The organism is Pseudomonas sp. (assembly GCF_002796985.1).
GTDB lineage: Bacteria > Pseudomonadota > Gammaproteobacteria > Pseudomonadales > Pseudomonadaceae > Pseudomonas.
Genome location: NZ_PEKX01000009.1, coordinates 447,909 through 504,697, shown reverse-complemented (window position 1 = coordinate 504,697; position 56,789 = coordinate 447,909). Strand labels below are relative to the sequence as shown.

The following is a 56,789-nucleotide window of genomic DNA, read 5'->3' as shown; positions in this document are numbered from 1 at the left end:
TTGTGCGGGGCGCGGCTGGATCGTTTTCCTAAACCAACCCTCGCGGGCTGGCTTGGGAAATCAGGTGAAGATCCAGAGCACCCTTGTTGGTTTGTCGGTGAGGTTGCCGTAGCGGAACTGGCTGTGCGGCGGCAGCTGGAAACTGTCGTTGGCGTGCAGGGTGATGGTGTCGTCCTCGTACCAGAGGGTCAGCTCGCCTTCGAGGACGAAACCGCCCTGCTCCGAGCTGTCGTTCAGGTGGCCTTCGCCGCTGGTGGCGCCAGGGGCGAGGATGCTGTCGAGCATGGAGAAGCCACCGGACATGTTCGGCGAGGCGAGGATGTCGGTGATGCCGCCTGCGTAGTACAGGGTTCGGCGGTCGTTCGGCCGGGTGACCCAGTCGCGCTCGCGGCGGGTTTCGCCGGCGTAGAAGTAGGTCGTCGGCACGCCCAGGGCTTCGCTGATCGCGGTGAGGTCGGCGACGGTCGGTTGCGACAGACCACGCTCGACCTGGGACAGGAAGCCCACCGAGCGGCCGATCTGCTCAGCCAGCTCGCCCAGGGTGAGATCCTTGTGCTTGCGCAGGTCGCGGATCAGCGTGGCAAGGTGTTCGTTGGTAACCGTCTGGGTCATGGCGATATCCGATTCAGATGAAATCCCGCAATCGATACCAGGCCTTGCCGGCGGCTTCCAGTGGCGCGGCGAAGCGCTGGCCACCGGGGAACCCGGGATTGCGGATGCTTTGATAGAGGTCAAGCTCGTCGCTGCGGCCGAACATGGCTTCGCTCACCGCGTGGGCGGCGGCGAGGCTCGGCAGCACGCCGTGGCCGGAGTAACCCTGCAGCCAGTAGAGATCGCCGCGCCGGCCGATGTCCGGAGTGCGCCGCATGCTGCAGTCGATGTGCCCGCCCCAGGCGTACTCCAGCTCCACGCCCTTGAGCTGCGGGAATACCCGCTCGACATAAGGCCGCGTGGCGGCGCGGATGTCCGAGGGCATGCCGCCCAGATAAGTGCAGCCGCCGCCGAACAGCAAGCGATGATCGGGGGTCAGGCGGAAGTAGTCGAGGACGAACTGATTGTCGGTGACGCAGCAGTTTTTCGGCAGCAGCGAGCGCGCCAGTTCTTCACCCAGTGGCGCGGTGGCGACCTGGTAGGTGCCCACCGGCAGGATGCGCTCGGAGACGTCGCGGTCGAGCCCGTCGATGTAGGCGTTGCAGGCCAGCACCAGGGAGGCACAGCGCACACTGCCCCGCTCGCCATTAGCAAGTTCGGTCGTCACTTCATAGCCGTTGCCGCTCTCGCGGAAGCTCAGTGCGCGGGTCTGCTCGAAGATACGGCCACCGGCGCGTTCGATGGCGTCCGCCAGGCCATAGGCGAGCTTCAGCGGGTTCAGGTGAGCGGAGTGCGGATCGTAGAGGCCGGCCTGGTAGCGGTCGCTGGCGATCCACTGCGGCAGGTCTTCACGGGGGATGAATTGCAGGCCTTCATAGCCCCAACGGCGATTGGCTTCCGCCTGCCAATCGTAGAGCGAGCCGACCCGGCGTTGCAGTACGGCGGTCCACAGGTGGCCGATGCGGTAGTCACAGTCGAAGCCGTGGCGTTGCGGCAGGTCGCGCAGTTCGTGGGCGGCCCAGAGCATGCCCTGCCACAGGCGCAGCGCACCTTCGTGGCCGAGGTCGTCTTCGATCGGACCGAGGTCGCTGGACCAGCCCGGCAATGCCTGCCCGCCGTTGCGCCCGGAGGCGGCCCAGGCGATGCGGCTGGCCTCGATCATGCAGACCTGACGGCCACCTTCGACCAGTTGCAGCGCTGTGTGCAGGCCGCTGAACCCGGCTCCGATCACCAGGACTTCGCACTCCAGCGGTTCGCGAAGAGCTTCGCGTGGCTGGATCAGCTCGGGGTTGGTGCCGGCGTAGTAGGTGCCGACTGGCTCGCTCGAACGCAGGAACATCGCTACCTCGTGAAATTGTTCTGATTATTTTTCATGAAAAATAACAGAACAAATTTCACAAGGCTAGCCCATCTCGATTTCAGCAAGACGGGCTGCACTTCAATCCGTCAGGAGGACAGCACCGCCGTAGCGGACGACTCCTCGCGCTTCTGGCGCATGCTGACCAATACCACCAGCGCTACCAGGACGCCGGCGAGGATGGCCGAAGAGCCGATGGTGCCGAAGTCCAGCCCGCCTTTCTCGAGAGGCTTGGTCAGGAAGTCGCCCAGGGTGGCGCCGAACGGCCGGGTCAATACGAAGGCCACCCAGAACAGCAGTACCGAGGACAGTTTGGTGAAGTAGTGCAGCAGCACCACCACAGCTATCAGGCTGCCTATCAGCAGCGCGCCGCCGGCGAAGCCCAGGCCGGAGTCGTCGGCGAGGAAGTCGCCCAGCGCGGTGCCCAGGGTGTTGGAGAAGAGGATGGCGATCCAGTAGAACATCTCGCCCTTGAAGCTGCGGATGTTGTCCACCGACAGCGAGGTGCCGCTCAAGCGCCAGGTCGCGAAGATCGCCACCAGGATGCTGACCAGGATCGCCGAGCCACTGGCATAGCCCAGGCCCAGTGTGCGATCCATGAAGTCGGACATGGTGGTGCCGGCGGTGCTGGTGGAAAGGATCACCAGCCAGTACAGCCAGGGCACATAGCGCTTGCTGGTGAGCTGGCCAACCAGGGTGACGAGGAACAGGCTGATGAGGATCAGCGAGCTGATCGCATAGCCGACGTTGAGGGTCATCGACAGCAGGTCGCCGGCGGTTTCCCCCAGGGTGGTGGCGCAGATCTTCATCACCCAGAAGGCCAGGGTGATCTGTGGCAATTTGTTGTTCACGGGTGGGTCTCCGGAAATGAGCGGGATCGACGCGCGTCCTTCCGACGGGTCGCGTCGTAGCACCCCGGAGTTCCTGTGGTCTCCCCCAATGGCCCCAGGTGCGTGGGCGTGGAGACTGCGGTCGGCGCGGTGAAGAAAGGGTCAAGCCGGTATGAAAAATCCATTGGCCAGCTTCCCGACCGGCGATTCGACGGATGACAGATGGCTGGCAATTGCTATGGTTCTACAAGGGGGCAATGCGCCCGAAAACCGCTGAATTGCGCGCGTGGCGCATGGGGATAGGGATGAATCAGATGATCAAACCGCAACCGTACTGCAAGAACTGCCGGCTGGCGCCGCCGACCCTGAGCGACGACAAGGTCATGGAGCTGGAGGCGATCATCAAGCCGGGACACTTGCTGCATAAAGGGGACTTCGTGTTCCGCCAGGGCGACCCGTTCCACAGCGTGTACCTGGTGCGCTCCGGTTCGATCAAGACCTTTACCACCAATGAACAGGGCCTGGAGAAGATCACCGGCTTCTACTTCGCCACCGAGATCTTCGGCTTTTCCGGCATGGGCGAAGGCAGCTACCCGGTGTCGGCGCAGGCGCTGGAAAGCACGCTGTGCAGCGAGATTCCGTTCAACCAGCTGGAGGAGCTGTCACTGCAGATTCCCGGCCTGTCGCATCAGATCATGCTGATGATGAGCCGCAAGATCCGCGAGGATCAGCAAATGAAACTGCTGCTGTCGCGGCTGAATTCGGACTCGCGCATCGCCGCCTTCCTGCTGAACATTTCTGCGCACTTCCGCGAACGCGGCTTCTCTGCCACGCGCTTCCGCCTGAGCATGTCGCGCAACGAGATCGGCGATTACCTGGGGCTGGCGGTGGAAACGGTGTCGCGCAGCTTCACCCGCCTGCAGAAGCACGGATTGATCCGGGTGGATGGGCGGGAGACGGAGATCGTCGATTTCACCGAGCTATGCGCACTGGCCGGGGGTGAAGTCGAGCTTTGAGTTTTTTGTGGGACGGGGTTCGCGAGCAAGCTCGCTCCTACAGGTTCGGCGTTGGTCTGGCGCCTTGCGCCAAGCTGCTCTTTGTAGGAGCGAGCTTGCTCGCGAACAGCCCACGATCGCGCGCTGGCCGCCGCCTCCTCTGAGCGAGGCACGCAGCCAGGGCTGGGGGAGAGGCAAGCCCTTGCACCAAGCCTCCCCTCAGCCTCTATCAAGTCCCGATCACTCCCCCATCATCCTTGGTGATCACCAGCGTCGTGGAGCGCGGGATGCTCTTGCCGTCGCTGGCCGGGAAGCTGATGCCCGGATGCTGGATATTCACCCACAGCGTCTTGCCGTCCGGGGTCTGGGTGATGCCGGTCAGCTCGCAGCCGCGCGGGCCGACCAGGAAGCGGCGCACCTCGCGGCTGTGCGGGTCGGCGCAGAGCAACTGGTTGCAGCCCATGGCCTGCATCGGCGCTTCCGCGTCGTCGTAGTCGGTCTCGATCCACAGGCGCCCGGCAGTATCGAAGTACAGGCCGTCCGGCGAGGAGAAGATGTCGCCATTGATGGTGCCGATCAGGTTCTCCGGTGCGCTGGCGCCCTTATGTTCGCCGGCCAGCAGGAAGATCTCCCACTGGAAGCGGGTGGCGGTCGGGTCGCCGTCGGCCTCGTTCCAGCGCAGGATCTGCCCGTGCAAGTTGTCCTTGCGCGGGTTGGCGGCATCCACCGGCTGCTTCTTGCCGCGCGCGTCGTTGTTGGTGAGGCTGACGTAGACCTCACGGGTAGTCTGCTGCACGGCAACCCACTCGGGGCGGTCCATGGGCGTGGCGCCCAGCAGGTCGGCGGCGGCGCGGGTGTTGACCAGTACTTCGGCCTGACTGGCGAACCCGTTCTCGGCCGTGAGGCCGTTCTGCCCGTGCACCAGCGGCAGCCACTGGCCACTGCCGTCGGCGTTGAAGCGGGCAACATAGAGGGTGCCCTCGTCCAGCAGGTCGACGTTCGCCGCACGGTTATTCGGCTGGTACTTGCCGGCCGGGACGAACTTGTAGATGTACTCACCCTTGGTGTCGTCGCCGTAATAGAAGGCCATGCGGTTGTCAGCGCCCAACGACAGCGTCGAGCACTCGCGGCAGAAACGGCCAACGGCGGTGCGCTTCTTCGGCGTCGAGGTCGGGTCGAACGGGTCGATCTCCACCACCCAGCCGAAGCGATTCGGCTCGTTGACGTGGCCACCGTGGGGCTGGTCGGCTTTCGGCGTGGCGTCGAAACGCTCGTCCACCGCTTCCCAGGCGTAGTAGTTGCTGAACTGGCCGTTGGACAGGCCATAGCGCTTGTGTGAAACGCGCTTGGCATAGTCGGCCTTGTCGCGGTTGACGAAGTACTGGTGCCAGTTCTCCTCGCACGCCAGGTATGTGCCCCAGGGCGTGACGCCCATGGAGCAGTTGTTCAGGGTGCCGAGCACCTGTTTGGCCTCGGGGTCGCTGGCAGTGCGCAGCAGGTCGTGACCGGCCAGCGGGCCGGACAGGTCCAGCGGCGAGCTGCCGGTGATGCGACGGTTGTAGCGAGAACCCTCGACGCGCTGCCACTGGCCGCCGGCGTCCTGCTTCACCTCGATTACGCTGAGGCCGTGGGCGGCGATTTCCTTGCGCACCTCGCCTTCCGGGCGGCCGCGCGAACCATCGGAGCGGTCCTCGAAGGTCTGGCCCCTGGGGTGCAGCGTCGGGTTGATGTACTCGTGGTTGATCACCAGCAGGCCGTGGCTGTCCGGTGCATCGGGGAAGGGGAAGTAGTGCATGCCGTCATGGTTGTCGCCGGCCTGCAGTTCCTGGGCTTTCCAGTCTTCGCTGGCGTCGCCTTTCCAGGCCGGCGAGCCGGTCACCACGGCGTCACCCCAGGAGAAGAACGGCCGCGCGGTATAACCGTCAGCGACTACCACCCGGTCGAACTTCGGGTCCTGCTGCACCGACACCCCCTTGAAGCCCAGCAGCGCGGTGGGCACCGGGGCGTCGGCGGCGAACAGCGAGCGGCCGGGGAACAGGCTGCCGCCGAGGAAGCCGACGGCACCCAGCATCAGGCTGTTCTTCAGCAGGCGGCGGCGCGAGGCGTCGATGATCTCGCTCATCGGCACGTTGCCGGAGGGGTTGAGCGCCTGGTCGTCGAAGGCGGCCAGTCGGTCGTGGAAATCCTGGAAACGCTCGCTCATCAGATGGTTCCTTCCGCGCGGCCGTCTTTCTGACGGCTCGGGTTGTCAGTAAAAGCTATCGGCGGAAGGTTAGGAACGCGGTGTTACGACGGCATGACAACGCCGCCGAGCCCTGTGACAGGCTCGGCGGCGGCAATAAAAGCCGCCCCGCAGGACCAAGACGACGTCCGGGGGCGGGCGCGAGGGCTTTTGCGAAACAGTGCGGCTCAGCTCTGCAGGCCGCCCTGCTCCGAACATTCGGGGCCCGCCAGGCGGGCCGTCCAGTCTTCCAGTACGCCACTGGTGAGGCGTTGCGCGGCGGTTTTGCGCCAGCGCAGGGAGAGCGCGTCGCAGGCCATCATCAGGCGCAGTCCGGTACGTTCCAGCGGGTGGCCGAAGTACCAGTCCAGCAGGCTCGCCACGGTGAGCTGCGGGTAGTGCCGCTGCACCAGTTGCAGCGGTGCGTCGGGGGCGACCATGCCGGAACGGCGCACCCGGTAGAACCAGCCGCAACGCCCCTGCTCCTGCACTTCCAGCGGCAGTTCAGGGAGATTCCAGCGCCGCGCCAGGCGGTAGCTGGGCGAGCGCGGCTGGCTCACTTCGATCAGCGCTTCGCCCCAGTGGAACAGGTCGCCGATGCAGACCTCCTGTTCATTGAGGCCGAAGGTCGACAGGTTCTCGCCGAACGCCGGCTGTCGCCAGCGCGTCTGCGGGTGCTGCTTGCGCCAGTGGCGGTAGTGCTCGGCCGGGTAGTGGTGCAGTGCTCGGTCCAGGCCGCCATCGCGGCGCAGGTCGGGCCGTGCGTCTCCCGGCAACCCTTCGGCGCCGAGCCAGACTTCCTGATGCGCTTCGAGTCGGTCGATATCGCTGAGCAAACCTCCCCAGCTCTCTTCGACTTTGCCTATGAAAACGCCCTGGATAACGATGCTTTCCACCTTTGTCTACCCATCTGAGACAGCGGACAAGCGCTAGAGTAGAGGTCTGGACAGGTGTCACTCCATTTCGATTTTCCAGTTTCGTTGATAAGCAGACCTTATGGATTTCCGCCAGCTTCGCTATTTCGTCGCGCTCTACGAGGAAGGCCATGTCGGGCGTGCCGCCGAACGCCTGGCGATATCCCAGCCGGCGCTGTCGCAGCAGATCCGCCAAATGGAGCAGAACCTCGACGTGGCGCTGTTCCAGCGCAACGGCAAACGCCTGCTGCCGACTGCCGCCGCGCACACGCTGTACAACCACGCGGTGCCCTTGCTGGAAGGCCTGGAGCGCGCCCGCGAAGCACTGCGCGGCTTCCGTGGGCAGAGCGCGCGCAGCTTGGCCATCGGCGTGCTGCAGACGGTCAACGCGAGCCTGGTGCCGCACCTGGTGGAACGCCTGCACGCCGCGCAGCCACACCTGCAGGTGCGCATCTATGAGCTCTCCGGTGTGGAGATCGAGCGCCGCCTGCTGGCGGGTCAGCTGGACATCGGCATCGGCTTCCTGCCACCCCGCCAGCCGGCGCTGCACGGCGTGGAGCTGTACCCGGATGAGCTGCAATTGGTGATTCCGGCGGACCATCCGCTGAAGGACTTCAAGAAGGTCTCGCTGGCCCAGGCGGCGGAATTGCCGATGCTGCTGCTCGGCGAGGAATTCCGCGCCCGGCAGATCTGGCAGGAGCAACTGGCAGCCATCGGCCGGCGACCACGGGTGCAGGCGGAGCTGAACCACATGGGTGGCATCCTCGACAGCCTGCCGCAGAGCCACTTCGCCACGGTGCTGCCGGGGCGTGCGCGGCAGATGCACGGCAACCCGAATCTGCTCTGGAAACCCCTGAGCGAACCGCGTATTCCGCTGAGCGTAGGGCTGGTTTACCGCGATGCACAGCGGCAACAGCCGACGGTAGAGTTGTTGCGCTCGTTGCTGGATGGGGCGGTGTAAGCGTGCGTTTTTCGTAGGAGCGAGCTTGCTCCTACAGACAGAGCCTGCGCGGGCTGGCCCGGAGCCGCGTAGGGCGCATAACCTGGAACAGGTTATCCACCGTCCCGCCCAGCGGCGTAAAACCGCGGGCAGTTGTACGCCCTACGGATAGCCAGCTCGAATCGCAGGCAAGAAAAAACCCCGCCTCTTGCGAGGCGGGGTCTTGCAGACCGATATCCTGACGTCCGTGCTAGCCACCGTCCTTGGTGGATTCCCTTGTTTCCGTATTGTCGTTGGCGCTTCCTGCGCAATGTCCTGACTGAGGAGAAGGTTACCGCCGTACGCCGCTGTCAGAAAGACGCCGATCACCACCGCTGTTTGTAAGCTTTGGCTTACACGGATTAGAAATACCGCCCTTCAGAAAAGAAATAACCCACAAAAAAGCCCCGCCGAAGCGGGGCTTTCAGATCGGCAGCTTAGAACTGCGCGGCGTCCAGCAGGTACAGCGACTCGCTGCCAGCCTTCACCGAGGCGGTCAGGGAGTGGATACGCGGCAGCAGCCGGGCGAAGTAGAAACGCGCAGTGCCCAGCTTGCTGGCGTAGAAGTCGTCCTGGCCTTCCTTGCCCAGCGAGGCGCGCGCCATCAGCGCCCACATGTAGGCATAGGCGGTGTAGCCGAAGGCGTGCAGGTACTCGACCGACGCGGCGCCGATTTCATTCGGGTTGCCCTTGGCGCGGTCCAGGACCCAGGCGGTCAGCTCTTCCAGGTTCTGCACGGCGGCGTTCAGCGGGCCGGTGAATTCGGCCAGCTCGGCGGACGCCGAGGCGGTGAAGGCGCGGATCTCGTCGGTGAACAGCTTGGCGTAGGCGCCGCCGCTGCCGACGATCTTGCGGCCCATCAGGTCCAGCGCCTGGATGCCGTTGGTGCCTTCGTAGATCTGGGTGATGCGGCAGTCGCGCACCAGTTGCTCCTGGCCCCACTCGCGGATGAAGCCGTGGCCGCCGAAGATCTGTTGGCCGTGAATGGTGGTTTCCAGGCCCATGTCAGTGAGGAAGGCTTTGGCGATCGGCGTCAGCAGGGCGACCAGTTCCTCGGCGCGCTTGCGGGTGGTCGGCTCTTCGCTGTACTTGGCGGTGTCCAGCTGCATGGCGACGTAGCTGGAGAAGGCACGGCCGCCTTCGTTCAGCGCCTTCATGGTCAGCAGCATGCGACGCACGTCCGGGTGCACGATGATCGGGTCAGCGGCCTTGTCCTGGGCCACCGGGCCGGTCGGCGCGCGGCTCTGGATACGCTCGCGGGCGTACTCCACGGCGCTCTGGTAGGAGCGCTCGCCCGTCGCCAGACCCTGGATACCGACGCCCAGGCGCTCGTAGTTCATCATGGTGAACATGGCGGCCAGGCCCTTGTTCGGCGCATCGACGATCCAGCCGGTGGCTCCGTCGAAGTTCATCACGCAGGTGGCGGAGCCCTTGATGCCCATCTTGTGTTCGAGAGAGCCACAGGACACGGCGTTGCGTTCCGCGAGGGAGCCGTCGGCGTTGACCATCACCTTCGGCACCAGGAACAGCGAGATACCCTTGGAGCCGGCCGGCGCGTCGGGAAGCTTGGCCAGCACCAGGTGGATGATGTTCTCGGTCAGGTCGTGCTCACCGCCGGTGATGAAGATCTTGGTACCGGAAATCTTGTAGCTGCCGTCGGCCTGCGGTTCGGCCTTGGTGCGGATGATGCCCAGGTCGGTGCCGGCGTGCGGTTCGGTCAGGCACATGGAACCGGCCCAGGTGCCGGCGTACATGTTCGGCAGGTACTTGGCCTTGAGTTCTTCGCTGGCGTGGTTGAGCAGCGACAGGCAGGCGCCGGCGGTCAGCATCGGGTACAGGCCGAAGGACAGGTTGGCCGAGTTGACCATTTCCTCGACCTGGGCGCCGATCGCCTTGGGCATGCCCATGCCGCCGAATTCCGGCGCGCCGCCCACACCCACCCAGCCGCCTTCGGCGTAGGTGCGGTAGGCCTCGGGGAAGCCGGCAGGAGTCTTCACGCCCTCGGCACTCCAGCTGCAGCCTTCTTCGTCACCGCTGCGGTTCAGCGGAGCGATCACGCCGCCGGTGACCTTGCCGGCCTCTTCGAGGATCGCCGCGGCGGTCTCGACGTCGACGGTTTCGGCCAGGGCGGGCAGTTCGGCCCACAGGTTGGCGACCTCGAAGACTTCATTGAGGACGAATTGCATGTCGCGCAGGGGAGCTTTGTAGTCAGCCATGATGGATCCTCGAACGAAAACGACGGCTGATCAGGCAGCCAGCGGTATCAGAATAGGAGGTACACGAAGGTACGCCGCCGGAGTTTACTCCAACAACTTTTCAGACTTTAAGCGTCATGTTGTGACCGCACAACTATAGATTGGTCACAAACTGTAGCGAAAAACGAGGAGACCCGCGCGGGGCGGTCCTCCTTGTCTGGCACGGGGATTACGAGCGAACTGCTCCGTCGATAACGTGTAGGGCGGATAACGCCAACGGTGTTATCCGCCATTGCAACCGGCGGATACAGCGTTCCGCTTTATGCGCCCTACGCGGCTACGCAGGTCCGGCAGTTACAGGGCGAACTGCTCGGCCGACAGGCGCATCAGCACCTCGGAACCGGCTTCCGCCGCTGCCACATGGGCCTGCGCGCGCGGCAGCAGGCGGCTGAAGTAGAACTCGGCGGTGGCGAGCTTGGTCTGGTAGTAGGCCGCCTCGCTGGCGCCCTCTTCCAGCTTCTGCCCGGCGACGAGCGCCATGCGCAGCCAGAAGTAGCCGAGGGTGACGTAGCCGGAGAACATCAGGTAGTCGACCGAGGCCGCGCCCACTTCGTCCGGGTTCTTCATGGCGGCCATGCCGACCTTCTGGGTCAGCTCGCCCCATTGCTTGTTCAGCGTCGACAGCTGGGCGACCTGCGCTTTCAGCTGCGGGTGCTCGGCATGCTGCTGGCAGAGCTGGTGCACGAGCTTGGTGAAGCCCATCAGCAGCTTGCCCTGGCTGCCGAGGACCTTGCGGCCCAGCAGGTCCAGCGCCTGGATTCCGTTGGTGCCCTCGTAGATCGGCGCGATGCGGCAGTCGCGTACCAGCTGCTCCATGCCCCATTCGCGGATGAAGCCGTGGCCGCCGAACACCTGCATGCCGATGTTGGTGACCTCCAGGCCGGTCTCGGTCATGAAGGCCTTGCAGATCGGGGTGAGGAACGCCAGCAGGTTACCGGCGCGCTCGCGCTCCTCGGCGTCGTCGGACAGGTGCTCGATGTCCAGCAGCTGCGCGGTGAAGTAGGCCAGCGCGCGGTTGCCTTCGTTGAACGCCTTCATGGTCAGCAGCATGCGGCGCACGTCCGGGTGGACGATGATCGGGTCGGCGGGCTTCTCCGGTGCCTTCGGGCCGGTCAGCGAACGCATCTGCAGGCGGTCCTGGGCGTAGCGCACGGCGCCCTGGTAGCTGGTCTCACCGAGGCAGAGACCCTGCATGCCGGTGCCCAGGCGCGCGTGGTTCATCATCGTGAACATGCAGGCCAGGCCCTTGTTGGCCTCGCCGATGAGGAAGCCGCGGGCGCCGTCGAAGTTCATCACGCAGGTGGCGGAAGCCTTGATGCCCATCTTGTGTTCGATGGAGCCGCAAGCCACGGCGTTGCGCTCGCCGGCCTCACCCTTCACGTCCAGGTTGAACTTGGGAACGATGAACAGCGAGATGCCCTTGGTGCCGGCCGGCGCATCGGGCAGCTTGGCCAGGACCAGGTGGATGATGTTCTCGCTCATGTCGTGCTCACCGGCGGAGATGAAGATCTTGGTGCCGGTGATGGCGTAGCTGCCGTCCGCGTTGGGCACGGCGCGGGTCTTGATGATGCCCAGGTCCGTGCCGCAGTGCGGCTCGGTGAGGCACATGGTGCCGGTCCAGACCGCACTGGTCATGCGCGGCAGGTAGGTGTCCTTCTGCTCCTGCGTGCCGTGGGCGTGGATGGCGGCCATGGCGCCCTTGGTCAGGCCGGGGTACATGCCCCAGGAACAGTTGGACGCACCGATCATCTCGCTGACCAGCAGGCCGAGGGACGGCGGCAGCCCCTGACCACCGAATTCCGGGTCGCTGGAAACGCCGTTCCAGCCGGCCTCGACGTACTGCGCGAAGGCTTCCTTGAAGCCCTTGGGCGTGGTCACCACGCCGTTGTCGAAGTGGCAGCCTTCCTCGTCGCCGGAGCGGTTCAGCGGGGCGATGATCTGTTCGCAGAACTTCGCGCCTTCCTCGAGGATGGCGGCGAACATGTCCGGGGTAGCGTCGGTGGCGCCGAGGGCTTCGTAGCGGCCGGTGAAGTCGAAGACTTCGTCGGTGAGGAAGCGCACGTCGCGCAGGGGGGCCTTGTACTCGGGCATCGCGAATCTCCGTTCGGTTCAGGGCGCCAGCTTGGCGCGGAAAACTCGAACCTAACGGCCCGTGGGCGGCCGGACAATCACGCTGCACGCGCTGAATGCGCGGTCATAACGCAGGCCGCTCAGGCGGTGCGCACCGCTCCGCGTCGCGCCTGCCCGTGCACGGCCACGCGGTTGCGCCCACCGCTCTTGGCCGAGTACAGCGCCTCGTCGGCGCCCTTGATGACTTCCTCCGGGCTGCGCCGCTCGGCATCGCGCTCGGCGACGCCGACGCTGATGGTCACCGAGACGCTCTGCGCGTCCTTGCCGCTGCGCTTGCCGCGACCCTGGCGGTCGTCCTTGGGCCGGTTGCCACGGTCGCGCAGGTGCATGGCGTAACCCTCGATGGCCTGGCGCACCGCGTCCAGGTGCGGCAGGCAGTGCTCCAGCGTCTTGCCGGCGAACACCAGGGTGAATTCCTCGCCGCCATAGCGGTACGCCTTGCCGCCGCCACCGGTACGCCGCAGCTGGCTGGCGACCATGCGCAGCACCTGGTCGCCGACGTCGTGGCCGTGGCTGTCGTTGAATTTCTTGAAGTGGTCCACGTCGATCATCGCCAGCACGTACTGCTGGCCCAGGCGCTGGAAGCGCTCGTTCAGCGCGCGGCGTCCGGGCAGGCCGGTGAGCTCGTCGCGAAAGGCCATCTGGTACGCCTCGTGGGCCACCGCGCCAGCCAGGGTGAGCATCACCAGGCTGGTCATCACGGTCAGCGCGTGGGGCAGGATGAACACCTTGGGCAGCATCCACAGCAGGCCGAGCAGGCCCAGCAGTTGCGCGGCGTGCAGCGGGCGCGGCTGGCGCACGTAGGCGGCGACCAGGGCGATGAAGGCCATCAGGAAACCGAAGTAGGACAACTGCGCCAGGTTCATCCACTGGCCGTGCAGGGCCGGCCAGTAGGTGTCGCTGAGCAGCTCCGCCAGGCCTTGCGGGAAGCGCTTGGCCAGGGCCGTCGCCACGCCGGCCACGGCGACCAGCGCGGCGCTGCGGGCGAGCAGGTCCTGCAGCATGTGCATGCGTTCCTGCCAGATGCCGTACAGGCCATAGAGCAGCGGCAACAGTACGCAACACAGGTGGAACACCCGCGCCGCCTCCGGCAGCACTACGCGGTGCGCCTGGAAGTAGTCGACCTGGTTATCGAGCAGGAAATACGCGATGTACACCACCGTCAGCATGAACAGCTGGCGCTGGCGGCCGTAGACCATGCACAGCGCACCGCCGAGCAGGAGCAGCAGGGTCGGCAGGACGTTGAACAGGGAGATGAAGAAGTCGGACAGTTCGCCCAGGGAGCCGGCGGCGACGCCGGCCGGAATCAGCAACAGGGGCGTGAGGAAATGGCTGAGCCGGTATGGGGCCGTGGGTCGCACAGGGGGTTCCGCAGAGTGGGTGCCGGGTTCGCCGTCAGTCGAGCGACAAGTGGCGTAATGATGGCATTTTCTGCGGGGATTTGCGTGGATCCGGAGACGAAAAAGCCCGCCTTGCGGCGGGCTTCATCCTGTTCAGCAGACGGACGGCGAACCGTCCGCCAGTAGCGCTGATCAGTAACCGAGGGCGAAATCTTCCTCGGCCAGGTCCATCAGGTTGCTGGCACCGGACAGCATGGAGCCAACATGCGCGCGGGTGCGCGGCAGGATGCGCTGGAAGTAGAAGCGCGCGGTCTTCAGCTTGGCCTGGTAGAAGGCCTCTTCGCTGGTACCGGCGGCCAGCTTCTCGGCAGCCAGGCGAGCCATGTCGGCCCAGAAGTAGGCGAGGCAGGCGTAGCCGGAGAACATCAGGTAGTCGACCGAAGCGGCACCGACTTCCTCACGGTCCTTCATGGCAGCCATGCCGACCTTCATGGTCAGGTCGCCCCACTCCTTGTTCAGCGCGGCCAGCGGTGCCACGAACTCTTTCACGGCTTCGTTGGCTTCGTTGGCCTGGCAGAACTTGTGCACGATCTTGGTGAAGCCCTTGAGCGCTTCGCCCTGGGTCATGAGGATCTTGCGGCCCAGCAGGTCCAGCGCCTGAACGCCGGTGGTGCCTTCGTACAGCATGGAGATGCGGCTGTCGCGGACGTTCTGTTCCATGCCGTGCTCGGCGATGAAGCCGTGGCCGCCATAGATCTGTACGCCATGGTTGGCAGCTTCGAAGCCCACTTCGGTCATGAACGCCTTGGCGATCGGAGTGAGGAAGGCCAGCATTGCGTCAGCGGCTTTCTTCTCTTCTTCGTCCTGGCTGCGCTGGACGATGTCGACCTGCTTGGCGGCGAAGTACAGCATGGCGCGGTTGCCTTCGGCGAAAGCCTTGGCGGTCAGCAGCATGCGGCGTACGTCCGGGTGCACGATGATCGGGTCAGCGGCTTTTTCCGGCGCTTTCGGGCCAGTCAGCGAACGCATCTGCAGACGCTCGCGAGCGTAGGCAATGCCACCCTGGAAACCGATTTCAGCGTGGGCCAGGCCTTGCAGCGCGGTACCCAGGCGAGCGGTGTTCATGAAGGTGAACATGCAGTTCAGGCCCTTGTTCGGCGGGCCGATCAGGAAGCCGGTGGCGGCGTCGAAGTTCATCACGCAGGTGGCGTTGCCGTGGATGCCCATCTTGTGCTCGAGGGAGCCACAGGAAACGGCGTTGCGCTCGCCCACGTTGCCTTCGGCGTTGGGCAGGAACTTCGGCACGATGAACAGCGAGATGCCCTTGGTGCCCTGCGGGGCGTCGGGCAGGCGGGCCAGCACGATGTGGACGATGTTGTCGGCCATGTCGTGTTCGCCAGCGGAGATGAAGATCTTGGTGCCGGTGATCTTGTAGGTGCCGTCAGCCTGCGGCTCGGCCTTGGTGCGCAGCATGCCCAGGTCGGTGCCGCAATGCGGCTCGGTCAGGCACATGGTGCCGGTCCACTCGCCGGAAACCAGCTTGGTCAGGTAGGCGTGCTGCTGCTCCGGAGTACCGTGGGCGTGCAGGGTGTTCATGGCGCCGTGGGACAGGCCCGGGTACATGCCCCAAGACCAGTTGGCCTGGCCGACCATTTCGCTGATGGCCAGACCCAGGGATTCGGGCAGACCCTGACCGCCGTGCTCGACGTCATGGGCCAGGCTCGGCCAGCCGCCTTCGACGAACTGCTGGTAGGCCTCTTTGAAGCCGGTCGGAGTCGTGACGCCTTCCGGGCTCCATTTGCAGCCTTCCAGGTCGCCAGTACGGTTCAGCGGAGCGATTACCTGTTCGCAGAACTTTGCACCCTCTTCGAGGATGGCATTGACCATGTCCGGGGTGGCGTCTTCGGCGCCCGGCAGGTTCTGGTAGTGCGCTTCGTAGCCCAGCAGCTCGTCGCGAACGAAACGGATATCACGCAAGGGGGCCTTGTAATCAGGCATAGCAGTAAACCTCTACGAAGGGTTCTGGTTAATGGGCGACCGGTTGCTGCGGTCGCAGTGCGGGAGCATTCCCGGCCGCCCAGTCGGAGCGCATACGCCTCCGGACAGTCAAACAGGCGTTTGAAACATACGTTTACGCCATACCCTTGTCAAGCGTGCAAACCGACCGCCCAGTCACACTCAAAGGCCTGTCCAGGAGGTGCATTCACAGCGACGTCCTGAGGCTAATTAAAGCCCATGGCAGAGCGGCCGGCGTGTCACGAGGACAGCCGGCCGCCGGGCAGAATTCAGGGGATGGGGAGTGGCGCGCTCAGGCGCGGATATCGAGCAGGGTGCCGAGCGTTTCGTCGGCGGCCTGGATGACCTTGGCGCCGGCCTCGACCTCGTGCTGGCCGCGGCGCAGATCCACCAGATGGTCGCTCAGGGCATCGCTGGAGGCGACACGTGCGCCGGCGCTGGCGATATCGCTGCCGGCCTGGTCGACACGGCGCTGCCCGGCCTGGACGCTGGCCAGACCGGCGGAGAAAGCATTACCGGAGATTTCCATCGCAGCGCCTCCACAGCAAAAGCAGCAAGTGGCCACTATTCAAGCAGACGACGTCCGCCAGGCCAAGGCCCGGTTACAAATCCAGGATGCCCAGATCCAGGTGCGCCGCCACCGCCGCCGGAGTCGCACGGGCCAAGCGCGGCACGCGCCCGACACAGGGAGCGGGCAGGCGTTCGGCGAGGGTCGCGAGGTTTTCCTCCAGACGGGAGGTCTGCGCATCGACGATGTTCGCCACCCAGCCGGCCAGCACCAGGCCGTCGCGCTGGATCGCCTCGGCACTGAGCACCGCATGGTTGATGCAGCCCAGGCGCACGCCGACGACGAGGATCACCGGCAGTTCCAGGGCAATGGCCAGGTCGGAGAGGTTCTCCTCCCCCGCCAGCGGCACGCGCCAGCCACCGGCACCTTCCACCAGGGTGAAATCGGCGCCCAGTTCCAGCACCGAACGCACCGGCCCCTTGAGCGCCTCCACCGTCAGCTTCACGCCCTGCTCGCGGGCGGCGAGGTGCGGGGCGATGGCTGGCTCGAAGGCGAAGGGGCTCACCTGCTCATAGGCCAGCGGCACGCTGCACTCGCCCAGCAGCGCCAGCGCATCGGAATTGCGCAGGCCCGCGGGGCTGCGCTCGCATCCGGAGGCCACCGGCTTGGCGGCCGCCGTGGACAGCCCGGCCAGCCGCGCCGCATGTAGCAGGCCGGCGGCGATGGTGGTCTTGCCGATTTCGGTGTCGGTGCCGGTGACGAAGTAGGCGTGGGACATGGCTTTCCTCTGATGCTCTTCGTAGGAGCGAGCTTGCTCGCGAATCCGCCCAGCTCCGGTGCTGCCGGTGAGCCCCGTTCGCGAGCAAGCTCGCTCCTACAGGATTCAGTTCTTGCGCAGGACGGCGTAAACCACCCGGTAGGTCGCCGGCAGCCCCTCGGGCTGGCGGAGGCGCTCATAAGCGGCGATCAGCGCGCGCACCCGCTCGCGCCCGGTGAGGCCGTCGGGCCGGCCGGGGTTGAGGTTGTGCGCGCCGAGCGCCTTGAGTTCATGGGTCAGGCTGCGCAGGTCGGGGAAGTGCAGGACGCGCTCCTCGGTGCGCAGTTCCAGCACCTCCAGGCCGCTGCCTTCACAGTGCTGGCGGTACTGCTCGAAGGCACGGAAACGGTTCACATGGACGAAGCCGTCCACCGCTTCCCAGCTCTGCCGCAGCTCACCCAGCGTGCCGATGCACAGGCTGCTGAAGGCCGCGACACCGCCCGGACGCAGCACCCGGCGAGCCTCGCCCAGCACAGCCGGCAGGTCTGCGCACCATTGAATCGCCAGGCTGGAAAACAGCAGGTCACTGGCACCCTCGCGCAGCGGTAGCCGCTCGGCATCGCCACCAATGAAATGCTGCGCACCGCCCTGCTCGCGGGCGTGGCGCAGCATGCCTTCGGCGATATCGACGGACAGGCCCTGCGCCTGTGGATAACGCGCCGCCAGGGCGCGGGTGAAATAACCGGTGCCGCTGCCCAAGTCGATCCAGCGTTGCGGCACGGCCTGCGCCGGCAGCAACTCCAGCAGGCGGCCACCCACGGCGCGCTGCAGTTCGGCCACCGCATCGTAGGTCGACGCAGCGCGGGAGAAGGAGGCGGCTACCTGGCGCTTATCGGGCAGAGCGCGCGTACTGCAATCAGGCATCGTCGCCCTCGTGGATAAACTTCAGGATGGCGCTCGCCACTTCGTCCGGCTGCTCCAGCGGCAGGCCGTGGCTGGCGCCGGGCAACAGGCTGACTTCTACGTCCGGCAGCCATTCCAGCAGCGCGTCGGCGGCGCTCGCCGGGACCAATGCATCGTTGCCAGCGAACAGGTGCAACTGCGGGCCGGGATAGCGGCCGAGGGCTACGCGGGTATCGAGCTGGCCGAGTAATTGAAGCCCCGCCGTCAGCCCTTCGATATTCAGTTGCGGCAACGCCACCTGCAGTTGGCGCGACAGGGTGCGCGCGTCGCGGGCGCCCTGGCTGACCAGCAGGGTAAAGCGCTTGCGCACCAGGTGCGGCTCCAGCAGGAAGGCCTCGAAGAAGTCCTCGAAGACTTCGTTGGCCATGGCCTCCGGCCAGTCCTCGCGGCGGCGGAAGCAGAGGTTGCTGGCGATGGTCACCAGCCCCCGGCAAGACTCGCCACGACGCGCCGCCAGTTCGGCGCCGAGCATGCCGCCCAGCGACCAGCCGGCAATCCAGGCGTCGTGGGGAACGTTGTCGTCCAGCTCGTCGAGCCAGGCGTTCGGATCACTATCCGCCGGCAGCGGCTCGATCTGCACATTCAAATGCGGCGCCTGCTCCAGCAGCGCATCGCGCAGCGGTTCCAGCGGCGCATTACCCAGGCCCCAGCCCGGCAGCAGGATCAATTGGTCACGCATCGTCGCCCTCCTCGGCCTCGATCTCTGCCAGAAGGCTAGACGACACTCGCTGCCAGCTCTCCGCCAGCGCCAGCAGCAGGCGATCGACCTGCGCCTCGCTGTGCGAGGCGGACAGGGTCACGCGCAGGCGCGCAGTGCCGGCCGGCACGGTGGGCGGGCGGATCGCGCCGACCAGGATGCCGCGTGCGCGCAGCTCCGCCGACAGAGCCATCGCCTGCGCGCTGCCACCGATAAGGATCGGCTGGATCGGCGTCGGACTGTCCATCAGGCTCAGGCCGATGGCTTCGGCGCCAGCGCGGAAGCGCGCGATCAGCGCATTCAGGTGATCGCGGCGCCAGCTCTCGGCGCGCAGCAGCTCCAGGCTCTTCAGCGTGGCGCAGGCCACGGCGGGCGGCTGGCTGGTGGTGTAGATGTAGGGGCGGGCGAACTGGATCAGCGTCTCGATCAGTTCCTCACTACCGGCGACGAAGGCGCCAGCAGTGCCAAAGGCCTTGCCGAGGGTGCCGACCAGCACCGGTACATCGTCCAGGCCCAGGCCGAAGTGCTCGACGATGCCGCCACCGGTCGCTCCCAACGGGCCGAAGCCGTGGGCGTCATCGACCATCACCCAGGCATTTTTTTCCCGTGCCTTGGCGCAAAGCGCGGGCAGGTCGGCCAGGTCGCCGTCCATGCTGAATACGCCGTCGGTGACGACCAGCGTATTGCCTTCAGCCTTTTCCAGACGGGAAGCGAGGCTGGCGGAGTCGTTGTGCAGGTAACGCGAGAAGCGCGCGCCGGAAAGCAAGCCGGCATCCAGCAGCGAGGCGTGGTTGAGGCGGTCCTGCAGCACGCTGTCACCTTTGCCGACGAGGGCGGTGACGGTGCCGAGGTTGGCCATGTAGCCGGTGGAGAACAGCAGCGCGCGCGGGCGACCGGTGAACTCGGCGAGCGCCAGCTCCAGTTCGTGGTGCGGGCCGCAGTGGCCGTTGACCAGGTGCGAGGCACCACCACCGACGCCCCAGCGTTCGGCGCCGGCGCGCAGGGCGGCAATCACCTCGGGATGATTGGCCAGGCCCAGGTAATCGTTGGAACAGAAGGCCAGCATCGGCTGGCCGTCGATGAGCACTTCCGGCCCCTGCGGCGATTCCAGCAGCGGACGGCGGCGGTAGAGGTCCTCCGCCTGGCGCTGGGCCAGGCGGGCGGCGAGATCGAAAGGCATACGCAACCCCGTGTCGGCGGTAGAGCTTTTGTAGGAGCGAGCTTGCTCGCGAATCGCCCGACACCGAAGTATTCGGGAAGACTGTGCGCGAGCAAGCTCGCTCCTACATGAAGAAGAGCGGCTCTATCAGGCCGAAGCCGCGTTATAGAACAGCTGGGAGTCGCGTTGTTCCGCCAGCGCCTGCTCGATGGCGGCCTGGTGCACTTCGTCGGCGTGCTCCTCGCGCTCCTCGGGCTTGATGCCCAGACGCGCGAACAGCTGCATGTCCTTGTCGGCCTGCGGGTTGCTGGTAGTCAGCAGCTTCTCGCCGTAGAAGATCGAGTTGGCGCCGGCCATGAAGGCCAGGGCCTGCATCTGCTCGTTCATCTGCTCGCGGCCGGCGGACAGGCGCACGTGGGATTTCGGCATCAGGATGCGGGCGACGGCCAGGGTACGGATGAAGTCGAACGGGTCGACGTCCTTCTCCTCGGCCAGCGGGGTGCCCTTGACCTTGACCAGCATGTTGATCGGCACCGACTCCGGGTGCTCGGGCAGGTTGGCCAGCTGGATCAGCAGGCCGGCGCGGTCGTCCACCGACTCGCCCATGCCGAGGATGCCGCCGGAGCAGATCTTCATCCCCGCCTCGCGCACGTACGCCAGGGTCTGCAGGCGCTCGCCGTAGGTGCGGGTGGTGATGATGTTGCCGTAGAACTCCGGCGAGGTATCCAGGTTGTGGTTGTAGTAGTCCAGGCCCGCTTCGGCCAGCGACTGGGTCTGCTCCTGGGTCAGCTTGCCCAGGGTCATGCAGGTTTCCAGGCCGAGCTTCTTCACGCCCTTCACCATTTCCAGCACGTAGGGCATGTCCTTGGCCGAGGGATGCTTCCAGGCGGCGCCCATGCAGAAGCGCGTCGAGCCGATGGCCTTGGCTTCGGCAGCGGCCTGCAGCACCTTCTGCACTTCCATCAGCTTTTCCTTGTCCAGGCCAGTGTTGTAGTGGCCGGACTGCGGGCAATATTTGCAGTCTTCCGGGCAGGCGCCGGTCTTGATCGAGAGCAGGGTGGAAACCTGTACGCGGTTCGGGTCGAAATGCGCGCGGTGCATGCTCTGCGCCTGGAACAGCAGGTCGTTGAAGGGCTGTTCGAACAGGCTGCGGACTTCGGCAAGGGTCCAGTCGTGGCGGGTTACTTGGGCTGCGGTGGCACTCATCGGCAAAGTCCTTCGACGCTTGGGGGCGCCTCTTGTCTAGGGTGCCCCGGCGGCGCGCCACCGGGGAAATCAGGCTCAAGGCATCATATGTGGAGCTGTGACGCTGTCAACCACTCTCGCGACACAGGTCGACAAGTGACCATTTATTGATCAATTCCAATGTTGGATCTGGCGCTGTGGCTGAACCGATCCGGCCAATTGCTGCTCCAATCAGGCAGAACACTCAGGAGTGATACCCCAGATGGGAACCGAAGGATTCTTCGACGGCCTCGGCCAGATGGTCGGCAAGGCCATCCGCTTCATCGTCGACCTGCTGTCGGGCGTGCTCGGCGGCCTGTGGCGCGCCATGGACGACTTCCTCCACGGCCTGGCGCGGGCTGTGGGAATCGACGTCTCGATCTTCAGCTTCGTCCTGCTCTTCATCGGCCTGCTGCTGCTCTACAGTGGCATCCGCGCCTTCCTGCGGCGCTCGATCTTCGGCGGTCTGATCTGGACGGTGCTGGGCCTGGTGGTACTGAGCTGGCTGATCCACTGAGCCACTCCCCCCTGAACGCCCCGCCCATGGAGGGGCTGAATGCGGTTGCTTCAATGGCGCCCCGCCTGGTGGCGACCTCGCGTGCAATGCCTCCTCTGCGGAGGCGCGGCGGAACAGGCCGCGCTGCCCCTCTGCGCCGGCTGCGACGATGACCTGCCCTGGCTCGCCGGGCATTGCACGATCTGCGCCCTGCCCCTGGCCACTTCCGGGCTGACCTGCGGGCAGGTCTGTCATGGATGCCTGCGCCGCGCGCCGGCCTTTCAGCGTGTCGAGACACCGCTGCGCTACGGCTTCCCCGTCGACGCGCTGGTCACCCGCTTCAAGCACCAGGCCAATGCGCCGCTCGGGCGGCTGCTCGGCCAGTTGCTCGAACGCCATCTGCTGCATGCCTACGAGGAAGGACTGCCACGCCCGGACCGGCTGATCCCCGTGCCGCTGTCGCACCGGCGCGAACGGCAGCGCGGCTTCAACCAGGCGCAACTGCTGGCAAGCTGGCTCTCCGCCCCGCTCGGGCTGCCTATGGATAACCGCCTGGTACTGCGCCAGCAGGACACCCCGTCCCAGCAGGGACTGGACGCCGCCACCCGCAAGCGCAACCTGCGCCGCGCCTTCGCCCTGGCCGATGGCGCGGTGGTCGAAGGCCTGCACCTGGCGCTGGTGGACGACGTGCTGACCACCGGCGCCACCGCCGAACGCATCGCCCGCCTGCTGCGTCGTGCCGGCGCACAGCGGGTCGACGTCTACTGCCTGGCACGCACGCCGCCCCCGGAATAGACGACCGTTCGCCACATTCCCGACATCTGCCCCTTGCGTTTTGCACGCCAGCAACGGAGCCTCGCGGCATACCAATAAGCACCCGCGGAACCATGACCACCCTCAGCCTGTTGACCCAACACGTAACCCGCCGCCCTCAGCGCATTGCCCTGCTGGCGCAGATCGCCCAGCTCGGCTCGATCACCCACGCCGCCAAGGCCGCCGGGATGAGCTACAAGACCGCCTGGGACGCCATCGATGAACTGAACAACCTCTCCGACCGCCCGCTGGTGGAACGCAGCGTCGGCGGCAAGGGTGGCGGCGGCGCGCGCCTGACCACCGACGGCGAACGCCTGCTGGCGCTGTACCAGCGCCTGGAAGCCCTGCGCGAACACATCGTCGAGCATGTCGAGCACCAGGCAGACCTGGAACTGATCGGCCGCCTGATGATGCGTACCAGCGCGCGCAACCAGTTGCACGGGCGCGTCTGCTCGGTGGAGCCGTCCGGCCTAAACGACCTGGTATGCATCGAGCTGCCCGGCGGTTCGCGCATCCAGGCGCGGGTCACCCGCGAGAGCACCGAGAAGCTGGAACTGGCCGACGGCGTGCCGGTGGTGGCGCTGATGAAGGCTGGCTGGCTCTACGTCGACCTGCCGCACATCCCCTGCCCGGAAGGCCTGAACGCGCTGGAGGGGCACGTCGATGACATCCGCGAAGCCGAAGACGGCCCCAGTGAAGTGCGTATCCAGCTGCCCAGCGGGCAGATGCTCTGTGCCCTGACCGACCCCGAACGCATCCAGATCCTCGGCCTGAAACCCGGCTCGGCGGTACGCACCCAGTTCTCCCCGGCCCAGGTGATCCTCGGCACGCCGCTATAGTCCCCGCCACATGAGTTTCCCTGCCTCATATCAAGCCCGGTAGCGCCGTGCCGCGCTCCAATAGTCGCCAGAGCCCCGCCCATGCCGGGCGGGCTTCGGCCACCCGGAGCCCCACCATGCGCCGCCCACTCCTGCTTCTCGCCCTGCTGCTCCTGCCCTTCGCCAGCCACGCCGGCCCCGACGTGCTGCGGGTCGGTGCCAGCAACGAACTGATGCCGATGCTGGAGCCACTGGTGGACCAGTACCAGATCGAAACCCGCAACAAGGTCCTGCTGATCGGCGGCGGCGCGGACGAACTCGCCGATCAGGTCCGCCAGGGCACGCCCTACGACCTGTTGCTGACGCCATTGAGCAATACGGACAAGCAGGCTCAACCCGTCGAGTGCAAGGCCCACCCGATGCAGAAACTGACCCTGGTGAAGGGCGAGCGGCAGGTGCTGGCCACGGACTTTGTCGAGTACCTGAGAAAGCACTGCGCCGACCATTGAGGCGACTGCGCACCCAAAAGAGGCGGACTGGGTAAACTAGGCAGCTTTACCACTGCCGGAACGTCGCCATGTCCCATCCCTTCTCCGACCTCACCCCCGACCTGGTGCTGGATGCGGTGGAAAGCATCGGTTTCCTCAGCGACGCCCGTGTACTCGCGCTCAACAGCTACGAGAACCGCGTTTACCAGGTAGGCATCGAGGACAGCCAGCCGCTGATCGCCAAGTTCTACCGCCCCGGCCGCTGGACCACCGAGGCGATCCTCGAGGAGCACACCTTCTCCGCCGAACTGGCTGAATGCGAAGTCCCGGTGGTGGCACCCCTGGTGCACGAGGGCCAGACCCTGTTCGAGCACGCCGGCTTTCGCTTCACCCTGTTCCCCCGCCGAGGCGGCCGCGCTCCTGAACCGGGCAACCTCGACCAGCTCTATCGCCTTGGACAGTTGCTCGGTCGCCTGCACGCGGTCGGCGCCAACCGCCCATTCGAGCATCGCGAGGCGCTGACGCCGCAGAACTTCGGGCACGAGTCCCTCGCCACGCTGCTGGACGGCAACTTCATCCCGAAAAGCCTGCTGCCCGCCTACGAGTCGGTCGCCCGCGACCTGCTGAAAAAGGTCGACGACCTGTATGCCCGCGTGAAGTACACGCCCATCCGCATGCACGGCGATTGCCACCCCGGCAACCTGCTGTGCCGCGACGAGACCTTCCACGTCGTCGACCTCGACGACTGCCGGATGGGCCCGGCGGTGCAGGACCTGTGGATGATGCTCGCCGGTGAGCGCCACGAGCGCCTCGGGCAGCTCTCCGAACTGGTGGACGGCTACCAGGAGTTCCACGACTTCGAGCCGCGCGAACTGCCGCTGATCGAAGGCCTGCGCTCCCTGCGCCTGATGCACTACAGCGCCTGGCTGGCGCGCCGCTGGGACGACCCGGCGTTCCCACCGAGCTTCCCCTGGTTCGGCAGCGAACGCTATTGGGGTGAGCAGGTACTGGTGCTGCGCGAGCAGTTGGCAGCGCTGGATGAGGAGCCGTTGCGGCTGTTCTGATCACTCTGCCAGGGCAACGCCTCATGGCTTTTCGTAGGAGCGAGCTTGCTCGCGAATGGATTCACCCGCAGCGACACGGCTGAGGGGGTTCGCGAGCAAGCTCGCTCCTACAATAGCCTGCTTGCCGTAACGGCATCGTTACGCACATTCGCAGTCGCCACCGCGACATCCACCGCAGCGGCACAGACAAGCTCCGTCGAGCGCCCTAGAATCGTGCGGCCACTCATTAGCTGCCTAACCAAGGATGTTCCATGGCCACCGCCAATCCCCGCCGGGGCTATGCCCTGGGCTTGACTGCCTACGTCATCTGGGGGCTCTTCCCGATCTACTTCAAGCTGCTCGAACGCATCCCCGCCCTGGAAATCATCACCCACCGGGCCATCTGGTCGGCGGTGTTCGGTGCCCTGCTATTGCTCGTCTGGAAGCACCCCGGCTGGTGGCGCGAGCTGCGCGAGAATCCCAAGCGCATCGCGGTGCTCACCGCCAGCGGCCTGCTGATCGCCAGCAACTGGCTGGTCTACGTCTGGGCGGTGAACAACGGCCATATGATCGAAGCCAGCCTGGGTTACTACATCAACCCGCTGATCAACGTATTGCTGGGGATGGTGATCCTGCGCGAACGCCTGCGCCCGCTGCAGTGGGTCGCGGTTGGCCTCGCCGCGCTGGGCGTGGCGCAGCAACTGTGGCAACTGGGCAGCCTGCCGTGGGTGTCGCTCGCCTTGGCGCTGACCTTTGGCTTCTACGGGCTGATCCGTAAACAGGCACCGGTGGCCGCGCTGCCGGGGCTGGTGGTGGAAACCTGGATCCTGTTGCCGCTGGCGATCGGCTACCTCCTGCTGTTCGCCGACGGCCCGAGCGTGCACGCGGACTTCTGGACCACCAAGGACGCCCTCTGGCTCGCCGCTGCCGGCCCGATCACCCTGGTGCCGCTGGTGTGCTTCAACGCCGCCGCGCGCCATCTGCCCTACGCGACTCTCGGCTTCCTGCAGTACCTGGCGCCGACCCTGGTGCTGCTGCAGGCGATCCTGCTGTTCGGCGAGCACCTGGACAGTACCCGCCTGGTCTCCTTCGGCTGTATCTGGCTGGGGCTGGCCGTCTACAGTGTGGACATCTGGTACCGCCTCTCCCGCGGCGACTGATCATTAATTGATCCACCGCCTGCAAGCCACGCCGCCCGTGGCTTGCAGGCAGTCACCAGCAGATTGTCCACAGCTCTATCCCGCGATTGCGGGGATAACGGCCGTTTCTTCCACAAGCCGTCCCGCCGCCCCTCTCTCAGTACAGCCTCCCCTGGCTGCACGCGGCAAGCTGATCAACATTTAATCAATCCCGCGAAAGCCACGTGAATTCTGGCCTGCCGAAACATTCCCCCGGCTTTTCCACAGGCTGATCCCCATTTCGTGTGGATGGACAAACGCCGCCCGATCAGAAAGTGGACAACCCTGTGAAGACCACAGGCAGCGTGGCCTGCAGCGCTCCATGAACGGCTTCTCCACAGACTCTTCCAGTGGTTTTGTGCACAGCAACGGGAAAGCCCGGAGCGCTCCGTTCACCGCGCACGCCCTGTACAAAAAACAACCAATGCTCTGGAATCCACGGAAACAGGAGGCTTCAGACACTTATCAACAGAATGCCCCCGCGACGATCCCCGCAATCTGTGCACAGCATCGAATTGAAAAGTGGATAAGCCGATTGTCGTGAAGCCCAAATAGAATGGGCCCTCTGTCAATCCATCAACAGAGAGCCCACAGGTTTACCCACAAACGCCTGGCTCAGCGAGAAAGTATTACTCCTCGCTGTGGAAATTCAGCTCCACCATCAAGTCATCGGCCAGTGCTTCCAGCTTCTGCTGCAGGGTTTCCAGCGGCAGGGTCAGCGGCACGGCCAGCAGTGCCTCGGCATGGAACAGCGGTTCGCTGCTCATGGGTGCCGGCAGCACCTCGGTCGTCAGACTCTCCAGGTTCACACCGTGCTCGGCCAGCAACTGGGTGATGTCGCGGACGATGCCGGGGCGGTCGTTACCCACCAGGTCCAGGTGGATCGGTTTCCAGTTGCATACCGGCTCGATGCCGCTTTCCGCCAGCAGCACGCGGATGCCGTGCTCGCTCAACTCCTGCAGGCCTTCCACCAGCTCGTCATAGCCCTCGGCGGGCACGGCCACGCGAAGGATCCCGGCGAACTGCCCGGCCATGCGCGACATGCGACTTTCCAGCCAGTTGCCGCCATGGGCGGCGATGCATTTGGCCACGCGCTCCACCAGACCGGGCTGGTCCTGGGCGATGACGGTCAATACGAGGTGGTCCATGAGCAGTCTCCGCGAAGGGCTAGGCCGTGAGGTCCAGCCAATAGGTGTAGAACTTGTCGTCCCGCTGGTAGCCCAGGCGCTCATACAGCGACTGGCCAGCGTGGTTGGTCTTTGCCGTCTCCAGCATCAGACCGCAGGCACCGGTACTTTCGCCATGGGCGCGGGCAGCGTTCATCAGTGCTTCGCCATAGCCATCGCGGCGCGCGGCGGGCAGCACATAGAGGTCGCTGACCAGCCAGGAGGCCTGCAACGCCAGGGAAGCGAAGAAGGGATACAGCTGCACGAAGCCTACCGCCAGCCCATCGATGCTGCGCGCGATGAACACCGTGGACTGCCCGCTGCCGATGCGCGCCTCGAGGAACTCACGAATCTTCGCGTGGGGCGCGGGCACCTCGTAGAAATCGAGGTAGCCGGAAAACAGCGGGACCAGGTCATCCAGATCGGCGGGGGTGGCAAGCGTCACGGACATGCGGGATTCTCCGAAAGGGAAGAAGCAGTATAGGCGCGGCGAGGTTAGCCGGCTGCGACGGGCTGCCACAGGTACCCATTTGGGTAATGCGTGTACAGTTTTAAGATTTATCTGGAACAATCCAGATGATATTTGCGAACATAAGGCCTGCTACGTGACTGATATGCGTACTTTGGTCTAACCGCGACGCTAGCCCCCTGATTTTTCCCACGGCATCATGTAGTATTCCGCGGCTCGGACTACAAGGCGTTTTGCCTGTGTCCAGAGCTGGTCCTGAGCAGAGTGAGGCAAGCAATGACTGAACGCGTTCAAGTCGGTGGCCTGCAGGTCGCCAAAGTCCTGTTCGACTTCGTAAATAACGAAGCCATTCCCGGCACCGGCATCGAAGCCGGCAAGTTCTGGGCAGGTGTCGAAACCGTAATCAACGACCTGGCCCCCAAGAACAAGGCCCTGCTCGCCAAGCGCGACGAGATTCAGGCGAAAGTCGACGGCTGGCACCAGGCCCGCGCCGGCAAGCCGCATGACGCGGTCGCCTACAAGGCGTTCCTGCAGGATATCGGTTACCTGCTGCCCGAGCCGGCCGACTTCCAGGCCGCCACCCAGAATGTCGACGAAGAAATCGCCCGCATGGCCGGCCCGCAGCTGGTCGTGCCGGTGATGAACGCGCGCTTCGCCCTGAACGCCGCCAACGCCCGCTGGGGCTCGCTGTACGACGCACTGTACGGCACCGACGCGATCAGCGAAGAGAACGGCGCCGAGAAGGGCAAGGGCTACAACAAGGTCCGCGGTGACAAGGTGATCGCCTTCGCCCGCGCCTTCCTCGATGAAGCCGCCGCACTGGAATCCGGCTCTCACGTCGACGCCACCGCTTACGTGGTGAAGAACGGCGCACTGGCCGTGACCCTGAAGAACGGCAGCGAGACCGGCCTGAAGAACGCTGCCCAGTTCCTCGCCTTCCAGGGCGAAGCCGCCAAGCCGAAAGCCGTGCTGCTCAAGCACAACGGCCTGCACTTCGAAATCCAGATCGACCCCACCAGCCCGATCGGTCAGACCGACGCCGCTGGCGTGAAAGACGTCCTGATGGAATCCGCGCTGACCACCATCATGGACTGCGAAGACTCCGTGGCCGCCGTCGACGCCGACGACAAGGTCGTGGTCTATCGCAACTGGCTGGGCCTGATGAAAGGCGACCTCGCCGAGCAGGTCTCCAAGGGCGGCAGCACCTTCACCCGCACCATGAACCCGGACCGCGTCTACACCAAGGCCGACGGTTCCGAGCTGAGCCTGCACGGTCGCTCGCTGCTGTTCATTCGCAACGTTGGCCACCTGATGACCAACCCGGCGATCCTCGACGCCCAGGGCAACGAAGTGCCCGAAGGCATCCAGGACGGCCTGTTCACCGGCCTGATCGCCATTCACAACCTGAACGGCAGTGCCAGCCGCAAGAACAGCCGCACCGGCAGCATGTACATCGTCAAGCCGAAGATGCACGGCCCGGAAGAAGTCGCCTTCGCCGCCGAAATCTTCAGCCGCGTCGAGGACCTGCTGGGCCTGCCGCGCAACACGCTGAAAGTCGGCATCATGGACGAAGAGCGCCGCACCACCGTCAACCTGAAGGCCTGCATCAAGGCCGCCGCCGAGCGCGTGGTGTTCATCAACACCGGCTTCCTCGACCGCACCGGTGACGAGATCCACACCTCCATGGAAGCCGGCGCCATGGTGCGCAAGGGCGCCATGAAGACCGAGAAGTGGATCGGTTCCTACGAGAACAACAACGTCGACGTCGGCCTAGCCACCGGCCTGCAAGGCAAGGCGCAGATCGGCAAGGGCATGTGGGCCATGCCCGACCTGATGGCCGCCATGCTCGAGCAGAAGATCGCTCACCCGCTGGCCGGCGCCAACACCGCGTGGGTTCCGTCGCCGACCGCCGCCACCCTGCACGCGCTGCACTACCACAAGGTCGACGTGTTCGCCCGTCAGGCCGAACTGGCCAAGCGCGCACCGGCTTCGGTGGACGACATCCTCACCATTCCGCTCGCCCCCAACACCAACTGGAGCGCGGAAGAGATCAAGAACGAGCTGGACAACAACTCGCAGGGCATCCTCGGCTACGTGGTGCGCTGGATCGACCACGGCGTCGGCTGCTCCAAGGTGCCGGACATCAACGATGTCGGCCTGATGGAAGACCGCGCGACCCTGCGCATCTCCAGCCAGCTGCTGGCCAACTGGCTGCGCCACGGCGTGGTCACCCAGGAGCAGGTGCTGGAAAGCCTCAAGCGCATGGCGCCGGTGGTGGACCGCCAGAACGCCAATGACGCGCAGTACCGCCCGATGGCGCCGAACTTCGACGACAACGTGGCCTTCCAGGCCGCGCTGGAGCTGGTTCTCGAAGGCACCAAACAGCCTAACGGCTACACCGAGCCGGTCCTGCACCGCCGCCGCCGCGAATTCAAGGCCAAGAACGGCCTGTAAGCGCTTCGCGATGCGTTGAAAAAACCGCCCTTCGGGGCGGTTTTTTTATGGCTGCTGATTGGGAGTCGATGCAACGCCCACCTTATCGCGGACGAAGTCCGCTCCTGCGTGAAGTCCTGCGCGGAGGCCTGCCCTCTCCCTGAAGGGAAAGAGTTAGGGAGAGGGGAATCCCAGGCACGGACTTTCAGAGGAAGACAGTTGCTCCTACGCCAGCCGGTGATTTCTGCGTAGGAGCGGACTCCGTCCGCGATGTATTCCAGCCACGCGGAATCAACCACGTAACGCCTGCGCACAATTTTTGTGTACAAAATCCCCACTCCGCACTTTCCGTGCGCACGCCATACCTGACTCTCAAGTCAATGATTACTATGGAAAATTAGTTTCCTGACCACTTGGACAGCCAGCAACACCGCACCCAACAAGGGCTCCAGTCAAACGCGCGAACCGATCACTCAAGCTGGGCTGCAGAGCAGAAAGTGCACTGGCACGGAATTAGCTTTTGCACACAAACCACAAAAGCTGTGCATACAAAATCCGAGTAGCCCATGAACTCCAGCCCTACCCACCTGTCCGGCGTTTCCCCTCTCCAATCTGTCGATGGCGCGGAGTCTACGAAGACCGCCGCGCCGACCCTGAGCCCTCGCCTGTACAGCGCCGACCTGGCCCCGACCAAGGCCGCCGGCCGCCACTGGGGGCGCTACAGCCTGTTCGCACTATGGACTAACGATGTGCACAACATCGCCAACTACTCCTTCGCCATCGGCCTCTTCGCCCTCGGCATGAGCGGCGCGCAGATCCTCGCCGCCTTCGCCCTCGGCGCACTGGTGATCTACGGCCTGATGAACCTGTCCGGCTACATGGGCCAGAAGACCGGCCTGCCCTACCCGGTGATGTGCCGCATCAGCTTCGGCATCCACGGCGCGCAGGTGCCGGCGCTGATCCGCGCGGTCATCGCCATCGCCTGGTTCGGCATCCAGACCTACCTCGCGTCGGTGGTCCTGCGCGTGCTGCTCACCGCCATCACGCCAAGTCTTGCGGCCTACGACCATGACTCGATCCTCGGCCTGTCGAGCCTCGGCTGGATCACCTTCCTCGGCATCTGGTGCGTGCAGCTGGTGATCTTCGCCTACGGCATGGAGATGGTGCGCCGCTACGAATCCTTCGCCGGCCCGATCATCCTGGTAGCCTTCGCCAGCCTCGCCGGCTGGATGTACTGGCGCGCCGGGCTGTCGATCTCCTGGTCCAGCGGCGATGCGCCGACCGGTTCGGCCATGTGGCTGAAAGTGCTGGGCGCCGCCGCGCTGTGGGTCTCGCTGTACGGCACCATGATCCTCAATTTCTGCGACTTCACCCGTAACTGCCCGGACCGCCGCACCATCAGCGTCGGCAACTTCTGGGGCCTGCCGGTGAACATGCTGGGCTTTGCGCTGATCGCCGTGGTGCTGGCCGGCGCGCAATTCAGCATCGACGGCAAGCTGGTGCAGAACCCCACGGAAATCGTCGCCGCCATCCCCAACACCTTCGGCCTGGTGCTGGCCTGCCTGGCCTTCCTGATCGTCACCGTGGCGGTGAACATCATGGCCAACTTCGTCGCCCCGGCCTACGTGCTCACCAACCTCGCGCCGAACCTGCTGAACTTCCGCCGCGCCGGCCTGCTCAGCGCGATGATCGCGGTGCTGATCCTGCCCTGGCACCTGTACAACAGCCCGGCGGTGATCGTGTATTTCCTCGGCGGCCTGGGCGCGCTGCTCGGCCCGCTGTACGGGATCATCGTCACTGACTACTACCTGGTGCGTCGCAGCCGGGTGAACCTGCCGGAGCTGTACAGCGAGAGCCGCGAGGCGGCCTACCACTACAGCGGCGGGGTGAACCTGCGCGCGGTGGCAGCGTTTGTTCCAGCCGCCGCCATCGCCATTGTGCTGGCGCTGGTGCCGGCGTTCGATGCGCTGTCGCAGTTCTCCTGGTTCTTCGGCGCCGGCCTCGGCGCGTTGATCCACTACACCCTGGCCGACCGCAAGCGCGCTTATGCGGACGTTTGCGGTGAACCCATCGCGGTGGATGCGGCGCACCATTGAGCTGCTGATGATCGAGCTTGTGGATAAACGACAAGGCCACCTTCGGGCGGCCTTGTTCGTTCAGGGCGCCAGCAGGAAATCCAGCACCGCACCCTCGAACTCGCGGGGAAACTCGATGTTCGACAGGTGCACCGCCGGCAACGTGAACAAACGGGCGCCGGGAATCGCCTGGGCAATCAGCTCGCTGTGGTCAGCGGCGGTGACGGTATCGAACTGCCCGGCAATCACCAACGTGGGCAGACGCACGTCCCGCAACGCGCTGCGCAGATCGGTTTCCTGCACGGCGGCGAAGGAGCCCGCCAGCCCGTGTCGGTTGGTGGCCAGCAGCGTCGCGCGAAACGGCGCCACCTCCGGCCGTTGCGGCTCCAGCCAGGCCGCCGGGAACCAATTGGCGAGGAAGGTCGCCGCAGTGCCCTGCATATCCTCCGCCGCCAGTACCTCGGCAATGCGCGCATCCCACTGCTCCTGTGGCCCGAGCCAGGCGGAGGTGTTCGCCAGCACCAGTCGTTCGATGCGCTGCGGAACATTCAGCGCCAGCCATTGGCCGACGAAGCCGCCGAGAGAAAGGCCAAGAAAATGCGCACGCGGTACGCCGAGCGAGTCGAGCAACTCGATCACGTCTTCCCCCAGCCGCGCCAGCGAGTAGGGACCGTGGGGAACGCTGGAAGCGCCATGCCCTCGGGCGTCGTAACGCAGTACGCGGAAATATTCGGTCAACGCTTCCATCTGCCCGTCCCACATGCGCAGGTCGGTGCCGATGGAGTTGGACAGCACCAGCAGCGGCCGCTCGGCGGGGCCGTCCAGCCGGTAGGCGATGCGGGTGTTGTCGCGGGTAGTCAGGTAGCGCAGCGGGCTCATGGCGGCCTCTCCTCAAGTGGGGTGAGACGAGGCTAGTTGCGGCGGACCTGGGAAGAAATTACAAAGAGTGAACGATCTCTGTCAGGAAAGCTGACATGCATGATTTCACCCTGCACGACCTGCAGTGCTTCGATGCCGTGGTCGAAGCCGGTGGCTTCCAGGCCGCCGCCCAGCAACTGCACCGCTCGCACCCGGCGGTTTTCGCCGCTGTGGCCCGGCTGGAGCGCCAGCTCGGCTTTGAACTGCTCGACCGCAGCGGCTACCGCGTCGCCCTGACTGGCGCCGGCGAATCCATCCACCGCCGCGCCCAGAGCCTGCTGCGCGAACTGGGCAGCCTGCGCGACCATGCCGCGCACCTGGCGGCTGGTGAAGAAAGCGAACTGCGGGTGGTGCTCGGCGACTTCTGCCCACGCCCTGCCCTGCTGGAAAAGCTCGCGCGCTTCTTCGCCACGCAGCCCCGTACGCGCCTGCAGCTGTACTTCGAAAGCGTCAGCGGCCCGCAGGAGCGGCTGCTCGACGACGAGGCCGAACTGATCCTGCACCGCGTGGACAAGGCCGACCCGCGCCTGGAATGGCTCGACCTGGGCGAAGTGAACTTCATCCCGGTGATCGCGCCAGCGTTACTGGCGGACAGCACGGACATCCGTCCGGAGCACCTGCGCTCGCTCACCCAGTGCGTGATGCGCGACAGCGCCCGGCACTCGCCGCCCGTGGACTACTTCACCCTCGAAGGAGCCCCGCAGTGCACGGTGCCGGACCAGGCGATGAAGAAGGAACTGGTGCTGCACGGCCTGGCCTGGGGCCACCTGCCGCGTCACCTGATCGAAGAAGAGCTGGCCGACGGCCGCCTGCGCGACCTCAGCGGACCCCACCTGCCCGGCCGCCGCGAGGAACTGGTCGCCGCGCGCCTGCGCGACCGCGCCCACGGGCCGGTGGCGCAGCGGCTCTGGAGCTTTCTGCAGGAGGCCTGATCAGCTGCGGCTCATCGGCCCGCGCACCGGCTGTTCGCGCATGTGGCTGACCTCACTGACCGGAGCACCTGCGGCGATCAGCGCATCGCGCTGCTGGGCGATGGGTGTGCGGGCGATGGCGCGTTCAAACTGGCTGAGCTTCTGGAAGGCGGGCAGCGCGAAGGCCGTCGCGAGCATGGCTGCCAGTTTCGGCCAGCGCTGGGCGTCCAGTTCATAGCGGGCGAACTGCGCGTTGCGCATGAAGCAGGCGACGCTGATGTCGGCGATGGACAGCTCGCCGAACAGCCAGCCGCTTTCCGGCAACTGCGCCTCCAGGTAGTCGAAGACTGCCGGCAGGTCGTGCTGATAAGTCTTCTCCAGCAGCACTGCGTCCGGCTCGCGCCCCCACACGCCGCGACCGATCACCAACTGGTCGAACAACTGCCAGATCACCACCTGGCCCATGCGGCTGTCGGCGAATTCCTCGATCCAGCGTGCGCGGGCACGTTCGGCGATATCCGCCGGGTACAGCGCCGGCTGTGGATAACGCTCCTCCAGGTACTGGCAGATCACCGAGGAATCGTTCAGCACCAGCTCGCCGTCCACCAGCACCGGCACCTGGCGTAGCGGGCTCAGGCGCTCGAACTCCTCGTTGCCGAAGAACGGCACGATGGAATCGATGCGGTAGTCCACGCCCTTCATCTCCAGCAGGACTATGACCTTGCGCACGTAGGGAGACAGGAAGGAACCAATGATCAGCACGGGGTCGGACATGGCGAGGCTTTCCGCAAAAAGGGTCGCCCGATTGTAGAACGACGCCGAAAACCGGGCGACTGGCGGTAAAAGCCGACCGGTGCCAATTGCGCGCGTGACTGCACTTTGCGATCATATTGCGAATAGTTATCGTTTTTGAACTTGATCCCATTCGGGTCATTGGGGGAGTAGCTTGTCGGCCATCCAGATGGGTAGCGGCGAACTCGTTGGCGCCTTGTATCGCGATCACCGCGACTGGCTGACGGCCTGGCTGAACCGCAGCCTGGGCTGTCCGCAGCGCGCCGAAGACCTGAGCCAGGACACCTTCGTCCGCGTGCTCGGCCGTCGCGAGCTGCCCTCCCTGCGCGAACCGCGCGCCTTCCTGGTGACGGTCGCCAAGGGCTTGCTGGTGGATCACTGGCGGCGCGTGGCGCTGGAGCAGGCCTACCTCCAAGCACTGAAGTGCCTGCCCGAAGCGGTGCAACCCTCCGCCGAGGAACACTGCCTGATCCTCGCGGACTTGCGCGAAATCGACCGTCTGCTCGGCAAGCTATCCACCCGTGCGCGCAGCGCCTTCCTGCTCAACCGCCTGGACGGCCTGGGCCACGCCGAGATCGCCGGGCAACTGGGGGTTTCCGTACCGCGCGTGCGCCAGTACATCGCCCAGGGCCTGCGCCAGTGCTACATCGCGCTGTACGGCGAGCCCACGTGAAGGGACCGGTTTCCCTGCAAATCCTCGACGAGGCGATCAGTTGGCAGCTGCGCCTGGGTTCGGGTGAATCGCGCGCGGATGACGAAGCCGCCTTTGCCCGTTGGCACTCCGCCCACAGCGAACACGCCCGCGCCTGGAGCCAGCTGGGCATGCTCGACCGCAGCCTCGCCGGTGCCGCCCCCAAGGCCGCACGCAGCGCTTTGCTGCGCTCGCCGGGCGAGTCACGACGCAAGGTCCGCCGCCTGGCGGGCACTGGTTTGTCACTGCTGCTGGTCGGCGCGCTGGCGCTAGGCGTCGGCAACCGCTACACGCCGGTGCGTTATGCCCTCTCCGACCTGGTCACCGCCACCGGCGAGCAGCGCGAACTGCGCCTGCCGGACAACACCCGGCTGATGCTCAATAGCCGCACCGCGGTGGACGTGCGCTTCGATGCCGAGCAGCGACGCATCGTCCTGCGCAGCGGCGAGATCATGGTCGAGACCGCCCACGGCGACAGCCGCCCGTTCATTGTCGAGACCGACGAAGGCCGCCTGCGCGCCCTCGGCACGCGCTTCCTGGTGGAGCGCGATGAGGGTGACGGCACGCTGCTGAGCGTGCTGCAGTCCGCCGTGGCCGCTCGCCCCGAGCAACTGCCAGATGAGCGCGTGATCCACCAGGGCCAGCAGGTGCGCGTGCGCGCCGATGGATTCGGCGCGGCAGCCGCCAACAGCGCCACCGCCGATGCCTGGACCCACGGCATGCTGGTGGTGGACAACGTGCGCCTGGCCGACTTGATCGACCAACTGGCGCGCTACAGCCCCGGCCACCTTGCCGTGGACCCGACGCTGGCGGACCTGCGCATCACCGGCAGCTTCCCCTTGCAGAACATCGACCTGGCGCTCCGCTCGCTGGAGCCGACGCTACCGGTGCGTATCGAGAAACACGGCCAATGGTGGGCACGCGTGGTGCCGCGCGGCTGAAACTGCCTGAGCTGCAAGAGCGGGTTCGCGAGCAAGAACTAGGCGTCCCCCTCGATCCTACGAAGAGCCATTCGCTTCAACCCCTGAGTGCATCTCAAAAAAATTTTCATCCAGCCCTATCACTTTTCAATTCTCGTCCGGCAAGGAGGCATCGAGAAACGTAGGAGTCGTTTTCAATGCGCCGCCCGTTCGAACTGTCGCTCCGCCCCTGCCTGCTGGCCACCGCCATCCTGCTGGGCACCTCTTCAGCCTTCGCCGCCGAAGCCGTGCGTGACTACCAGCTGCCGTCCGGCCCGCTGGCCAGCACCCTCAACCGCATCGCCGCCGAAGCAGGCCTCTCCCTGAGCCTCGACCCGGCGCTGGCCCAGGGCCGCAGTGCGCATGCCGTGCAGGGCCGCTACGATGGCGCCGGCGCACTGCGCCAGGCCCTGCAAGGCACTGGCCTGGAACTGGTGGAAAGCCAATCGGGCAGCTACAGCCTGCGCCCGGAGCCGAGCGACACCCTGTCGATGTCGGCCACCACCATCAGCGCTGCCCAGGAAGACCCGGACGGCCCGGCGGTGGGCTACGTCGCCACCCGCTCGCGCATCGGCACCAAGACCGATACGTCGATCCTCGAGACCGCCAAGTCCATCTCCGTGGTGACCCGCGAGCAGATGCAGGACCGCGCCACCCTGAACATCGACGATGCCGTGCGCTACATGCCCGGCACCGTGGCCAGCAGCTTCGGCAGCGACACCCGCTCCGACTGGCTGCGCATCCGTGGCTTCAAGCCGACTCAGTTCCTCGACGGCCTGCCGATTGCGACCGGGGTCTACGCCAACCCGAAGCTGGATACCTGGGACCTGGAGCGCGTCGCCGCGCTGCGCGGCCCGGCATCGTCCATCTACGGGCAGACCCCGCCCGGCGGCTTGCTGGACATGACCAGCCTGCGCCCGCAGGCCCAGCAGGCCAACGCCGTGCAACTGCAGGCGGGCAACTACAACCACAAGCAGATCAACTTCGACAGCACCGGGCCGCTGGACGACGAAGGTCGCTTCCTCTACCGCGTGAGCGGCGTGGTGCGTGACAGCAACACGCAGATCGACCACATCCCGGACAAGCGCTACAACCTCGCACCGAGCCTGACCTGGAACATCGACGACGACACCAGGCTGACCTTCCTCAGCCAGTTCACCCGCGATGACACCGGCATCACCAGCGCCTTCCTGCCGCTCAAGGGCACCAAGTACGACGCACCCTTCGGCGACATCTCGCACCACAAGAACCTCGGCGACCCGGACTGGGAACACTACGACCGCACCACCTACTGGGTCGGCTACGCCTTCGAGCACCGCCTGAACGACGTGTGGCAGTTCCACCAGAACCTGCGCTACATGAAGAACGACCTGTCGTTCGACTCCATCACCCCGACCTCGCTCTACCCAGGCAGCCCGCCGGTGGTGCTGGACGACGGCACCCTGAACCGCATGAGCACCTCGGTCGACGAGGACGTCAGCCAGTTCGTGGTCGACAACAACTTCCAGGCCGACTTCAGCACCGGTGAGCTCAAGCACACGGTGCTGCTGGGCCTGGACCACAACCGCAGCAACACCAACTACACCTCGATCTACGGCTACGGCGTCCCGCCGAGCAACGTGGTGAAGCCGATCTACGGCCAGCCCATCGTCAAGCCGCCGCGTTCGGACGCCTACTACGACTATGACCAGAAGATTTTCCAGACCGGCGCCTACGCCCAGGACCAGATCGCCCTGGACAACTGGCGCCTGACCCTCGGCGGCCGCCAGGACTGGGTGCACACCGGCACCCAGTTCATCAACAAAGGCGACGCCACCACCACGGACTCCGACAGCAAGTTCACCGGCAACGCCTCGCTGAGCTACCTCTTCGACAACGGCCTGGCGCCCTACCTGTCGTACTCCGAGTCGTTCCAGCCGGCCACCGGCGCGGACATCACCAGCACCTCCTCGCTCAAGCCGACCGAAGGCAAGCAGTGGGAACTGGGCGTGAAATACCAGCCGCTCGGCAGCGACACCCTGCTGACCGCCGCTGTGTATGACCTGCGCCAGGAGAACGTGAGCGTTTCGGAGAACGTCGGCGGCGCGTTCGTCACCAGCCAGACCGGCGAAGTGAAGGTCACCGGCCTGGAGCTGGAAGCCAACTCCAACCTGACCGAGAACCTCAAGCTGATCGGTAGCTACAGCTACACCGACACCGAGGTGAAGAAGGGCCAGTACGCCGGCAACCGCCTGCAACTGATCCCGCGCAACGCTGCTTCGCTGTGGGCCGACTACACCTGGCACGCCGGCGTGCTCAACGGCTTCGGCGTCGGTTACGGTGCGCGCTACGTGGGCGACACCTACGGCGACCAGGCCAACACCTACGATGGCTACGCGGGCTCCTACACCGTGTACGACGCCGCGGTGCACTACGACCTGGGCAAGCTGGACAACAGCCTCAACGGCGCATCGGTCGCGATCAACGCCAGCAACGTGTTCAACAAGGACTACATCTCCACCTGCGACGGTTACTACTGCTACTACGGCGACCAGCGCAAGGTCGTGGCGAGCGTGACGTACAAGTGGTGACAGGAGCAGGCCCGGTCACCGGATAGTCTCGGCGCCCGGTCGACTGTTTCCTGCACTGGCGAAAGCCCCGCTCCGAAAGGAGCGGGGCTTTTTGCTGTGGCAGGAGCGGGCTCCGGCCGTACCCCAGACACAACGGCGGATAACCTGTTCCAGATTATTCGCCCTACGGCCCAGAACTTCCCACGACACCGCAGGCACCCGTAGGGCGCATAACGCGCCGGCGTTATCCGCCAGGTCGCTGCGGTGTATCAGGTTACGTAGGAGCGGACTCCGTCCGCGATATATCCGCATCGCACCGGATGCCATCACGGCCGGAGTCAGCTCCTACGCAATGCCCACCTTCACCTCCCCCCACACCACGCTCGCATCGTCATGGATCTTCAGGCGCGGATAGTCCAGCGCCTGGCCATCGGCGACCTCCAGCGCACGCAGCTCATCGATCAGCGCCTCCACGCCGCGCTCGGGCAGCGCCGCGAACAGCGCATCCAGATCGTAACGGCGGAAATCCAGCAGCCGGTCGAAACCATCAGTCACCAGCATGAACGCCTTCAGCCCGACAGGGTCGAGCACCCGACGCTGCACATGGGGAATCCAGCGTTCGCTCGGATCGAGGCACCAGTAGCCTTGCGGCGTATTGGCCAGCCTCCGATTGCGCCGCACCCACTCGCGGCTGGCCTGCCACAGTTGTACGTGGCTCCACTCCGGGTTCGCCTCGCGCAGCGCCAGCAGACGTTGCACCGACTGGCGATCGATCTCCTCCAGCGGCGTGTCGCCGAAGCTCTCCACATGGCCGTCGTCCCAGGCCAGATGGATGCAGGTATCGCAGAGATTGAGCAGCTCCAGCGAACCGTCTGCCAGCACCCGCAGCAAGCTCAGGCAAGCGGTGGGCAGGTTGAGATCAAGGCTCACGGCCAGCCCGCAATCGCGCTGGAAGTCGGCAGCGATACCTGCCTGCAACTGCGCCAGCAAGTCCTCGGTCGGCCTGTACGGCTGCTCTTCCAGCAGGCGCTGCAAGTGCGCATTGGCGCTCTGCGCCAGCCAGCGTGCATCGCTCGCACCACCCACCAGTCCCTGCCCGAGGCTGGTGGCGCCATCCAGCACCCAGGCCGCCTGCGCGGTGTAGCCGATGGCATCGTCGTTCACCGGTGAGCCCTGGCGGCAGGCCGCCCCCTGTACGGAAATCGTCGTCACAAGCCGTTCTCCTTCGTTTCGTCGGCCACACTGACCGGCGTACAGTCTCATCACCTTTCGGACTCAGCCAAGGAGAGCCCCATGCTCCGCGTCCTGCCATTGCTCCTCGCCGGCCTGCTGCTGGCCACCGGCGCCCACGCCGCGCAAGTGAAGTACTTCGACCTGCCCAAGGGCTCCGGCCCACACGACGTGGCGCCCACCGACGATGGCAAGGTCTGGTACACCGCGCAGAAGCTCGGCGTGCTCGGCCGGCTCGATCCGCAAACAGGGAAGACCGAGCAGATCAGCCTCGGCAAGGGCTCCAGCCCCCACGGCGTGGTTGCCGACGGCAATGGCGACGCGTGGATCACCGACAGCGGCCAGAACGCCATCGTCCACGTCGACGCCGAGCGCCTGGGTGTGGAAGTCATACCGCTGCCCAAGGAAGCGGCCAACGCCAACCTCAACACTGCCGTATTCGATGACGACGGCGTGCTCTGGTTCACCGGGCAGAACGGTTTCTACGGACGCCTCGACCCGAACAGCCGTGATCTGAAAGTCTGGCCGGCGCCTCGCGGCAAGGGTCCGTACGGCATTGCCGTGGCTCCGGACGGCGGCCTCTGGTACGCGTCGCTGGCGGGCAACTACCTCGGCCAGATCGACGCCATCGAAGGCAGCGCCACCGCCCTCGATGCACCGAGCAAGGACGCCGGCCCACGCCGCCTGTGGGCCGACTCCGTGGGCCGGCTCTGGATCAGCCAGTGGAACGCAGGGAGCCTCGCGCGCTTCGACCCCAGCGACAACCAGTGGAAAACCTGGAAGCTGCCGGGCGCTCATCCGCAGCCTTATGCGGTCTACGTCGATGCCATGGACCAGGTGTGGCTGAGCGACTTCGCCGCCAATGCGCTGCTGCGCTTCGATGCGCAGAGCGAGAAATTCACCGCCTTCCCCAGCAACCACGAACACGCCAACGTCCGCCAACTGCTTGGCCGGCCCGGCGAGGTGTGGGGCGCCGAATCCGGCACCGATCGCCTGGTGCTGATCCGCGATTGAACCGATGACTGAACCCCAGGAGTTGCTGTCGATGAGTACCCGTCCCGTCCTGTTCCACGCCGCCGCTTCGCCCTTCGTGCGCAAGGTCATGGTCCTGCTGCACGAGACCGGCCAGCTCGATTCTGTGGAGCTCTACGCCGCCGTCCACACGCCCATCGCGCCGGACGCTGGCGTGCTGCAGGACAACCCCGCCGGCAAGATTCCCGCCCTGCGCCTGGCCGACGGCCAGACCCTGCATGACAGCCGTGTGATCGTCGAATACCTCGACCAGCAGCACCGCGGCGAACCACTGATTCCCCGCGACGGCGCCGAGCGCTGGCGGCGTCTCACTCTCGCCTCGCTGGCCGACGCGGTGCTCGATGCGGCCGTGCTGATCCGCTACGAAACCGCCATGCGCCCGCCGGAAAAACACTGGGACCAGTGGCTGGACAACCAGCAGCTGAAGATCGTCCGTACCCTCGCCTACTTCGACGGCCCGGCCCATGCGGAGCTGGCCGAACGCTTCGACGTCGCCGCCATCGGTGTGGCCTGCGCCCTGGGCTACCTGGACTTCCGCCAACCGCACTGGGACTGGCGCGCCGACTACCCGCAACTGGCCCAGTGGTTCGCCGACGTCAGCCAGCGGCCGTCAATGCAGGCGACAGTGCCGGTCTAAGGTTCGCCGCTAGGGAGAACAGCGCCAGCTTCGGTTAATCGAGTTCTCCGGCGAAGGCCATACTCTCCATCCGACACCGCCCAGCCCCCTCTCCCCTCGGGAGAGGGTTGGGGTGAGGGGAAACGCCCCGCGCCAGAACCCACGAGTTGCACCCGCCCGTCGCACCACCCTGCGCTGAAACCGCTCATCACGTACCACGCCCCGCCCCAGCCCCGGCTCGAACAACCCGGTGATCCGCCGCGCCAGCTGCCGGCCCACTTCACGCTCATCGCGCAATCCTTTCCACGCACTCATGGTTGCTTCCCCAGTCGGTAGATCGGCAGCGCCAGCAGCAGGCCGAGCTGCGCCACACCCATGCACATTTCCAGGAAGGAACGCACATGGGGATTGTTCGCCGCGTCCTCGACGCCGCTGAGTTGTGTCCACAGCTCGCCTGGCAGCAACAGCGCCAGGTGCGCCAGGGGCTTGCCGGTGGCCACCAGCAGGGCGATCCAGTCGAAGCGGCCAAGCAGCATCAGCACTGGCAAGCACAGGCCACTGATCAGCAGGCCGGCAAACAGGCACAGAGAAAACCGCATCAGGTTGGGCATATCCGTCTCCTCAGCGCTGCACGCGCACGTCTTCCAGGGAAAATTCCAGGTCATCGCCACGGGGCTTGCCGATGCCGTACCAGTCCAGGTGACGGGTCAGCACCATGACGCCGCCGAGCACGCCAAACAGCAGCAGCGAACCCATCAGCAACGCGTAGTCCTCGGCGCTGAGCAGCGCGTAGAGCATCCCGTAGAGCCCCGCGAGGCCGAGGCTGAAACCGGCGCCGCGCCAGAGGCTGCGAAGCACGTGACAGAGGTAGAAGCCGATCAGCCCAACGCAGGCGCCAGCAGACAGCAGGTAGGCCCGCTCGAAGCCGACATGCTCGGAGAGCGACAGCAGCAACAGGTAGAACAGCGCCAGCGCCATGCCCACCAGTGCGTACTGGATCGGGTGCACCGACAGGCGCTTGAGCACTTCGAAAAGGAAGAAGCCGGCGAAGGTGAGGACGATGAACAGCAGCGCGTACTTCACCGCGCGGTCGGTCTTCAGGTACTGGTCCACCGGGTCCACCAGCGCCACGCCGAAACGGTGCTGGCCGAACTCACTGCACTCGGCGGAGCTGACGCGGGAGGTATCCGGATCGACCGCTTCGACCGCGCGGGCGACATCGGCCTGGGCCGGCGCGGTGCAGGCACGCAGTTGGTCCTCCAGATTGGTGGCGAAGAAGCTGGTGCGCCAGCGCGCGCTGAAGCCCTGGTCACTGACGCTGCGCTCGGAGGGCAGGAACTCGCCGCCGAAGCTGGGGTGCGGCCAATCCGAGACCAGCTTGACCTGGCTGTCGCGGCCGACCGGGGTGATGTCCAGACGGCTGCTGCCCAGCAGCGACAGTTCGAAGGAATAGTCGAAGCGCTGCTCGCGCTCGCTGGCCTGGAGCGGCAGCACCGCATGCACGCCATTGCCGAGAAACTGGCTCTGGGTGCCGGGCTGGAAGTCGCGCAGCTCTTCACCAATCTTCAGCTTCGGCGCGTTCTCGATGCCACGCACATCGCTGATGCCCACCGCCAGCAGCGGCGCATCGAAGCGGTAGCTGCTCAGGTCGCTGCTGATGCCGTAGTTGGCCGGGATGGCGAAACTGCCGCTGATCTGGCTGTCGGCGTGGTACAGGCGCGCCTCGTAGATGCCGCGATGGCGCAACTCGGTGTTCATCTGCCCGTCGAGGCTGAAGACTTCCGGGAGGAAGTACAGCCGCCCGCGCACCTCGCGCTCCTGCAGCACGCGCTGCTGGCTCGCCTTGTCCAGGCGCCAGCCGCGAATGGTGCGGGTGTAGGGCACGACGACCAGCGGGCCGGTGAGCTGTTGGCTGTAGCTGGCGCTGCGGGCGATATCCTGCAGGACCTCGTCGCGGTAGTTCTGACGCTCGTCGACGAGGCCGTCGATCATCAGCAGGGGTATCAGCAAGAGGACGATCAGCAGCGCGATGGCGCCGAGCTTGATGCCGAGATGGCGGTTCATCGAAGGCTTCTCCGTGGGTGGACGACGGAGCAAGCCTGGGGCCCGCGCGTGGGGGCGCTTGGGGCAGAGTGTGGAGACTGTGTGGGTTTTATGTGGTGTTGGCTTTTCGTAGGAGCGAGCTTGCTTGTGAACCAACTCCGCAATTAGGCCTGTTCGCGAGCAAGCTCGCTCCTACGAAGGCAGAAGCAGGCTCGCGCGCACCCCGCCCTCGACGTTCTCCACGCGCAACTCACCACCATGCAGCGCCGCTACCTCGGCGACGAAGTTGAGGCCGAGGCCGGTGCTCTTGCGCCCGCTCACCGGGCGCGGCAGGGAATAGAAGCGCTCGGTCAGGCGCGGCAGGGCGAACTCCGGAATGGCTTCACCCTGGTTGAACAACTCCACCCGCCAGCCCTCGCCGTCAGGCTGCGCATCGAAGCGAATCACGTCCCCCGCCGGGGTGAAATCCAGCGCATTCTCCAGCAGGTTGCCCAGCGCCTGGCGCAGCAGGAAACGCTCGCCGACCACGGTTGCCTGCTGTGGAATCGCATTCTCCAGCTGCACGCCCTGCGCACGGGCCATGCGCTCATCGATCAGCTCGTCCGCCAGCTCATGCAACGCCACCGGCACACGTTCCTCCAGCCCCTGGCGCTGCTCCACCTGGGCGAGGTTCAGCAGGCGCTCGATCAGCTGTTGCAGGCGCTCGCTCTCCCCGGCGATGTTGCCGACGAAGCGCGCACGCTGCTCGGCAGGCATCTCGCCTTCGAGCAGCTCCGCCGCGCCACGGATCGCCGCCAGCGGGCTTTTCAATTCGTGGGTCAGGGTATGCACGTAGCGCTCGACGTAGTCCTTGCCCTCCAACTGCACGCGCATGCGCTCTACTGCGCCGGCCAGTTGCGCCATCTCGCCGCCCCGGTAGCGCGGCAGTTCGGCGCGCCGGCCCTCGCTGACTGCCTGGGCGTAGCGGGTCAGGCGATCCAGCGAGCGACTGAGCCACCAGGACAAACCCGCGCCGACCAGCAGGCCGAGCACGATCAGCCCGGCACCGAGCCAGGCCAGCCGACGCTGCGAGCGGTCGATGTAAGGTTGTAGCGTGCGGTTGGGCTTGGAGACCGAGACCACGCCGATGATCTTCTCGCCATCATGGATGGGTGCGGCGACATACATCACCGAGGACTCCGGGTCGTCCGCCGACTCGCGACTGGAGCGCGCACCGTACTGGCCGCGCAGGGTCCTATAGACATCGTTCCAGCGCGAGTAGTCCTGGCCCACGGCCTGGCCGAGGGAGTCCAGCAGGACGATGCCGCGTGCGTCGGTGACGTAGATGCGGTGGTTGACCGCCGTCTTGTTCACGCCCCAGATGTCCGCCTGCGGGCTGCGCGCGCCATAGGCGCGCAACATGTCGGGCAGGCGGCTCTGGTCGAGGGTGCCGCTCTTCACGTCGGCCTGGAGAATCTCCGCCAGCAGGTTGGCGGTATCCACCAGCGTCTCTTCGCTGGACTGCCGCACGCCGGGGCGGATCTCGTCCATCACCGTGCGCAGGACGAACCAGCCGGTCAGCCCGACGAAGAAGAAGTAGACCAGGAAGATCCGCAGCGACAGGCGCATCAGCTCTTGTCCGGCGCGTAGCTGTAGCCCAGGCCGCGATGGGTCTGGATCGGTTCGGCGGCGGGGACGACCTGGCGCAGCTTGGCGCGCAGGCTCTTGATGTGGCTGTCGACGTTGCGCTCGTAGCCGGCGTCGGCGGCGACGCCCAGCGCATCGAGCAACTGCTCGCGGCTGAAGACGCGCTCGGGGCGCGCCAGCAGCGCTTGCAGCAGGCGAAATTCGTGGCGGGTCAGGGCCAGCGAGTGGCCGCGGTAGCGAATCTGGAAGCGCTCCTCGTCCACCTCGAACGGGCCGTTGCCGGCGACTGCCGTGGCCGGCGTTTCACGCGGCGCAGTGCGCTTGAGGATGGCTTTCACCCGCGCGGCGACTTCGCGCGGGCTGAAGGGTTTGACCACATAGTCGTCGGCGCCGATCTCCAGGCCCACCACGCGGTCGATCTCGGCGTTGCGCGCGGTGAGGAAGATCACCGGCACTTCGGAGAAGCGCCGCAACTGCTTGCAGGCTTCGAAGCCGCTGATATCGGGCAGGCCGACGTCGAGGATGACCAGGTCGAATACATCGCGCTGCAGGCGTTCGAGGGCGGGGCCGGCGAGGTTCAGCCAGGTGGTCTCGAACCCTTCGGCCTGCAGGGCATAGAGCAGCGTGTCGGCGATGGCGGCTTCATCTTCGACGATGAGGATGTGGGGCATGGGATTCCGATTCCCGGGAAAGTCCGCAGAAGGGTCCACCAAGCCCCGCGCCGCGTCAATCGAGGATCAGGAGCAGTCCGGCTTGCCGGCGACGAAGCGCTCGCCCGGGTCCACGGCGACGTGGAATTTGCGCAGGCCCTTGGTGCCCATCAGGAACGGATAGTTGAAGTGGCTGCGGTCGGTGAGGTTGACCTCGATGGTGCGCTGGTCGCCCCCCAGGCACACCGGCAACTCGATCACCGGGCGCTGGCTGAGGCCGGGGCTGGCTTCTTCCTCTTCGTCCTCAGTGCCGGTTTCGGAGCGGTTCTTGATCTTCGAGATGCGCGAGAGCTTGTGCTCGTACACCGAGTCGCCGCCATCCTTGGTAGCCAGCTTGAAGCGCACCCAGTCCTCGCCATCGCGCTGGAATATCTGGATGTCCTTGGCCGACAACGAGGAGGTGTAGGCGCCGGTGTCCATCTTGGCCTGCAGGGTCTGGTCGAGCTCGGGCAGGCTGACCCATTCGTAGCGGCCATAAATCTTGGTCTCGGCGGCCAGTGCGAGGCCGGGCAGAATCAGGGCGGTCAAAGAGAGCAGGGCGAGGGCGCGTTTCACGCGAAATCTCCGGGGTGGAATACGTCGCATAGGACTAGCACGGCGGCCATTGGTTCGCCATACCCGCGCCGCTTGGGCCGGAACAATTGTCTGCGTATCATGGCCGCGCCACCGTCGCACAAGGAATGGACCCCATGCCGGCAGTCAAAGGCGTCATCGCCAGCCTCCTGTTGCTGCTCAACACCCTGATCCTGATCGGGCCGATGCTGCTGGTTGCGCTGCTCAAGCTGGCCATTCCCGGCCAGGCCACGAAGGACGCCTGCTCGCGCGGGGTGATGTGGATCGCCGAGACCTGGGCGGAAATCGACAAGGCCATCTTCGCCCTGATGACCCCCACCGTCTGGGACATTCGCGGCGCCGCCCAACTACGCGGCGACACCTCCTACCTGGTGATCAGCAACCACCAGTCCTGGGTCGATATCCCGGCGCTGGTTCAGGCCTTCAACCGCAAGACGCCCTACTTCAAGTTCTTCCTGAAGAAGGAGCTGATCTGGGTACCCTTCCTCGGCCTGGCCTTCTGGGCGCTCGACTACCCCTTCATGAAGCGCTACAGCAAGGCCTTCCTGGAGAAGCACCCGGAGCTCAAGGGCAAGGACCTGGAAATCACCAAGGCCGCCTGCGAGAAGTTCAAGCGCATGCCGGTGACTGTGGTGAATTACCTCGAAGGCACGCGCTTCACCCCGGCCAAGCAGGCCCGGCAGCAGTCGCCGTACCAGAACCTGCTGCGCCCCAAAGCTGGCGGCGTGGCCTTTGTGCTGGCGGCGCTGGGTGAGCAACTCGATACCCTGCTGGACGTCACCCTGGTCTACCCGAAGGGCCCGCGGCCGGGCTTCTGGGACCTGCTCTGCGGGCGAGTGCCGCGGGTGATCGTGGATATCCAGGCGCGCGAAATCGACCCTGCGCTATGGCAGGGCGATTACGAGAACGATGCGGAATTCCGCCAGTACGTGCAGAACTGGGTGTCGCAGCTGTGGGAACAGAAGGACGCGCGCATCGAGCAACTGCGCCAGGAGTTCTGAAGCCCTTACGCGCCCCGCCCGGCGACCGGTGCAGCTGGCGTCAGCGGGGTCGCTGGTGTCCCCCAGAGCCCGCCGAGCGTACCGAGCAACTGGCTACTCAGACCTTGCTCGGTGAAGTAGTCGAGGATCACTCCGGCGAAGCGGCCGATCATCGACTGGTCCATGCCCAGCACGCCGAAGATCTGGTCGACGTCCTGCAGGTTGTTGATCCCGCCGAGCAGTGCCGCCGCGCTACCCAGCCCGCCCAATCCTCCCAGCGCCCCACCCAGGTCGCCCATCGAGCCGTTACCGGCGAGCTGATCGAGATTCGGCAGGGATTTCTGCAATTGCGCCGAGTCGGTGTCCTTCAGGCTGTTCATCGCCAACCCCAGCAAGGCGCCGGTGCCACCGATGGCCTGCTGCTCGCTGACGCCCAACTGCTTGGTGAGATTGCCCAGCAGCGCCGTGGCGGCTGGCGGTATGCCCTGCGCCTCGGCAACAGGCTCGCTGGTGTCGGTGAAAGTAGCGGCGAACACAGGGGAAGCGGCCAGGCAGGCGGCGACCAGGAAGACGACGGAACGGGTGGACATCGACGGCTCCGGAAAGCGGATGTCCAGCCCCAGAACGGGGCCGGATCGTCGATAGGACCGGCGCGCGGCGCGGCGGTTCCGCGCCGGCTGGCGGATATCAGGCGCCGCTGCCCCAGAGGCTGCCCAGGGTGCCGAGCAGGTTGCTGTTGAGCCCCTGCTTGCCGAGATAATCCAGCAGCACGCCGGAGAATTTGCCGGTCATGTCCTGATCCATCCCCAGCGCACCGAAGGCCTTGCTCACGTCCCCCATGCTGCTGACGTTGCCCAGCAGACCACTGGAAGCACCACCGCCCAGGTTGCCGAGCTGACCACCGAGGCCACCCAGGGCACTGCTGCCGGTGAGTTTGTCGAGGCCGGGAACGGTCTTCGCCAATTGCGAATAATCGGCGGTGCTCAGTTTGTTCTTCGCCAGGCCCAGCAGCGCGCCGGTTCCGCCGAGCGCCTGTTCGTCGCTGACGCCGAGCTGGCCGGTCAGGGCGCTGAGCAGACCGCTGGTTTGCGGCGTGGAGGCAACCCGCGTGGTGTCGGTGCCGGTCGCGCCGGATACCGCCTTGGCGGCGTCGCCCAGGTTGAAGGCAAACGCGGAAGAAGCCGCCAGCAAGGCGGCCAGTGCGAGGGTGACACGGGGTTTGACGGACATCGCTGTCTCCTGGGGAAGTACCGGACGCCATATCGACCGGGAGCCAGGGCCATTGTTCCGCCCTGGGCGGTGCCTGGAGGAAAAAGCGCGGCTCGATCACAACGCCGCCAACCGCTGTCATCCCGAGGCTGTGAAGTGGAACTCCGTCACCCGTCAGCAGCGGCACCCGGTGGCCATTCGTACAATCATTTCACCGGGTTCCCCGCGAAAACCCGCTCACTGCCATAGCGGCGATTTTTCCCGCGATCGTCAAAGATTCCCTAAGCTAGAGCCATCCTCGCCCGACGGACCGACCATGAGCGAACCCTTCATTCTTACGCCCCGTGTGGCCCGCCTGCTGCCCTGGCTGGTGGCCATCGCCTTCTTCATGCAGGCCCTGGACGGCACCATCCTCAACACCGCGCTGCCGAGCATGGCCCGCTCTCTGGAAGAGGACCCGCTGCGCATGCAGGGCGTGGTGATCGCCTACTTGCTCACCGTGGCGCTGCTGATCCCCTCCTCCGGCTGGATTTCGGACCGTTTCGGCACACGCCGGGTGTTCCTCCTCGCGATCTTCCTGTTCAGCTTCGGCTCCCTGCTTTGTGCTCTCTCGCCCAGCCTCGGCACCCTGATCGGCGCCCGCGTGGTGCAGGGCATCGGCGGAGCGCTGATGATGCCCGTGGGGCGCCTGGTGATCCTGCGCGTCTATCCGCGCACGGAGCTGGTACGCATCCTCAGCTTCGTCACCATCCCCGGCCTGCTCGGTCCGCTGACCGGCCCGACCCTGGGCGGCTGGCTGGTGGAGTACGCCAGCTGGCACTGGATCTTCCTGATCAACCTGCCGGTGGGGCTGGTCGGTTTCATCGTCGCCCTGCGTCTGATGCCGGACCTGCATGGCGTGCGGGCGACGCGCTTCGACTCGATCGGCTTCCTGCTGTTTGGCGGCGCCATGGTGCTGATCACCGTCGCCCTGGAAGGTCTGGGCGAGTTGCGTATGCCCCACGTGCGCGTGGTCCTGCTGCTAGTGGGCGGGCTGGTGCTGCTCGCGGCTTACTGGCTGCGGGCGCTGCGCATCGAAGCACCACTGTTCCCGCCGTCGCTGTTCGCCACACGCACCTTCGCCGTGGGCGTACTGGGCAACCTGTTCGCACGCCTGGGCAGCGGCTCGCTGCCCTTCCTCACACCGCTGCTGCTACAGATCGGCCTGGGCTTCTCGCCCTCGCGGGCAGGCATGACCATGATCCCGATGGCGCTGGCGGCGATGGTGATCAAGTCACTGGCGCGGCCGCTGCTGGACCTCTTCGGCTATCGCAAGCTGCTGGTCGGCAACACGCTGCTGTTAGGCGCGATGATCGCCAGCCTCGGCCTGGTGGACCAGAACACCCCCTACGTACTGCTGCTGGTGCAATTGGCAGTGCTGGGCGGAATCAACTCGCTGCAGTTCACTGCGATGAACACCCTGAGCCTGATCGATCTGCGCGATGACAACGCCAGCGCCGGCAACAGCCTGCTCTCGGTGGTCATGCAGTTGTCCATCGGCATGGGCATCGCCTGCGCAGCGGCGTTGCTGGGCGGCTTCAATGGCGATCAGGAAAGCGCACAAGGCGACGTGTTGTCAGCCTTCCACGCGACCTACTTCAGCGTTGGCATCCTGTCGATGCTGGCGGCGGCGATCTTCTTCCAGCTCAACGCCGACGACGGCCGCACCACGCCGCGCCGGGTCGAGCCGGAGCATGGCGTCGACGAGCACTGATCAGGGCTTGCAGGTGGGTGCGACGGTCTGCGTCTTCGACGCATCCACCGCTCCCAGGTGCTCCAGGGTGCGGCGGCCGAGCAGCACCGGGTAATCCAGGGTCTGGCGGTCACGCAGGGTGAACTGTTCGCGGTAGACCTTGCCGCCCAGGCACACGTCCATCAACACCACCGGGCTGCGTTCGACGCCAGTGGCGGTCTTGAACTTGAGCACGCGCTCGACGCGCCGCTCGAAGGGCAGGCGCTCTTCCTTGCCGGTGGCAGGGTCCGTGAGCATCACGTCGTACTGAACCCAGCGCTCGCCGTTCTTCTTGATCCGGGTGATGTTGCGCGCGTCCATTACCGAGGTCTGCGCGCCGGTGTCCAGCTTGGCCTTGAGCGGCGCCACCTCGGGCATCAGCGTGAGCGTCTCCACCCAGCCCCAGGTGGTGGGCTGCGCAGGTGCATCGGCGGCAAGGGAGCTACCCGAGACGAGCAGGCCGGCAAGCAGCAGGCGGAAGGCGGGTGATGGCATGGATGGCGGCTCCGGAAATCGATGGCGACACTATAAGCAATAAAACCATAGGCAATAAAAAACCCCGGATGTTTCCACCCGGGGTTCTTTTGGCTGACGCCAGGGAATCTTAGATCACCTGTACGCGCTCGGCCTGCATGCCTTTCTGGCCAGGCACGACTTCGAAGCTGACCTTCTGGCCTTCGGCCAGGGTCTTGAAGCCGGTGCCTTCAATGGCGCGGAAGTGTACGAACACGTCCGGGCCGCTTTCCGGGGTAATGAAGCCGTAGCCTTTGGTCTCGTTGAACCACTTGACGGTGCCGTTCTGACGATTCGACATGGTGTTCTCCTTGGAACATATTCTGAAAATTAGCCACGTGAGTGACCAGGAACTGAGTTGCAAGGCGTTACAAGGAGTCGAGCAGGACGGGGTGGAATGACCGACCGCATCAGGTCACGATCGACGGCGACCCATGCAAACACAGTCCGGAAACTCTACGATAAAAATCTGCGGAAAGCGAATGTCTTGAAAAAACCCTTGATCGCCGCCTGGACAAATTCGGACGAGTGGCTTCAAAGCCTTGTCATACCGGCATCTCAGCCCGCCAGAGGGTGCTCTCCTGCTACACTGCGCGGCCAATGGATTCACCCGGGCTCCCTTCGTGACCACCTCCGCATTTTCCAGCCTCGCGCTGTCGGCCGACCTGCTGGCCAACCTCGATTCACTCGGCTACCGCGAGATGACGCCGATCCAGGCCGCCGCCCTGCCGGCGATCCTCAAGGGACGTGACCTGATCGCCCAGGCCAAGACCGGTAGCGGCAAGACCGCGGCCTTCGGCATCGGCCTGCTCAGCCCGCTGAATCCGCGCTACTTCGGCTGCCAGGCGCTGGTCCTGTGCCCGACTCGCGAGCTGGCCGACCAGGTGGCCAAGGAAATCCGCCGCCTGGCCCGTGCCGCCGACAACATCAAGGTGCTGACCCTCTGCGGCGGCACGCCGTTCGGTCCGCAGATCGGCTCGCTGGAGCACGGCGCCCACGTGGTGGTCGGCACGCCGGGGCGGATTCAGGAGCACCTGCGCCGCGGCACCCTGAAGCTCGATGGCCTGAACACTCTGGTGCTCGACGAAGCCGACCGCATGCTCGACATGGGCTTCTACGACAGCATCGCCGACATCATCGGCCAGGCTCCCGCACGCCGGCAGACCCTGCTGTTCTCCGCCACTTACCCCGACGGCATCGGCCAACTGGCGGCGAAGTTCCTGAAGAACCCCGAGCGCGTGGAAGTGGAAGCGCTGCATGATGACAGTCAGATCGAACAACACTTCTACGAGATCGATCCTAAGCAACGCCTCGACGCCGTCGTACGCCTACTTCAGCATTTCCGACCGCAGTCCTGCGTCGCCTTCTGTCATACCCGCCAGCAGTGCATGGAAGTGGTGGAGCAACTCAACGCCCGCAAGATTTCCGCCCTGGCCCTGCACGGTGACCTGGAGCAGCGCGAGCGCGACCAGGTGCTGACCATGTTCGCCAACCGCAGCTGCAGCGTACTGGTGGCCACCGACGTGGCGGCACGCGGGCTGGACATCGCCGCGCTGGAAGCGGTGATCAACGTCGAACTGTCGCGCGATGCGCAGATCCACATCCACCGTATCGGCCGCAGCGGCCGTGCCGGCGAAAAGGGCCTGGCGCTGTCGCTGGTCACCCCCGCCGAAGCCAACCGCGCCCAGGCCATCGAAGACCTGCAGGGCGCGCCGCTGAGCTGGGAGCGCATCGACTTCCTCAAGGCCAACGACACCCCACTGCTGCCACCGATGACCACTCTGGCCATCGCCGGCGGGCGCAAGGACAAGCTGCGCCCCGGCGACATCCTCGGTGCGCTGACCGGCGATGCCGGGCTCAAGGGCACCCAGGTCGGCAAGATCGCCATCTTCGACTTCCAGGCCTTCGTCGCCGTCGAGCGCGACATCGCCAAGCAGGCGCTGAAGCACTTCAACGAAGGCAAGATCAAAGGACGCTCGTTCAAGGCGCGCATTCTCTGACATCGTTTTTTCTGTAGGAGCAAGCTTGCTCGCAAATCGCATGGCAGCGCAGCAGCCGGCGAACACTGCTCGCGAGCAAGCTCGCTCCTACGAAGAGCATCCGTGCCACACCCTGTCGCCCTCGCGATAGCAGCGCGGCAGACGTTCCGCTAGTCTGAGCGGCAGACACCCGGAAGTCCCGCACGCGCATGTTTTCCTCCCCCCTGCTCCAGTCTTTGCAGCGCCTCTGGGCGCTGGACAAGTTCGCCTACAGCCTGCGGGTGTTCGTCGCCCTCAGCGGGGTGATGCTTGCCTGCTGGTTGCAGGGTCGGCTGGAACTGGTGATCCCGCTGTTCCTCGGGGTCATCGCCAGCGCCCTGGCGGAAACCGACGACCACTGGCTAGGCCGCCTGAAAGCGCTGCTGGTGATGCTGGCGTGCTTCAGCATCGCCGCGTTGGCGGTGGAATTGCTGTACCCCTACCCGCTGCTGTTCGTCGCCGGCCTGGCGCTGTCGACCTTCGCCATGACGCTGCTCGGCGCCCTGGGCGAGCGCTACGCGGCGATCGCCTCGGCGACCCTGATCCTGTCGATCTACACCATGATCGGCGTCGACCAGCGTGGCGGCACGCCCGCCGACTTCTGGCGCGAGCCGCTGCTGCTGGTGGCCGGTGCGGGCTGGTACGGGCTGCTCTCGGTACTGTGGAACGCGCTGTTCGCCAACCAGCCGGTGCAGCAGAGCCTGGCCAGGCTGTTCCTCGAACTGGGCGAATACCTGAAGATCAAGTCGACCCTGCTGGAGCCACTGCGCCACCTCGATGTGGAGGCCCAGCGCCTGGCCCTGGCGCGGCAGAACGGGCGGGTGGTGGTGGCGCTCAACCAGGCCAAGGAAACCATCCTCGCGCGGTTGTCCCACGGCCGGGCCACCCCCAGAAGCAGCCCGAAGATCAGCCGCTACCTGAAGCTGTATTTCATCGCTCAGGATGTCCACGAGCGTGCCAGCTCCTCGCACTACCCATACAACCAGCTGGCCGAGGCGTTCTTCCACAGCGACGTACTGTTCCGCTGCCAGCGCCTGCTCAACCAGCAGGGCAAGGCGTGCAAGGCACTGGCGAAGGCCATCCAGTTGCGCCAGCCATTCGACTACAACGACAGCGAACTGGCCCTGGCCGACCTCAACGCCTCGCTGGAATACCTGCGCCAGCAGGGTAATCCGGCCTGGCGCGGGCTGCTGCGCTCCCTCGGCGCGCTGGCGGCCAACCTCACCACACTGGACCGCAAGCTCAGCGGCGCGAGCAATCCCGACTCGCTGGACGATGAGCAGGACAGCACCCTGCTGGACCGTTCCCCGCGCTCCTTGAAAGACGCGCTGGAACGCATCCGCCTGCAGATTTCGCCAACCTCGCTGCTGTTCCGCCACGCCCTGCGCCTGTCCCTGGCTCTGGCCGCCGGCTACGGCGTGCTGCACCTGATCCACCCAACCCAGGGTTACTGGATCATGCTGACCACGGTGTTCGTCTGCCAGCCGAACTACGGCGCCACACGCACCCGGCTGGTGCAGCGGATCCTCGGCACGCTGATCGGCCTGGTGGCTGGCTGGGCGCTGATCGACCTGTTCCCCAACCCACTGATTCAGTCGCTGTTGGCAGTGGTCGCCGGGGTCGCCTTCTTCGCCACGCGGAGTACGCGCTACACCCTGGCGACGGCTGCGATCACCCTGCTGGTGCTGTTCTGCTTCAACCAGGTGGGTGACGGCTACGGTCTGATCCTGCCGCGCCTGTTCGATACCCTGCTCGGCGCCCTGATCGCCGGCATCGCGGTATTCCTGGTGCTACCCGACTGGCACGGGCGCAGTCTGCATCGGCTGGTCGGCGGCACCCTGGCCTGCAACAGTCGCTACCTGCGCGAGATCATGCAGCAATACGCCAACGGCAAGCGCGACGACCTCGCCTACCGCACTGCCCGGCGTAACGCACACAACGCCGATGCGACACTCTCCACCACGCTGTCGAACATGCTCCTGGAGCCAGGCCACTTCAGGAAGGACGCGGAGATTGGCTTCCGCTTCCTGGTGCTGTCGCACACCCTGCTCAGCTATCTCTCCGCCCTCGGCGCGCACCGCAACCAGCTGCCGCCGGACGTGAATGACGACCTCATCGCCGAGGCCGCCGAACGACTGACCAGCAGCCTCGACGATATCGCCGCGCGCCTCAACGAGAGACGCCCGGTGGAGATCTACAGCGACGAGGAAGACGCGCTGGCCAAGCGCCTGGAAGAACTGCCCGAGGAACAGGACGATGCCCACCGGCTGGTGCAGACGCAGTTGGCACTCATTTGCCGACAACTCACGCCGCTGCGCACGCTGGCGGCGCATCTGTTGAAGAAGGACATCGGCGCGGAGCAGATCGAAGCCGCCTGACGCGCTTCTACAAGGGAATGCAGCGACCGCTATAGCCCGTGCTCGCGCATCAGCGCATCGTAGCTGCCATCCTCGCGCATCTCACGAATCGCCGTGTTGAACGCCGCGACTATCTCGGCGTGGTGCGGGTTATGCCGTCCGACCAGAATGTGCAGGCCATTCTCGGTCAGCGGCACCGGCAGGAACTCCAGTTGCCCCTTCAGCCCGGCCAGGTCACCGTTGAAATGGACGCGCGCGGTGATCTCGTCTTCCAGCGTCAGGTCCACGCGGCCGGCCTGCAGCATCAGCGCGGCATTGACGAAACCGATCACCGGCACCCGCTGCAGTTTCGGGTCGTTGTTGAAGGCGTTGGAGTAGGCGTAGCCGCGCACCATGGCGATGCGGTACGGGTAGAGGTCGGCCAGCTTGTCGAAAGTGATCGGCGAACCCCGGCGCTTGATCATGCGTACGCGGTTGACCAGATAAGGCTCGGAATACTCGGCGAAAGCCGAGCGCTCCGGCGCGTACCAGGCGTCCGCCACCAGGTCGTATTCGCCGTTCGCCACCCCATGCAACACGCGTGGCCAAGGAACTTCGATGTATTCGCTGGCATAGCCGGCACGCTTGAGCGCGGCCTGCACCAGGTGCACGGCCACGCCATTGCCCGGCAACTGACGATCGGCATAGGGCGGCCAGCGGTCCGCGGCGATGCGCAATACCTCCCCAGCCCACGCTGCGCTGGAAACGCACAGGAACAAGAAGATCAGCAACAGGCGCAGCGGCATCGGGGATGTCGTCCAGAGAGAAACTGTCGCAAGACTAGACGCTGCCCCTGCCGCCGCGCCAACCTCAGAACAGCATCACCGCGCGCAAGCTCATCCCGCCGCCGGTTTCCGGCACTACCGTCACGTTGTAGCGCTCGCTCTCGGGCCCCTCGAGGAACAGGTTGTAGGTGAAGTTGGCGAAGAAGTTGCCCACGGCCATCCCCACCAGCACGTCGGTGGGGTAATGCTTGTCCCCTTCCACGCGCGACAGCGCGGTCAGCCCGTCGAGCGTATAGAGCCCGGCCTTGGCGCCGTAGCGCAGGGTCGGGTCCATGTCGATGTAGTCCAGGTTGCGTCGGGTGAAGCTGGTATGCACGGCCGTCACGGCAGTGTGCTTGGACGGGAAGGAGTCGTCGGGAATCCCATCGGGGCGCTCGCGCCCGGACCACTCCTTGGCCTCCTCGACGAAGCCGGTCACCGCATAGCGGTCCGCCGCCAACAGCGTCAGGTTGCGCCCGCGCCAGCTCCATTTTTCCTCGGTGCTCACGTCCTTGGGCGAAGCCACCAGGGCGGTGACGACGCTCAGGCCGGTGGCGAGATTGAGCATGCGGT

General features: G+C 65.6%; 51 protein-coding genes (1 of these 51 only partly in view). 20 read left to right on the top strand and 31 right to left on the bottom strand.

Annotated elements, in window-relative coordinates:
* Positions 1-60 precede the first annotated feature (60 nt).
* The 3 genes from CTR55_RS16700 to CTR55_RS16690 all read right to left on the bottom strand — a co-directional run bounded on the left by CTR55_RS16700 (position 61) and on the right by CTR55_RS16690 (position 2,757).
* Complete coding sequence (locus CTR55_RS16700) at positions 61-612, bottom strand: XRE family transcriptional regulator (protein WP_296287813.1); 552 nt, start codon at positions 610-612, stop codon at positions 61-63.
* A 13-nt stretch (positions 613-625) separates the two neighbouring features.
* On the bottom strand, positions 626-1,930 hold the full coding sequence (locus CTR55_RS16695) for an FAD-binding oxidoreductase (RefSeq protein ID WP_296287811.1): 1,305 nt from the start codon (positions 1,928-1,930) through the stop codon (positions 626-628).
* A 107-nt stretch (positions 1,931-2,037) separates the two neighbouring features.
* On the bottom strand, positions 2,038-2,757 hold the full coding sequence (locus CTR55_RS16690) for a hypothetical protein (RefSeq protein ID WP_296288002.1): 720 nt from the start codon (positions 2,755-2,757) through the stop codon (positions 2,038-2,040).
* Positions 2,758-3,083: 326 nt separating this feature from the next.
* On the opposite strand from CTR55_RS16690, the gene fnr reads away from it, so the two are divergent.
* Positions 3,084-3,794, top strand: coding sequence for a fumarate/nitrate reduction transcriptional regulator Fnr (fnr, locus tag CTR55_RS16685; protein WP_253442556.1), 711 nt, complete (start codon positions 3,084-3,086; stop codon positions 3,792-3,794).
* Between the two features lie 208 nt (positions 3,795-4,002).
* On the opposite strand, the gene CTR55_RS16680 is transcribed toward fnr, so the two are convergent.
* Together CTR55_RS16680 and CTR55_RS16675 are read right to left on the bottom strand one after the other, a co-directional pair.
* Positions 4,003-5,976 carry a PhoX family phosphatase gene (locus CTR55_RS16680; RefSeq protein WP_296287808.1) on the bottom strand — a complete coding sequence of 658 codons (1,974 nt, stop codon included), beginning with the start codon at positions 5,974-5,976 and terminating at the stop codon, positions 4,003-4,005.
* A 206-nt stretch (positions 5,977-6,182) separates the two neighbouring features.
* The gene (locus tag CTR55_RS16675) at positions 6,183-6,890 is read right to left on the bottom strand and encodes an MOSC domain-containing protein (protein ID WP_296287806.1); all 708 of its coding nucleotides are present in this window, start codon (positions 6,888-6,890) and stop codon (positions 6,183-6,185) included.
* A gap of 100 nt (positions 6,891-6,990) precedes the next feature.
* Here CTR55_RS16675 and CTR55_RS16670 point away from each other — a divergent pair, with 100 nt between their 5' ends.
* Positions 6,991-7,869 carry a LysR substrate-binding domain-containing protein gene (locus tag CTR55_RS16670; RefSeq protein WP_296287804.1) on the top strand — a complete coding sequence of 293 codons (879 nt, stop codon included), beginning with the start codon at positions 6,991-6,993 and terminating at the stop codon, positions 7,867-7,869.
* Positions 7,870-8,324: 455 nt separating this feature from the next.
* Here the strand turns inward: CTR55_RS16670 and CTR55_RS16665 are convergent, their stop codons facing one another.
* From CTR55_RS16665 to bioB, 10 genes are all read right to left on the bottom strand, one after another.
* Positions 8,325-10,103, bottom strand: coding sequence for an acyl-CoA dehydrogenase C-terminal domain-containing protein (locus CTR55_RS16665; RefSeq protein ID WP_296287802.1), 1,779 nt, complete (start codon positions 10,101-10,103; stop codon positions 8,325-8,327).
* A 333-nt stretch (positions 10,104-10,436) separates the two neighbouring features.
* Positions 10,437-12,233: an acyl-CoA dehydrogenase C-terminal domain-containing protein gene (locus CTR55_RS16660; protein WP_296287800.1), complete on the bottom strand. Its 1,797-nt coding sequence runs from the start codon at positions 12,231-12,233 to the stop codon at positions 10,437-10,439.
* A gap of 119 nt (positions 12,234-12,352) precedes the next feature.
* Positions 12,353-13,633 carry a GGDEF domain-containing protein gene (locus CTR55_RS16655; protein ID WP_296287799.1) on the bottom strand — a complete coding sequence of 427 codons (1,281 nt, stop codon included), beginning with the start codon at positions 13,631-13,633 and terminating at the stop codon, positions 12,353-12,355.
* 171 nt (positions 13,634-13,804) lie between these two features.
* Entirely contained in the window at positions 13,805-15,610 is a 1,806-nt protein-coding gene (locus CTR55_RS16650; RefSeq protein ID WP_296287797.1) for a phenylacyl-CoA dehydrogenase, read from the bottom strand.
* Positions 15,611-15,920: 310 nt separating this feature from the next.
* A complete protein-coding gene (locus tag CTR55_RS16645) occupies positions 15,921-16,157 on the bottom strand; it encodes a hypothetical protein (RefSeq protein WP_296287795.1) in 237 nt (78 codons plus the stop codon).
* A 73-nt stretch (positions 16,158-16,230) separates the two neighbouring features.
* Positions 16,231-16,914 carry a dethiobiotin synthase gene (gene bioD / locus CTR55_RS16640; protein ID WP_296287793.1) on the bottom strand — a complete coding sequence of 228 codons (684 nt, stop codon included), beginning with the start codon at positions 16,912-16,914 and terminating at the stop codon, positions 16,231-16,233.
* Positions 16,915-17,019: 105 nt separating this feature from the next.
* Positions 17,020-17,817: a malonyl-ACP O-methyltransferase BioC gene (bioC, locus tag CTR55_RS16635; RefSeq protein ID WP_296287792.1), complete on the bottom strand. Its 798-nt coding sequence runs from the start codon at positions 17,815-17,817 to the stop codon at positions 17,020-17,022.
* Positions 17,810-18,535, bottom strand: a complete 726-nt coding sequence (locus CTR55_RS16630; RefSeq protein WP_296287790.1) for an alpha/beta fold hydrolase — start codon at positions 18,533-18,535, stop codon at positions 17,810-17,812. The genes bioC and CTR55_RS16630 overlap by 8 nt, the downstream gene beginning before the upstream one ends.
* Positions 18,528-19,733 (bottom strand): 8-amino-7-oxononanoate synthase, encoded by a 1,206-nt coding sequence (gene bioF, locus CTR55_RS16625; RefSeq protein WP_296287788.1) that lies wholly within the window; start codon positions 19,731-19,733, stop codon positions 18,528-18,530. The genes CTR55_RS16630 and bioF overlap by 8 nt, the downstream gene beginning before the upstream one ends.
* Positions 19,734-19,859: 126 nt before the next feature.
* Positions 19,860-20,918 carry a biotin synthase BioB gene (gene bioB, locus CTR55_RS16620; RefSeq protein ID WP_296287787.1) on the bottom strand — a complete coding sequence of 353 codons (1,059 nt, stop codon included), beginning with the start codon at positions 20,916-20,918 and terminating at the stop codon, positions 19,860-19,862.
* A gap of 241 nt (positions 20,919-21,159) precedes the next feature.
* On the opposite strand from bioB, the gene CTR55_RS16615 reads away from it, so the two are divergent.
* From CTR55_RS16615 to rarD, 6 genes are all read left to right on the top strand, one after another.
* Positions 21,160-21,453: a hypothetical protein gene (locus CTR55_RS16615; protein ID WP_296287785.1), complete on the top strand. Its 294-nt coding sequence runs from the start codon at positions 21,160-21,162 to the stop codon at positions 21,451-21,453.
* 39 nt (positions 21,454-21,492) lie between these two features.
* Positions 21,493-22,227 (top strand): ComF family protein, encoded by a 735-nt coding sequence (locus tag CTR55_RS16610; RefSeq protein WP_296287783.1) that lies wholly within the window; start codon positions 21,493-21,495, stop codon positions 22,225-22,227.
* Positions 22,228-22,319: 92 nt separating this feature from the next.
* Positions 22,320-23,084, top strand: coding sequence for a TOBE domain-containing protein (locus tag CTR55_RS16605; RefSeq protein WP_296287782.1), 765 nt, complete (start codon positions 22,320-22,322; stop codon positions 23,082-23,084).
* Positions 23,085-23,200: 116 nt separating this feature from the next.
* A complete protein-coding gene (locus tag CTR55_RS16600; RefSeq protein WP_296287780.1) occupies positions 23,201-23,572 on the top strand; it encodes a substrate-binding domain-containing protein in 372 nt (123 codons plus the stop codon).
* Positions 23,573-23,640: 68 nt separating this feature from the next.
* Complete coding sequence (locus tag CTR55_RS16595) at positions 23,641-24,615, top strand: serine/threonine protein kinase (RefSeq protein ID WP_296287778.1); 975 nt, start codon at positions 23,641-23,643, stop codon at positions 24,613-24,615.
* Positions 24,616-24,866: 251 nt separating this feature from the next.
* The gene (gene rarD / locus CTR55_RS16590; protein WP_296287777.1) at positions 24,867-25,754 is read left to right on the top strand and encodes an EamA family transporter RarD; all 888 of its coding nucleotides are present in this window, start codon (positions 24,867-24,869) and stop codon (positions 25,752-25,754) included.
* A 647-nt stretch (positions 25,755-26,401) separates the two neighbouring features.
* Here rarD and CTR55_RS16585 read toward each other — a convergent pair.
* Positions 26,402-26,920 (bottom strand): glycine cleavage system protein R, encoded by a 519-nt coding sequence (locus CTR55_RS16585; RefSeq protein WP_296287775.1) that lies wholly within the window; start codon positions 26,918-26,920, stop codon positions 26,402-26,404.
* Between the two features lie 19 nt (positions 26,921-26,939).
* The gene (locus CTR55_RS16580) at positions 26,940-27,389 is read right to left on the bottom strand and encodes a GNAT family N-acetyltransferase (RefSeq protein WP_296287773.1); all 450 of its coding nucleotides are present in this window, start codon (positions 27,387-27,389) and stop codon (positions 26,940-26,942) included.
* 294 nt (positions 27,390-27,683) lie between these two features.
* On the opposite strand from CTR55_RS16580, the gene CTR55_RS16575 reads away from it, so the two are divergent.
* Positions 27,684-29,861 carry a malate synthase G gene (locus CTR55_RS16575; RefSeq protein WP_296287770.1) on the top strand — a complete coding sequence of 726 codons (2,178 nt, stop codon included), beginning with the start codon at positions 27,684-27,686 and terminating at the stop codon, positions 29,859-29,861.
* A 545-nt stretch (positions 29,862-30,406) separates the two neighbouring features.
* The gene (locus CTR55_RS16570; RefSeq protein WP_296287769.1) at positions 30,407-31,936 is read left to right on the top strand and encodes an NCS1 family nucleobase:cation symporter-1; all 1,530 of its coding nucleotides are present in this window, start codon (positions 30,407-30,409) and stop codon (positions 31,934-31,936) included.
* A gap of 60 nt (positions 31,937-31,996) precedes the next feature.
* Here the strand turns inward: CTR55_RS16570 and pcaD are convergent, their stop codons facing one another.
* A complete protein-coding gene (gene pcaD / locus CTR55_RS16565) occupies positions 31,997-32,794 on the bottom strand; it encodes a 3-oxoadipate enol-lactonase (RefSeq protein WP_296287767.1) in 798 nt (265 codons plus the stop codon).
* 95 nt (positions 32,795-32,889) lie between these two features.
* Between pcaD and CTR55_RS16560 the strand changes: the two genes are divergently transcribed.
* Positions 32,890-33,765, top strand: coding sequence for a LysR family transcriptional regulator (locus tag CTR55_RS16560; protein WP_296287765.1), 876 nt, complete (start codon positions 32,890-32,892; stop codon positions 33,763-33,765).
* On the opposite strand, the gene CTR55_RS16555 is transcribed toward CTR55_RS16560, so the two are convergent.
* Positions 33,766-34,518 (bottom strand): glutathione S-transferase family protein, encoded by a 753-nt coding sequence (locus tag CTR55_RS16555; protein WP_296287764.1) that lies wholly within the window; start codon positions 34,516-34,518, stop codon positions 33,766-33,768. It abuts the gene before it with no gap.
* Positions 34,519-34,690: 172 nt separating this feature from the next.
* Between CTR55_RS16555 and CTR55_RS16550 the strand changes: the two genes are divergently transcribed.
* The 3 genes from CTR55_RS16550 to CTR55_RS16540 all read left to right on the top strand — a co-directional run bounded on the left by CTR55_RS16550 (position 34,691) and on the right by CTR55_RS16540 (position 38,756).
* Complete coding sequence (locus CTR55_RS16550; protein WP_296287762.1) at positions 34,691-35,209, top strand: RNA polymerase sigma factor; 519 nt, start codon at positions 34,691-34,693, stop codon at positions 35,207-35,209.
* Complete coding sequence (locus tag CTR55_RS16545) at positions 35,206-36,168, top strand: FecR family protein (RefSeq protein ID WP_296287761.1); 963 nt, start codon at positions 35,206-35,208, stop codon at positions 36,166-36,168. The genes CTR55_RS16550 and CTR55_RS16545 overlap by 4 nt, the downstream gene beginning before the upstream one ends.
* A 176-nt stretch (positions 36,169-36,344) precedes the next feature.
* Entirely contained in the window at positions 36,345-38,756 is a 2,412-nt protein-coding gene (locus CTR55_RS16540) for a TonB-dependent siderophore receptor (RefSeq protein ID WP_296287759.1), read from the top strand.
* Between the two features lie 324 nt (positions 38,757-39,080).
* Here CTR55_RS16540 and CTR55_RS16535 read toward each other — a convergent pair whose 3' ends face one another.
* The gene (locus CTR55_RS16535; RefSeq protein ID WP_296287758.1) at positions 39,081-39,947 is read right to left on the bottom strand and encodes a protein phosphatase 2C domain-containing protein; all 867 of its coding nucleotides are present in this window, start codon (positions 39,945-39,947) and stop codon (positions 39,081-39,083) included.
* Positions 39,948-40,028: 81 nt separating this feature from the next.
* Here CTR55_RS16535 and CTR55_RS16530 point away from each other — a divergent pair, with 81 nt between their 5' ends.
* Together CTR55_RS16530 and CTR55_RS16525 are read left to right on the top strand one after the other, a co-directional pair.
* Positions 40,029-40,979: an SMP-30/gluconolactonase/LRE family protein gene (locus tag CTR55_RS16530; protein WP_296287756.1), complete on the top strand. Its 951-nt coding sequence runs from the start codon at positions 40,029-40,031 to the stop codon at positions 40,977-40,979.
* A gap of 31 nt (positions 40,980-41,010) precedes the next feature.
* A complete protein-coding gene (locus CTR55_RS16525) occupies positions 41,011-41,634 on the top strand; it encodes a glutathione S-transferase (protein ID WP_296287755.1) in 624 nt (207 codons plus the stop codon).
* 290 nt (positions 41,635-41,924) lie between these two features.
* On the opposite strand, the gene CTR55_RS16520 is transcribed toward CTR55_RS16525, so the two are convergent.
* The 5 genes from CTR55_RS16520 to CTR55_RS16500 form a co-directional block, all read right to left on the bottom strand.
* Positions 41,925-42,224, bottom strand: a complete 300-nt coding sequence (locus CTR55_RS16520) for a hypothetical protein (protein WP_296287753.1) — start codon at positions 42,222-42,224, stop codon at positions 41,925-41,927.
* Between the two features lie 10 nt (positions 42,225-42,234).
* A complete protein-coding gene (gene creD, locus CTR55_RS16515; RefSeq protein ID WP_296287752.1) occupies positions 42,235-43,677 on the bottom strand; it encodes a cell envelope integrity protein CreD in 1,443 nt (480 codons plus the stop codon).
* Between the two features lie 171 nt (positions 43,678-43,848).
* Positions 43,849-45,264 carry a two-component system sensor histidine kinase CreC gene (gene creC, locus CTR55_RS16510; protein WP_296287751.1) on the bottom strand — a complete coding sequence of 472 codons (1,416 nt, stop codon included), beginning with the start codon at positions 45,262-45,264 and terminating at the stop codon, positions 43,849-43,851.
* Positions 45,264-45,953: a two-component system response regulator CreB gene (gene creB / locus CTR55_RS16505; RefSeq protein ID WP_296287750.1), complete on the bottom strand. Its 690-nt coding sequence runs from the start codon at positions 45,951-45,953 to the stop codon at positions 45,264-45,266. Before creB ends, creC begins: the two co-directional genes overlap by 1 nt.
* Positions 45,954-46,019: 66 nt before the next feature.
* A complete protein-coding gene (locus tag CTR55_RS16500) occupies positions 46,020-46,547 on the bottom strand; it encodes an ATP-dependent zinc protease (RefSeq protein WP_296287748.1) in 528 nt (175 codons plus the stop codon).
* A gap of 134 nt (positions 46,548-46,681) precedes the next feature.
* Between CTR55_RS16500 and CTR55_RS16495 the strand changes: the two genes are divergently transcribed.
* A complete protein-coding gene (locus tag CTR55_RS16495) occupies positions 46,682-47,566 on the top strand; it encodes an acyltransferase (protein ID WP_296287747.1) in 885 nt (294 codons plus the stop codon).
* A gap of 5 nt (positions 47,567-47,571) precedes the next feature.
* Here CTR55_RS16495 and CTR55_RS16490 read toward each other — a convergent pair whose 3' ends face one another.
* Positions 47,572-48,135: a DUF2780 domain-containing protein gene (locus CTR55_RS16490; protein WP_296287745.1), complete on the bottom strand. Its 564-nt coding sequence runs from the start codon at positions 48,133-48,135 to the stop codon at positions 47,572-47,574.
* A gap of 97 nt (positions 48,136-48,232) precedes the next feature.
* A complete protein-coding gene (locus CTR55_RS16485; protein WP_296287744.1) occupies positions 48,233-48,775 on the bottom strand; it encodes a DUF2780 domain-containing protein in 543 nt (180 codons plus the stop codon).
* A gap of 295 nt (positions 48,776-49,070) precedes the next feature.
* Here CTR55_RS16485 and mdtD point away from each other — a divergent pair, with 295 nt between their 5' ends.
* On the top strand, positions 49,071-50,507 hold the full coding sequence (gene mdtD / locus CTR55_RS16480) for a multidrug transporter subunit MdtD (protein WP_296287742.1): 1,437 nt from the start codon (positions 49,071-49,073) through the stop codon (positions 50,505-50,507).
* Here mdtD and CTR55_RS16475 read toward each other — a convergent pair whose 3' ends face one another.
* The gene (locus CTR55_RS16475) at positions 50,508-51,020 is read right to left on the bottom strand and encodes a RimK/LysX family protein (RefSeq protein WP_296287740.1); all 513 of its coding nucleotides are present in this window, start codon (positions 51,018-51,020) and stop codon (positions 50,508-50,510) included.
* A 109-nt stretch (positions 51,021-51,129) separates the two neighbouring features.
* Positions 51,130-51,339 (bottom strand): cold-shock protein, encoded by a 210-nt coding sequence (locus CTR55_RS16470; protein WP_169934953.1) that lies wholly within the window; start codon positions 51,337-51,339, stop codon positions 51,130-51,132.
* 322 nt (positions 51,340-51,661) lie between these two features.
* On the opposite strand from CTR55_RS16470, the gene dbpA reads away from it, so the two are divergent.
* Both dbpA and yccS read left to right on the top strand, forming a co-directional pair.
* Complete coding sequence (gene dbpA, locus CTR55_RS16465) at positions 51,662-53,038, top strand: ATP-dependent RNA helicase DbpA (RefSeq protein ID WP_296287737.1); 1,377 nt, start codon at positions 51,662-51,664, stop codon at positions 53,036-53,038.
* Positions 53,039-53,226: 188 nt separating this feature from the next.
* The gene (yccS, locus tag CTR55_RS16460) at positions 53,227-55,434 is read left to right on the top strand and encodes a YccS family putative transporter (RefSeq protein WP_296287736.1); all 2,208 of its coding nucleotides are present in this window, start codon (positions 53,227-53,229) and stop codon (positions 55,432-55,434) included.
* Positions 55,435-55,463: 29 nt separating this feature from the next.
* On the opposite strand, the gene CTR55_RS16455 is transcribed toward yccS, so the two are convergent.
* Together CTR55_RS16455 and CTR55_RS16450 are read right to left on the bottom strand one after the other, a co-directional pair.
* The gene (locus CTR55_RS16455) at positions 55,464-56,198 is read right to left on the bottom strand and encodes a transporter substrate-binding domain-containing protein (protein ID WP_296287735.1); all 735 of its coding nucleotides are present in this window, start codon (positions 56,196-56,198) and stop codon (positions 55,464-55,466) included.
* A 64-nt stretch (positions 56,199-56,262) separates the two neighbouring features.
* On the bottom strand, positions 56,263-56,789 hold the 3' portion of the coding sequence (locus CTR55_RS16450) for a phosphatase PAP2 family protein (protein WP_296287734.1). 247 nt of this gene lie beyond the right edge of the window; only the last 527 of its 774 coding nucleotides appear in the window; the start codon falls outside the window, past its right edge; the stop codon is at positions 56,263-56,265.

Bases quoted from the DNA above. Each gene is read 5' to 3' on its own strand.
- CTR55_RS16690 (WP_296288002.1), bottom strand. From the start codon at position 2,757: ATGAAGATCTGCGCCACCACCCTGGGGGAAACCGCCGGCGACCTGCTG.
- CTR55_RS16695 (WP_296287811.1), bottom strand. From the start codon at position 1,930: ATGTTCCTGCGTTCGAGCGAGCCAGTCGGCACCTACTACGCCGGCACC.
- CTR55_RS16660 (WP_296287800.1), bottom strand. From the start codon at position 12,233: ATGCCCGAGTACAAGGCCCCCCTGCGCGACGTGCGCTTCCTCACCGAC.
- yccS (WP_296287736.1), top strand. From the start codon at position 53,227: ATGTTTTCCTCCCCCCTGCTCCAGTCTTTGCAGCGCCTCTGGGCGCTG.
- CTR55_RS16645 (WP_296287795.1), bottom strand. From the start codon at position 16,157: ATGGAAATCTCCGGTAATGCTTTCTCCGCCGGTCTGGCCAGCGTCCAG.
- CTR55_RS16470 (WP_169934953.1), bottom strand. From the start codon at position 51,339: ATGTCGAATCGTCAGAACGGCACCGTCAAGTGGTTCAACGAGACCAAA.
- CTR55_RS16575 (WP_296287770.1), top strand. From the start codon at position 27,684: ATGACTGAACGCGTTCAAGTCGGTGGCCTGCAGGTCGCCAAAGTCCTG.
- CTR55_RS16605 (WP_296287782.1), top strand. From the start codon at position 22,320: ATGACCACCCTCAGCCTGTTGACCCAACACGTAACCCGCCGCCCTCAG.
- CTR55_RS16455 (WP_296287735.1), bottom strand. From the start codon at position 56,198: ATGCCGCTGCGCCTGTTGCTGATCTTCTTGTTCCTGTGCGTTTCCAGC.
- CTR55_RS16650 (WP_296287797.1), bottom strand. From the start codon at position 15,610: ATGCCTGATTACAAGGCCCCCTTGCGTGATATCCGTTTCGTTCGCGAC.
- creB (WP_296287750.1), bottom strand. From the start codon at position 45,953: ATGCCCCACATCCTCATCGTCGAAGATGAAGCCGCCATCGCCGACACG.
- bioB (WP_296287787.1), bottom strand. From the start codon at position 20,918: ATGAGTGCCACCGCAGCCCAAGTAACCCGCCACGACTGGACCCTTGCC.
- CTR55_RS16570 (WP_296287769.1), top strand. From the start codon at position 30,407: ATGAACTCCAGCCCTACCCACCTGTCCGGCGTTTCCCCTCTCCAATCT.
- CTR55_RS16580 (WP_296287773.1), bottom strand. From the start codon at position 27,389: ATGTCCGTGACGCTTGCCACCCCCGCCGATCTGGATGACCTGGTCCCG.
- CTR55_RS16595 (WP_296287778.1), top strand. From the start codon at position 23,641: ATGTCCCATCCCTTCTCCGACCTCACCCCCGACCTGGTGCTGGATGCG.
- CTR55_RS16585 (WP_296287775.1), bottom strand. From the start codon at position 26,920: ATGGACCACCTCGTATTGACCGTCATCGCCCAGGACCAGCCCGGTCTG.
- CTR55_RS16540 (WP_296287759.1), top strand. From the start codon at position 36,345: ATGCGCCGCCCGTTCGAACTGTCGCTCCGCCCCTGCCTGCTGGCCACC.
- CTR55_RS16700 (WP_296287813.1), bottom strand. From the start codon at position 612: ATGACCCAGACGGTTACCAACGAACACCTTGCCACGCTGATCCGCGAC.
- bioF (WP_296287788.1), bottom strand. From the start codon at position 19,733: ATGCCTTTCGATCTCGCCGCCCGCCTGGCCCAGCGCCAGGCGGAGGAC.
- CTR55_RS16475 (WP_296287740.1), bottom strand. From the start codon at position 51,020: ATGCCATCACCCGCCTTCCGCCTGCTGCTTGCCGGCCTGCTCGTCTCG.
- CTR55_RS16555 (WP_296287764.1), bottom strand. From the start codon at position 34,518: ATGTCCGACCCCGTGCTGATCATTGGTTCCTTCCTGTCTCCCTACGTG.
- bioC (WP_296287792.1), bottom strand. From the start codon at position 17,817: ATGCCTGATTGCAGTACGCGCGCTCTGCCCGATAAGCGCCAGGTAGCC.
- mdtD (WP_296287742.1), top strand. From the start codon at position 49,071: ATGAGCGAACCCTTCATTCTTACGCCCCGTGTGGCCCGCCTGCTGCCC.
- creD (WP_296287752.1), bottom strand. From the start codon at position 43,677: ATGAACCGCCATCTCGGCATCAAGCTCGGCGCCATCGCGCTGCTGATC.
- rarD (WP_296287777.1), top strand. From the start codon at position 24,867: ATGGCCACCGCCAATCCCCGCCGGGGCTATGCCCTGGGCTTGACTGCC.
- CTR55_RS16490 (WP_296287745.1), bottom strand. From the start codon at position 48,135: ATGTCCACCCGTTCCGTCGTCTTCCTGGTCGCCGCCTGCCTGGCCGCT.
- CTR55_RS16630 (WP_296287790.1), bottom strand. From the start codon at position 18,535: ATGCGTGACCAATTGATCCTGCTGCCGGGCTGGGGCCTGGGTAATGCG.
- CTR55_RS16615 (WP_296287785.1), top strand. From the start codon at position 21,160: ATGGGAACCGAAGGATTCTTCGACGGCCTCGGCCAGATGGTCGGCAAG.
- bioD (WP_296287793.1), bottom strand. From the start codon at position 16,914: ATGTCCCACGCCTACTTCGTCACCGGCACCGACACCGAAATCGGCAAG.
- fnr (WP_253442556.1), top strand. From the start codon at position 3,084: ATGAATCAGATGATCAAACCGCAACCGTACTGCAAGAACTGCCGGCTG.
- CTR55_RS16520 (WP_296287753.1), bottom strand. From the start codon at position 42,224: ATGCCCAACCTGATGCGGTTTTCTCTGTGCCTGTTTGCCGGCCTGCTG.
- CTR55_RS16485 (WP_296287744.1), bottom strand. From the start codon at position 48,775: ATGTCCGTCAAACCCCGTGTCACCCTCGCACTGGCCGCCTTGCTGGCG.
- CTR55_RS16560 (WP_296287765.1), top strand. From the start codon at position 32,890: ATGCATGATTTCACCCTGCACGACCTGCAGTGCTTCGATGCCGTGGTC.
- CTR55_RS16610 (WP_296287783.1), top strand. From the start codon at position 21,493: ATGCGGTTGCTTCAATGGCGCCCCGCCTGGTGGCGACCTCGCGTGCAA.
- CTR55_RS16530 (WP_296287756.1), top strand. From the start codon at position 40,029: ATGCTCCGCGTCCTGCCATTGCTCCTCGCCGGCCTGCTGCTGGCCACC.
- CTR55_RS16495 (WP_296287747.1), top strand. From the start codon at position 46,682: ATGCCGGCAGTCAAAGGCGTCATCGCCAGCCTCCTGTTGCTGCTCAAC.
- CTR55_RS16600 (WP_296287780.1), top strand. From the start codon at position 23,201: ATGCGCCGCCCACTCCTGCTTCTCGCCCTGCTGCTCCTGCCCTTCGCC.
- CTR55_RS16680 (WP_296287808.1), bottom strand. From the start codon at position 5,976: ATGAGCGAGCGTTTCCAGGATTTCCACGACCGACTGGCCGCCTTCGAC.
- CTR55_RS16670 (WP_296287804.1), top strand. From the start codon at position 6,991: ATGGATTTCCGCCAGCTTCGCTATTTCGTCGCGCTCTACGAGGAAGGC.
- CTR55_RS16665 (WP_296287802.1), bottom strand. From the start codon at position 10,103: ATGGCTGACTACAAAGCTCCCCTGCGCGACATGCAATTCGTCCTCAAT.
- creC (WP_296287751.1), bottom strand. From the start codon at position 45,264: ATGCGCCTGTCGCTGCGGATCTTCCTGGTCTACTTCTTCTTCGTCGGG.
- pcaD (WP_296287767.1), bottom strand. From the start codon at position 32,794: ATGAGCCCGCTGCGCTACCTGACTACCCGCGACAACACCCGCATCGCC.
- CTR55_RS16525 (WP_296287755.1), top strand. From the start codon at position 41,011: ATGAGTACCCGTCCCGTCCTGTTCCACGCCGCCGCTTCGCCCTTCGTG.